This window comes from Paenibacillus piscarius, assembly GCF_022234545.1.
In the GTDB taxonomy this organism is placed as follows: domain Bacteria; phylum Bacillota; class Bacilli; order Paenibacillales; family Paenibacillaceae; genus Paenibacillus_AQ; species Paenibacillus_AQ piscarius.
On sequence record NZ_JAIEUI010000013.1, the window covers coordinates 1 to 57,671 of the forward strand.

The 57,671-nt window shown below is 55.1% G+C and carries 49 protein-coding genes, 6 tRNA genes and 1 rRNA gene (1 of these 56 running past the window's edge); 47 read left to right on the forward strand and 9 right to left on the reverse strand.

The window, feature by feature from the left end; genetic code table 11:
- The first annotated feature begins 153 nt into the window (after positions 1-153).
- From rrf to K1558_RS19645, 7 genes are all read left to right on the forward strand, one after another.
- Positions 154-270: ribosomal RNA gene (gene rrf / locus K1558_RS19615) — 5S ribosomal RNA — on the forward strand.
- A 404-nt stretch (positions 271-674) separates the two neighbouring features.
- Positions 675-749, forward strand: a tRNA-Glu gene (locus tag K1558_RS19620).
- Positions 750-838: 89 nt separating this feature from the next.
- Positions 839-914 (forward strand) — tRNA-Val (locus K1558_RS19625).
- A 40-nt stretch (positions 915-954) separates the two neighbouring features.
- Positions 955-1,028: transfer RNA gene (locus K1558_RS19630), tRNA-Met, on the forward strand.
- 15 nt (positions 1,029-1,043) lie between these two features.
- A tRNA-Asp gene (locus tag K1558_RS19635) sits at positions 1,044-1,121 on the forward strand.
- A 54-nt stretch (positions 1,122-1,175) separates the two neighbouring features.
- Positions 1,176-1,250 (forward strand) — tRNA-Gly (locus K1558_RS19640).
- Positions 1,251-1,256: 6 nt separating this feature from the next.
- A tRNA-Arg gene (locus K1558_RS19645) sits at positions 1,257-1,330 on the forward strand.
- Between the two features lie 444 nt (positions 1,331-1,774).
- Here the strand turns inward: K1558_RS19645 and K1558_RS19650 are convergent.
- The gene (locus K1558_RS19650; protein WP_238653356.1) at positions 1,775-2,539 is read right to left on the reverse strand and encodes a DeoR/GlpR family DNA-binding transcription regulator; all 765 of its coding nucleotides are present in this window, start codon (positions 2,537-2,539) and stop codon (positions 1,775-1,777) included.
- 187 nt (positions 2,540-2,726) lie between these two features.
- Between K1558_RS19650 and K1558_RS19655 the strand changes: the two genes are divergently transcribed.
- The 6 genes from K1558_RS19655 to K1558_RS19680 all read left to right on the forward strand — a co-directional run bounded on the left by K1558_RS19655 (position 2,727) and on the right by K1558_RS19680 (position 9,235).
- The gene (locus tag K1558_RS19655) at positions 2,727-4,493 is read left to right on the forward strand and encodes an L-fucose isomerase (RefSeq protein ID WP_238653357.1); all 1,767 of its coding nucleotides are present in this window, start codon (positions 2,727-2,729) and stop codon (positions 4,491-4,493) included.
- Positions 4,494-4,521: 28 nt separating this feature from the next.
- Positions 4,522-5,964, forward strand: coding sequence for a rhamnulokinase (locus K1558_RS19660; protein ID WP_238653358.1), 1,443 nt, complete (start codon positions 4,522-4,524; stop codon positions 5,962-5,964).
- 25 nt (positions 5,965-5,989) lie between these two features.
- A complete protein-coding gene (locus tag K1558_RS19665) occupies positions 5,990-6,640 on the forward strand; it encodes a class II aldolase/adducin family protein (protein ID WP_238653359.1) in 651 nt (216 codons plus the stop codon).
- A gap of 21 nt (positions 6,641-6,661) precedes the next feature.
- On the forward strand, positions 6,662-7,099 hold the full coding sequence (gene fucU, locus K1558_RS19670; protein WP_238653360.1) for an L-fucose mutarotase: 438 nt from the start codon (positions 6,662-6,664) through the stop codon (positions 7,097-7,099).
- 178 nt (positions 7,100-7,277) lie between these two features.
- Positions 7,278-8,288: an AraC family transcriptional regulator gene (locus K1558_RS19675; RefSeq protein ID WP_420800452.1), complete on the forward strand. Its 1,011-nt coding sequence runs from the start codon at positions 7,278-7,280 to the stop codon at positions 8,286-8,288.
- Positions 8,289-8,440: 152 nt separating this feature from the next.
- Positions 8,441-9,235 carry an SDR family NAD(P)-dependent oxidoreductase gene (locus K1558_RS19680; RefSeq protein WP_238653361.1) on the forward strand — a complete coding sequence of 265 codons (795 nt, stop codon included), beginning with the start codon at positions 8,441-8,443 and terminating at the stop codon, positions 9,233-9,235.
- Positions 9,236-9,501: 266 nt separating this feature from the next.
- Here the strand turns inward: K1558_RS19680 and K1558_RS19685 are convergent, their stop codons facing one another.
- On the reverse strand, positions 9,502-11,487 hold the full coding sequence (locus K1558_RS19685) for an alpha-amylase family protein (protein ID WP_238653362.1): 1,986 nt from the start codon (positions 11,485-11,487) through the stop codon (positions 9,502-9,504).
- 132 nt (positions 11,488-11,619) lie between these two features.
- Between K1558_RS19685 and K1558_RS19690 the strand changes: the two genes are divergently transcribed.
- Positions 11,620-12,495: an AraC family transcriptional regulator gene (locus tag K1558_RS19690; protein ID WP_238653363.1), complete on the forward strand. Its 876-nt coding sequence runs from the start codon at positions 11,620-11,622 to the stop codon at positions 12,493-12,495.
- Between the two features lie 33 nt (positions 12,496-12,528).
- Here K1558_RS19690 and K1558_RS19695 read toward each other — a convergent pair whose 3' ends face one another.
- Positions 12,529-13,395 carry a helix-turn-helix domain-containing protein gene (locus tag K1558_RS19695; protein ID WP_238653364.1) on the reverse strand — a complete coding sequence of 289 codons (867 nt, stop codon included), beginning with the start codon at positions 13,393-13,395 and terminating at the stop codon, positions 12,529-12,531.
- A 132-nt stretch (positions 13,396-13,527) separates the two neighbouring features.
- Between K1558_RS19695 and K1558_RS19700 the strand changes: the two genes are divergently transcribed.
- The 8 genes from K1558_RS19700 (at position 13,528) to K1558_RS19735 (ending at position 24,593) form a co-directional block, all read left to right on the forward strand.
- Entirely contained in the window at positions 13,528-14,304 is a 777-nt protein-coding gene (locus K1558_RS19700) for an SGNH/GDSL hydrolase family protein (RefSeq protein ID WP_238653365.1), read from the forward strand.
- A gap of 57 nt (positions 14,305-14,361) precedes the next feature.
- Positions 14,362-16,680 carry an AraC family transcriptional regulator gene (locus K1558_RS19705; protein WP_238653366.1) on the forward strand — a complete coding sequence of 773 codons (2,319 nt, stop codon included), beginning with the start codon at positions 14,362-14,364 and terminating at the stop codon, positions 16,678-16,680.
- A 227-nt stretch (positions 16,681-16,907) separates the two neighbouring features.
- Positions 16,908-17,894, forward strand: a complete 987-nt coding sequence (locus K1558_RS19710; RefSeq protein ID WP_238653367.1) for an ABC transporter permease — start codon at positions 16,908-16,910, stop codon at positions 17,892-17,894.
- Between the two features lie 12 nt (positions 17,895-17,906).
- Complete coding sequence (locus K1558_RS19715) at positions 17,907-18,791, forward strand: carbohydrate ABC transporter permease (protein ID WP_238653368.1); 885 nt, start codon at positions 17,907-17,909, stop codon at positions 18,789-18,791.
- A 36-nt stretch (positions 18,792-18,827) separates the two neighbouring features.
- Complete coding sequence (locus K1558_RS19720) at positions 18,828-20,375, forward strand: ABC transporter substrate-binding protein (RefSeq protein WP_238653369.1); 1,548 nt, start codon at positions 18,828-18,830, stop codon at positions 20,373-20,375.
- Between the two features lie 129 nt (positions 20,376-20,504).
- Complete coding sequence (locus K1558_RS19725; protein WP_238653370.1) at positions 20,505-21,209, forward strand: hypothetical protein; 705 nt, start codon at positions 20,505-20,507, stop codon at positions 21,207-21,209.
- Positions 21,139-24,276, forward strand: coding sequence for an Ig-like domain-containing protein (locus K1558_RS19730; protein WP_238653371.1), 3,138 nt, complete (start codon positions 21,139-21,141; stop codon positions 24,274-24,276). Before K1558_RS19725 ends, K1558_RS19730 begins: the two co-directional genes overlap by 71 nt.
- Before the next feature lie 38 nt (positions 24,277-24,314).
- On the forward strand, positions 24,315-24,593 hold the full coding sequence (locus K1558_RS19735) for a hypothetical protein (protein WP_238653372.1): 279 nt from the start codon (positions 24,315-24,317) through the stop codon (positions 24,591-24,593).
- Between the two features lie 2 nt (positions 24,594-24,595).
- On the opposite strand, the gene K1558_RS19740 is transcribed toward K1558_RS19735, so the two are convergent.
- Positions 24,596-25,456: an AraC family transcriptional regulator gene (locus K1558_RS19740; protein ID WP_238653373.1), complete on the reverse strand. Its 861-nt coding sequence runs from the start codon at positions 25,454-25,456 to the stop codon at positions 24,596-24,598.
- A gap of 94 nt (positions 25,457-25,550) precedes the next feature.
- Positions 25,551-26,684 (reverse strand): glycoside hydrolase family 88 protein, encoded by a 1,134-nt coding sequence (locus K1558_RS19745; protein WP_238653374.1) that lies wholly within the window; start codon positions 26,682-26,684, stop codon positions 25,551-25,553.
- 310 nt (positions 26,685-26,994) lie between these two features.
- Here K1558_RS19745 and K1558_RS19750 point away from each other — a divergent pair, with 310 nt between their 5' ends.
- Complete coding sequence (locus K1558_RS19750; protein WP_238653375.1) at positions 26,995-27,717, forward strand: class I SAM-dependent methyltransferase; 723 nt, start codon at positions 26,995-26,997, stop codon at positions 27,715-27,717.
- 12 nt (positions 27,718-27,729) lie between these two features.
- Here K1558_RS19750 and K1558_RS19755 read toward each other — a convergent pair whose 3' ends face one another.
- Together K1558_RS19755 and K1558_RS19760 are read right to left on the reverse strand one after the other, a co-directional pair.
- Positions 27,730-28,695 (reverse strand): MBL fold metallo-hydrolase, encoded by a 966-nt coding sequence (locus K1558_RS19755; protein ID WP_238653376.1) that lies wholly within the window; start codon positions 28,693-28,695, stop codon positions 27,730-27,732.
- 89 nt (positions 28,696-28,784) lie between these two features.
- Positions 28,785-29,360, reverse strand: a complete 576-nt coding sequence (locus K1558_RS19760) for a DUF6609 family protein (protein ID WP_238653377.1) — start codon at positions 29,358-29,360, stop codon at positions 28,785-28,787.
- Between the two features lie 238 nt (positions 29,361-29,598).
- On the opposite strand from K1558_RS19760, the gene K1558_RS19765 reads away from it, so the two are divergent.
- The 20 genes from K1558_RS19765 to K1558_RS19860 all read left to right on the forward strand — a co-directional run bounded on the left by K1558_RS19765 (position 29,599) and on the right by K1558_RS19860 (position 52,201).
- Complete coding sequence (locus K1558_RS19765; RefSeq protein ID WP_238653378.1) at positions 29,599-29,757, forward strand: thiazolylpeptide-type bacteriocin; 159 nt, start codon at positions 29,599-29,601, stop codon at positions 29,755-29,757.
- A gap of 58 nt (positions 29,758-29,815) precedes the next feature.
- Positions 29,816-29,974 carry a thiazolylpeptide-type bacteriocin gene (locus tag K1558_RS19770; RefSeq protein WP_238653379.1) on the forward strand — a complete coding sequence of 53 codons (159 nt, stop codon included), beginning with the start codon at positions 29,816-29,818 and terminating at the stop codon, positions 29,972-29,974.
- Between the two features lie 55 nt (positions 29,975-30,029).
- Positions 30,030-30,188, forward strand: coding sequence for a thiazolylpeptide-type bacteriocin (locus tag K1558_RS19775; protein WP_238653380.1), 159 nt, complete (start codon positions 30,030-30,032; stop codon positions 30,186-30,188).
- A gap of 74 nt (positions 30,189-30,262) precedes the next feature.
- Positions 30,263-32,680 carry a hypothetical protein gene (locus K1558_RS19780; protein ID WP_238653381.1) on the forward strand — a complete coding sequence of 806 codons (2,418 nt, stop codon included), beginning with the start codon at positions 30,263-30,265 and terminating at the stop codon, positions 32,678-32,680.
- Between the two features lie 3 nt (positions 32,681-32,683).
- Positions 32,684-33,742 (forward strand): hypothetical protein, encoded by a 1,059-nt coding sequence (locus K1558_RS19785; protein ID WP_238653382.1) that lies wholly within the window; start codon positions 32,684-32,686, stop codon positions 33,740-33,742.
- Positions 33,739-35,580: a YcaO-like family protein gene (locus K1558_RS19790; RefSeq protein WP_238653383.1), complete on the forward strand. Its 1,842-nt coding sequence runs from the start codon at positions 33,739-33,741 to the stop codon at positions 35,578-35,580. The genes K1558_RS19785 and K1558_RS19790 overlap by 4 nt, the downstream gene beginning before the upstream one ends.
- 39 nt (positions 35,581-35,619) lie before the next feature.
- Entirely contained in the window at positions 35,620-36,480 is an 861-nt protein-coding gene (locus tag K1558_RS19795) for an ABC transporter ATP-binding protein (RefSeq protein ID WP_238653384.1), read from the forward strand.
- Entirely contained in the window at positions 36,477-37,202 is a 726-nt protein-coding gene (locus K1558_RS19800; protein WP_238653385.1) for an ABC transporter permease, read from the forward strand. The genes K1558_RS19795 and K1558_RS19800 overlap by 4 nt, the downstream gene beginning before the upstream one ends.
- The gene (locus tag K1558_RS19805) at positions 37,186-38,352 is read left to right on the forward strand and encodes a M20 metallopeptidase family protein (protein WP_238653386.1); all 1,167 of its coding nucleotides are present in this window, start codon (positions 37,186-37,188) and stop codon (positions 38,350-38,352) included. The genes K1558_RS19800 and K1558_RS19805 overlap by 17 nt, the downstream gene beginning before the upstream one ends.
- Before the next feature lie 15 nt (positions 38,353-38,367).
- A complete protein-coding gene (locus tag K1558_RS19810; RefSeq protein WP_238653387.1) occupies positions 38,368-40,947 on the forward strand; it encodes a lantibiotic dehydratase in 2,580 nt (859 codons plus the stop codon).
- Positions 40,928-42,028 carry a hypothetical protein gene (locus K1558_RS19815; RefSeq protein WP_238653388.1) on the forward strand — a complete coding sequence of 367 codons (1,101 nt, stop codon included), beginning with the start codon at positions 40,928-40,930 and terminating at the stop codon, positions 42,026-42,028. The genes K1558_RS19810 and K1558_RS19815 overlap by 20 nt, the downstream gene beginning before the upstream one ends.
- Entirely contained in the window at positions 42,009-43,376 is a 1,368-nt protein-coding gene (locus K1558_RS19820; protein WP_238653389.1) for a hypothetical protein, read from the forward strand. Before K1558_RS19815 ends, K1558_RS19820 begins: the two co-directional genes overlap by 20 nt.
- A complete protein-coding gene (locus tag K1558_RS19825) occupies positions 43,318-45,258 on the forward strand; it encodes a YcaO-like family protein (RefSeq protein WP_238653390.1) in 1,941 nt (646 codons plus the stop codon). Before K1558_RS19820 ends, K1558_RS19825 begins: the two co-directional genes overlap by 59 nt.
- 12 nt (positions 45,259-45,270) lie before the next feature.
- Positions 45,271-46,185, forward strand: coding sequence for a thiopeptide-type bacteriocin biosynthesis protein (locus K1558_RS19830; protein ID WP_238653391.1), 915 nt, complete (start codon positions 45,271-45,273; stop codon positions 46,183-46,185).
- Entirely contained in the window at positions 46,169-46,996 is an 828-nt protein-coding gene (locus K1558_RS19835; protein WP_238653392.1) for a SagB family peptide dehydrogenase, read from the forward strand. The genes K1558_RS19830 and K1558_RS19835 overlap by 17 nt, the downstream gene beginning before the upstream one ends.
- 18 nt (positions 46,997-47,014) lie before the next feature.
- Positions 47,015-47,797: a hypothetical protein gene (locus K1558_RS19840; protein ID WP_238653393.1), complete on the forward strand. Its 783-nt coding sequence runs from the start codon at positions 47,015-47,017 to the stop codon at positions 47,795-47,797.
- A 109-nt stretch (positions 47,798-47,906) separates the two neighbouring features.
- Positions 47,907-48,824 carry a polyprenyl synthetase family protein gene (locus tag K1558_RS19845; RefSeq protein ID WP_238653394.1) on the forward strand — a complete coding sequence of 306 codons (918 nt, stop codon included), beginning with the start codon at positions 47,907-47,909 and terminating at the stop codon, positions 48,822-48,824.
- A gap of 145 nt (positions 48,825-48,969) precedes the next feature.
- Entirely contained in the window at positions 48,970-49,149 is a 180-nt protein-coding gene (gene comX, locus K1558_RS19850; RefSeq protein ID WP_238653395.1) for a competence pheromone ComX, read from the forward strand.
- 33 nt (positions 49,150-49,182) lie between these two features.
- The gene (locus tag K1558_RS19855; protein ID WP_238653396.1) at positions 49,183-51,564 is read left to right on the forward strand and encodes a sensor histidine kinase; all 2,382 of its coding nucleotides are present in this window, start codon (positions 49,183-49,185) and stop codon (positions 51,562-51,564) included.
- A complete protein-coding gene (locus K1558_RS19860; protein ID WP_238653397.1) occupies positions 51,542-52,201 on the forward strand; it encodes a response regulator in 660 nt (219 codons plus the stop codon). Before K1558_RS19855 ends, K1558_RS19860 begins: the two co-directional genes overlap by 23 nt.
- A gap of 5 nt (positions 52,202-52,206) precedes the next feature.
- Here K1558_RS19860 and K1558_RS19865 read toward each other — a convergent pair whose 3' ends face one another.
- Positions 52,207-52,665 (reverse strand): hypothetical protein, encoded by a 459-nt coding sequence (locus K1558_RS19865; protein ID WP_238653398.1) that lies wholly within the window; start codon positions 52,663-52,665, stop codon positions 52,207-52,209.
- A 108-nt stretch (positions 52,666-52,773) separates the two neighbouring features.
- Between K1558_RS19865 and K1558_RS19870 the strand changes: the two genes are divergently transcribed.
- The 3 genes from K1558_RS19870 to K1558_RS19880 all read left to right on the forward strand — a co-directional run bounded on the left by K1558_RS19870 (position 52,774) and on the right by K1558_RS19880 (position 55,367).
- Positions 52,774-53,709, forward strand: a complete 936-nt coding sequence (locus tag K1558_RS19870) for a LytTR family transcriptional regulator DNA-binding domain-containing protein (RefSeq protein ID WP_238653399.1) — start codon at positions 52,774-52,776, stop codon at positions 53,707-53,709.
- Between the two features lie 105 nt (positions 53,710-53,814).
- Positions 53,815-54,660, forward strand: a complete 846-nt coding sequence (locus tag K1558_RS19875) for an ABC transporter ATP-binding protein (protein ID WP_238653400.1) — start codon at positions 53,815-53,817, stop codon at positions 54,658-54,660.
- Positions 54,657-55,367 (forward strand): ABC transporter permease, encoded by a 711-nt coding sequence (locus K1558_RS19880; protein ID WP_238653401.1) that lies wholly within the window; start codon positions 54,657-54,659, stop codon positions 55,365-55,367. Before K1558_RS19875 ends, K1558_RS19880 begins: the two co-directional genes overlap by 4 nt.
- A 105-nt stretch (positions 55,368-55,472) precedes the next feature.
- On the opposite strand, the gene fabV is transcribed toward K1558_RS19880, so the two are convergent.
- A complete protein-coding gene (gene fabV / locus K1558_RS19885) occupies positions 55,473-56,663 on the reverse strand; it encodes an enoyl-ACP reductase FabV (protein WP_238653402.1) in 1,191 nt (396 codons plus the stop codon).
- A gap of 265 nt (positions 56,664-56,928) precedes the next feature.
- Between fabV and K1558_RS19890 the strand changes: the two genes are divergently transcribed.
- A protein-coding gene (locus K1558_RS19890; RefSeq protein ID WP_238653403.1) for a serpin family protein crosses the window boundary here: on the forward strand, positions 56,929-57,671 show its 5' portion. 427 nt of this gene lie beyond the right edge of the window; only the first 743 of its 1,170 coding nucleotides appear in the window; it begins with the start codon at positions 56,929-56,931; the stop codon falls past the right edge of the window.

Sequence of the window (57,671 nt, forward strand, 5' to 3'; positions counted from 1 at the left end):
AATACTAATCGGTCGAGGGCTTATCCAACATCTAATTCGCAGATTCGTTTCGGATTCAGTTTTCAGGCGATTGAGCCTGTACGCAACGAAATTCATTCACACAGTCGTGATGAACCGAATTTCTAGCGGCAGCGTCTGTTTCACAGACGCATGTTTGGTGGCGATAGCGGAGGGGTTCCACGCGTACCCATCCCGAACACGACCGTTAAGCCCTCCAGCGCCGATGGTACTTGGACCGAAGGGTCCTGGGAGAGTAGGACGCCGCCAAGCACATGAGACCACTGTTGATCACTCGACAGTGGTCTTTTTGCATGAATGGGCAATACGGATCGTGTGCTGGGGGATGGCGGGCGGCGGGCCAAATAAGCAGGGGGGCAGGTTCGACGGAAATAGTTGGATTTTCGCCACTTGCTGGTGAGGAACCCGCTGATGTTGGGACAGTAGTTGGAAAAACAGCACCTAATTCTTTCGATTTCAGCCAAAGTAGTGATATAGCGCGGGAGTAGATGCAGTTTTTCCAATTATTTCAGCCGTTCCCTCCAAAACACGCAAAATAAGATACGTTATTCCAACTGCTATGAAGTAAGGTTGTAATAATTATTGAGGTTTCTCTTGTAATGTCCTCATATATTTGATATAATATATTTTGTTGTCGCGAGATTAATTGTTTATATGGCCCGTTGGTCAAGGGGTTAAGACACCTCCCTTTCACGGAGGTAACATGGGTTCGAATCCCATACGGGTCACCATTTATGGGATGAGAACTCCCAGGGTTCGTTGGAATTATAGTTGTGTATTTCATCGATATGTGTTATGATCATTAAGTTGCTTCTTCCATGGAGGCTTAGCTCAGCTGGGAGAGCATCTGCCTTACAAGCAGAGGGTCGGGGGTTCGAACCCCTCAGCCTCCACCATGCAGACTTTGCAAGGCAATAAGAGAATATTTATTACTGACGCGGGGTGGAGCAGCCCGGTAGCTCGTCGGGCTCATAACCCGAAGGCCGCAGGTTCAAATCCTGCCCCCGCAATTAACCTTTTACTTTGGAACCGTGGTGTAGTTGGCCTAACATGCCTGCCTGTCACGCAGGAGATCGCGGGTTCGAATCCCGTCGGTTCCGCCATTCTTAGTTGCTTCGGGGATGAGAATCCCAAATAAGTTGTATTACATACCGTATGCGGACGTGGCTCAGCGGTAGAGCATCGCCTTGCCAAGGCGAGGGTCGCGGGTTCGATTCCCGTCGTCCGCTCCATAATTTGCGCCCTTAGCTCAGCTGGATAGAGCGTTTGACTACGAATCAAAAGGTCAGGAGTTCGAATCTCTTAGGGCGCGCTAATTAAACAGACTTGAAGTTACTCTTAGAGTAATTTCAAGTCTGTTTTTTGTTGCATAGGAAATCTGATCGAAAAACCGACTACATTGGGACTGGATGCGTCACGTGGAGCAAATGTAATCGAAAAACCGACTACAATGGGATCGGGGTGCGACACGTGGACCGAATGTAATCGAAAAACCGACTACATTGGGACAGGATGCGTCACATGGAGCAAATGTAATCGAAAAATCGACTACAATGGGATCAGGGTGCGCCACGTGGAGCAAATGTAATCGAAAAACCGACTACAATGGGATCGGGGTGCGACACGTGGACCGAATGTAATCGAAAAACCGACTACATTGGGACTGGATGCGTCACGTGGCTTCATGCAAGCGAACAGAACGCGATGAGCACCAGTCCCCTTCATTCAAAGGGGTGATGTTACTCTTCATCAGCCACTATGCACCATACAACACCGATACCTGATAGTGATTCAGAAACTCCATCCATTCCTCCGAAGGCTTGCGGTCGGTCACAATGTAATCGACCTTATCAAAGCTGAACAGCTTGATGAAGGCGATACGGTCAAATTTGGAGGAGTCGACGAGCAGGACCACTTTGCTGGCCTGTTTCTGCATCAGGATCTTAAGCTCGCTCTCCTCCTCATTGGAATCACTGAGTCCTCCGGTCATGGAAATGCCTTTACAGCTGAACAGAGCCACATCCACATTATACTTCTGAATCGTCTGAGAAGCCGTAGGGCCCACGAAGGAGCTGGTCTCAGGCCCCAGTGTGCCGCCGGTGGAAATCAGCTTATGGCCGGAATGCTGGAATTCGGAGAGTACGGCCAGGGAGTTGGTGATAATCGTCAGATTGTGCTTGGACTCTGTAATTCGGCGCAATGCCTCAAAAGCCGTTGTACTCGTATCCGTCATCAGGCTGTCCCCGTCATTCATCAGTTCCAGCACATTGCCGGCGATCACGCCTTTGGCCTCCAGGTTGACCTGGTGTCTGACCACATACGAGGGGTCTTCATTGGTGTGCGCATTGAGTATGGCACCGCCGTAGTTTTTTTTGGCCAGCCCCTCTTTATCAAGCTTATCCAGATCCCGCCGGATGGTCTCCTCCGATACCTGGAACTTCTGCGCCAGATCGGCCACATGTACTTTTTTATGCCTGTAGAGCTCATTAATAATCAGATCCCGCCGTTCGAATGCCTTCATGACTTAATCCCCTATCCTTATTTATCACGTTAATCCCACATCTCCTCTTGATAATATCACATTAATCCACAAAAACATATTATTTTATGTGGAATGTTGTTGACTTTAGACAATATCAAATCTATTATTAACATGAATTAAGCTTATTCGGCACTTTTGCATGATTATATTTTGAGGAGGAACAGCAGTGGCAGCAAATTATCCGAAGATTGGCATCCGTCCCACCATTGATGGAAGAAGACGCGGTGTCCGCGAATCACTGGAAGCCCAGACGATGGGGATGGCGCAGCGTGTAGCTCAATTTCTCGAAGAAAAGCTTTGTTATCCGGATGGTTCTCCGGTACAGTGTATCATCGCTGATTCTACAATCGGTGGTGTCAAGGAAGCGGCAGCCGCCGCGCAAAAGTTCAAAGGCGAAAATGTGGGTGTATCGATTACGGTGACTCCGTGCTGGTGTTACGGTTCTGAGACGATGGATATGGATGCCACGATTCCTCATGCGGTGTGGGGCTTCAACGGGACGGAGCGTCCGGGTGCGGTATATCTGGCAGCAGTTTTGTCTGCTTACGCGCAAAAGGGCATTCCGGCCTTCGGAATTTACGGAGAAGATGTTCAGGATTCAGGCAGTGAAGAGATTCCGGCGGATGTGCAGTCCAAGCTGCTGCAGTTTGCAAAGTCTGCGATGGCGGTGGCTCTGATGAAAGGCAAATCTTATCTGTCGATGGGCTCTGTCTCGATGGGGATTGCCGGCTCAATTGTGAACGAACAGTTCTTCCAGGATTATCTTGGCATGCGCAATGAGTATATTGATATGTCTGAGTACGTGCGCCGGTTCGAGGAAGAAATCTATGATCAAGAGGAATTTGCGAAAGCGCTCTCCTGGGTGAAGGAGAATTGCAGAATCGGAGCAGATAATAACCCGCAGCATCTGCAGATCAGCGACACCGAGAAGGAACAGCAATGGGAGACTTGTGTCAAAATGACGCTCATTGCGCGCGATCTCATGGTTGGCAATCCGAAGCTGGCGGAGCTGGGCTTCGAGGAGGAAGCGAACGGGCACAATGCGCTTGTCGGCGGCTTCCAGGGCCAGCGGCAGTGGACGGATCATTTTCCGAACGGGGATTTCATGGAGACCATTCTCAACTCATCCTTCGATTGGAACGGAAGACGCGCCCCGTATATCGTAGCAACGGAAAATGACAGCCTGAACGGAGTCACGATGCTGTTCAATTACCTGCTTACGAATACAGCGCAGATCTTCGCGGATGTACGGACGTACTGGAGCCCTGCTGCGGTGGAGCGTGTAACCGGCTATAAGCTGGAAGGGCAAGCAGCGAACGGGCTGCTGCATCTGATTAACTCAGGCTCTGCGGCGCTGGACGGCACAGGGGAGCAGCAAATTGACGGTAAGCCGGCGATCAAGCCGTTCTGGGAGATTACGGACGAGGAGGCCAAGGAGTGTGTGGCGCAAACACAGTTCCGCCCTGCTTCACAGGAATATTTCCGCGGGGGCGGCTTCTCGACTGATTACTTAACCAAAGGCGGAATGCCGGTAACGATGGCCCGGCTTAATCTGGTAAAGGGACTTGGCCCGGTGCTGCAGCTGGTGGAAGGATTTACGGTAGACCTGCCTGAAGCTGTGCACAAGACGCTGGATGAGCGGACCGATCCGACCTGGCCAACCACCTGGTTTGCGCCCAAGCTGACGAATGAGGGATCTTTCCAAAGTGTATATGATGTCATGAATAACTGGGGAGCCAACCACGGGGCCATCAGCTACGGGCATATTGGTGCCGATCTGATTACACTGGCCTCGATTCTGCGGATTCCGGTCAGTATGCATAATGTGGAGGAAGCACGTATTTTCAGACCGCGGGTGTGGTCGTTATTCGGCACAGCTGATCTGGAGAGTGCGGACTATAGAGCCTGCCAGAACTTCGGGCCGCTCTATTAAAACTCAAAGTTAGCAGGTGCGACAATCTATGGGGAGAGTCATAAAGCTATTGGCGATGGATCTGGGAGCCAGCTCCGGCAGAGTGATGCTGGGCAGCTACGACGGTGAGCGCATCGCAGTGGAGGAAATTCACCGCTTCCCGAACCAGCCGGTACAGCTGCAGGGACATTTGTATTGGGATGTGCTGCGGCTGTTTCATGAAATGAAGCAGGGGATACGCAAAGCGGTTAAGAGGCACGGCTCTATTGTGTCACTTAGCGTGGATACCTGGGGCGTGGATTACGGGTTCATTGACCGTGGCGGCCAGCTGCTGTATTCACCGCATCATTACCGGGACCAGAGAACGGAGGCCAGGGAAGCAGCCCTGGAAGCGCTGCTTCCCAAGGAAGAGCAGTTTCGGCTTACCGGCAATCAACCGGCCAGGATTAATACGGTGTACCAGCTGTATGCCGATCTTCAGGCCAGTCCATGGATCAGGGAGACGGCGGACAAAATGCTGATGATGCCTGACCTGTTCCACTATCTGTTCTCCGGGGCGGCGGCGGCAGAGCAGACGATCTGGAGTACAGGCGGTCTGCTCACCGAGGATTCGGCACAGCCTTCGGTGGAGGTGCTGAACCGGCTGGACCTTCCGGCTGAACTGATTCCGCAGCTTGTCCCGGCAGGAACTGTGGCGGGTACACTGCTGCCTGCTCTGCAAGAGGAGCTGGGTACCGGCCCGCTTAAGGTCATTGCAGGAGCTTCGCATGATACAGCTTCAGCGGTTGCTTCCATTCCCTATCTATCCGGGCAGGGGCAGGATGCCGCTTTTATCAGCTGCGGAACGTGGTCGCTGGTCGGGATGGAAAGTGAACGGCCGGTAATAACGGATCAGGCCCGTGAGTTCGGATTCACCAATGAAGCCTGCTTCGGCGGCACTAACCGTGTACTGAAGAATATCACCGGGCTGTGGCTTCTACAGGAAAGTCAAAGGGGCTGGGCGGAAGCAGGAGAGCCGGTCTCCCATCAGGAGGCGGTGGAGCTTGCCCGGAGTATCATGAGGACCGGGTATACAGCACCAACGATTGATCCGAACGATGAGTTGTTCAGTACACCCGGTGACATGCCGGGATGTATCGCAGTGTATTGTGGCCGCACCGGGCAACCGGCGCCGCAGAGCAAGGCAGAGTTGATTCTGACCATCCTCAGCAGCCTGGCCGCCTCTTACGCCAAGACGATCAGAGAGCTGGAGCAGCTGACCGGAAGAACCATCCGCACGGTTCATATGGTTGGCGGAGGCATTCAGAATGAGCTTCTGTGCCAGCTTACAGCAGATGCCTCAGGCAAGGAGGTTGCCGCAGGGCCTGTAGAGGCCAGTGCCATCGGCAATATTGCTGTCCAATTGGCGGCATTGGGTGAAGTAGAGGCTTCGGGGATCAGAGAGCTTGTTGCGCGTTCTTATGCTTTTACCCGTCATTATCCAGGCTCATAAAATATATTTAGGATAGGAGATTTCCATGAATAACTATGAACAGGAGCTGCGTGAGCAGATCTGCGACATCGGCCGGAATCTGTTTAACAAGGACTTCATTGCCGCTAATGACGGTAATATCTCGGCACGGCTGTCGGAGACAGAAATTCTGGCCTCACCGACTGGAGTCAGCAAAGGGTATCTGAAGCCGCATATGCTCGTAAGAGTGAACCTGCAAGGCGAAATCATTGAAGCTGCCGAAGGGTACCGGCCTTCGACCGAAGTTAAGATGCACCTTAGAATTTATAATGAGCTGCCGGAAATGAACGGTGTAGTGCATGCTCATCCGCCGTATGCGACCGCTTTTGCCATCAAGGGTGAGCCGCTGGACAAAATGATGATGCCCGAATCGGTCATCGCCATGGGAGATATTCCGCTCGCCGCGTACGGCACACCATCTACAGAAGAGGTTCCCGATTCGCTGATTCCTTTTCTGGGCAAAAAAACAGCCGTCCTGCTGGAAAGCCACGGTGCGCTGACCTGGGGCAAGGATGTCATGAGCGCCTATATGAACATGGAACGGCTGGAGTATACGGCGAAGCTGACTTTTATTACCCGGATGATTAACGGCGAGCGGGAGCTGCCCCAGAACCGGATTGATGAGCTTGTTGCGCTGAGATCGTTCTATGGAATGTAGTCCTGCGCCGGGAGGAATAACATGCTGAAGAAGATACCTAAGCTGCTGTCGCCCGAGCTGGTCTGCGTACTGATGGAGATGGGCCACGGGGATGAGCTGGTGCTGGCGGATGGCAATTTCCCAGGTCATGCCCTGCATACAAGAGTGATCCGGTACGATGGAGTAGGCATTCCTGCGCTGCTTGACGCGATTCTGGAGCTGTTCCCGCTCGATCATTATGCACCCCATCAGGCGGCATTCATGGCGGTAGTGGATGGCGATCCTACAGTGCCGGAGATCTGGTCAACGTATGAGGCTATTCTGGCGAAGCATGACGGGAAGGCTGCGGTTCAATTGGAGGAGCGCTTTGCTTTTTATAACCGTTCCAGGGAGAGTTATGCCATTGTCGTTACCGGGGAAGAAGCTCTGTACGGCAATGTGATCATCAAGAAGGGTGTCGTCAAACCGGGAGACCGCTGAAGGATTGGCGGGCGGGTACGGTTAGGGGAACCGGGTGTGGATAGCGTTGACAAGGAGAGGCTGCAGCAGAGATGCTGGCCTCCTTTTTTTGTGCGGATGATCATCTCTGGACTTATGAACAGGCTGAAGAGTATGCTTGTTGCAGAGAAGTAGGCACAGCCGTAAAGGAGATCTAGCGATGAACCAACAACAGTCTATGAAACCGATCAAGTTCCCCGCCGGATTCTGGACGGGATTAGAGCAATTGGGCATAGCCCCTCAGGATGTCGCCCGGCAGGCCGGTCTGCCGCTGACCATAATTACACAGGTAAAAGTTAGCGCTGCAGAATACTTCGCACTTTGGCAGGCCTACTCGGATCTCATAGGGGATATTGCCCGTGGAATCATTGGGCTTGTGACCGCCTTTGAAACGTCACAGTATCCGCCGGATGCCCTGGCCACTTACCATGCCCGCGATTACCGTGATGCCCTTAACCGGATGGCCAGATACAAACAAATGTGTCCCCCTGAGAGATTGCTTATTACGGAAAAAGGGGAAGAATGCACTATCGAGCTGCAGTGGCAGGAGACGGAGGAGCCGGGTCCTGCTGTACTTACCGGCATTACACTGGCCTATCTGCTGGAGCTGGGGCGGAGAGGGACGGGCCAGACTTTGACTGCATTAGGAGCGGAGTTTACACAGCCAATGGGGGATGAGGAGGCGCTGGAGCGGTATTTCGGCTGCCCGGTCCGGACCGGTGCTGCGAAGAACAGGCTCATTCTGCGGCGCAGAGACCTGGATCTGCCTTTTGTAACGTATAACGCAGAGCTGCTGGAATTGTTGACCCCTGTGTTAGAGCGGACACTTGATGAACAGGCTGGCCGCCGCTCTTTTACCGGGACCGTGAAATGGATCATTAAACAAAGCCTGATGGGCGGGCGTTATGATATTCAGACTGTAGCCAGAGAGCTGAAACTGAGTGAGCGGACGTTGCAGCGGCGGCTGACGGATGAGGGTACAAGCTTCAAACAGCTGCTGGCCCAGGCCAGGCATGAGCAGGCAAAGGCTTATCTGGCTGACCCTCTGCTGGACATTCACGAAGTGGCTTGCCTGGTCGGATATGAGGATCAGAATTCATTCTACCGGGCCTTCCGGAGCTGGGAGGGGGATACGCCTGCACATTGGCGTGCGGAGCACGCAGGCTTTTAGACGACGAATGAATCCCTATAATGTGGCGTGTTCTGCAAGAAGATTGGCACGGTAAGCTAGTTACCCGGGAGACCTGGAGAGGTATTATAGTTCCAGCAGGAACGCAAGCACACTCTTGTGGTTCTATAATACATCAATAGGAGACATGCATAATGGATATGGGATTGCAGGGCAAAACCGCGCTGGTGACAGGCTCAACCAAAGGGATAGGCAAGGCTATTGCGGCCGAGCTGGCCAAAGAAGGCGTGAATGTACTGATTAACGGAAGAGATCATGAAGAGGTGGAGCAGACTGTTAAGGAAATCCGCAGCCAGTTCCCCGCTGTATTCCTGCAGAATGCCGCTGCCGATCTAACGGATGTGAAGCAGAGAGAGGCCTTATTCGGGCAATATCCTGTGGTGGATATTCTGATTAATAACATGGGGATCTATGAAATTATGAGCTATGAGGACGCAAGCGATGACATCTGGGAGAGGTACTTCCGCACCAATGTGCTGGCCGCCAACGGATTATGCAGATTCTATCTGCCCAAAATGCTGGAAAATAACGATGGCCGGATTGTTTTTATTGCCAGTGAGGAGGCGGTCATGCCTTCCGGTCAAATGCCGCAGTATGCGGTAACCAAGTCGGCGCTGCTCTCCCTTTCGAGAAGTCTGTCGGGCTTAACCGCAGGGACTGAAGTAACCGTCAATACAATCATGCCGGGGCCGACTTTGTCTGAAAACGTGCAGCAGATCATCGAGGGAATCTACGCCGCAGATCATCTGACATTTGCCGAAAAGGAACTGAAATTTATGGCTGCGAATCTGCCTAGGTCCGAGCTCCAGCGGTTTATCAGACCGGCCGAAATCGGCCGGCTGGCGGCATTTATCTGCAGCCCGTATGCCTCAGCCTTCAGAGGCTCTCCTATCCGCATGGACGGGGGAATGGTGCCGACGATGTATTGATCTGGCTGTCGGTTAGGCGGGTGATTGCACTTCGTGCAACAGATTGATTAATAACGGGCGCCTAATAGCTTTCTAATGTATTTAGTACATTAGAATTATGATTATTCGGCCTAAATTAGCGAATTCTTAAAATTCTGTTGTACAAAGTACAACAGATCGATTATATTAGCCGAAGTTTTAGAGATCTGCTGTACAAAGTACAACAGATTGCCTTATTACATAAAGAGCCGCCCCGGACTAGTAAACACTCCGGGGCGGCTGCTTTGTTACACCAGCTCGATCACCGCCATCTGGTGGTTCTCCAGATAAGGTACAGTGTAAGTAACCTCGCCCTCCGCTCCCGCCGTAAAGGGCAGCTCCGTCATAGCCGGAGCGAGATAGACCCGCCGGATGGCTCCATCGGAGGGCAGCCGCAGGCTGACGGAGATGTCATGCAGCGGCACGATGTCCTCGATGACTTCTATGCGGCCCTTCAGCGCGGGGGTGGCATAGAGCAGATGGTTCACATAACGCCGCTCTTCCTGCTGGTATTGCAGAGTTGTGATTCCCCGCGCCGGCAGATTGGTACGCAATACAGGCTGCGGCAGCAGCCGGGACAACGCATGGAGTACCATCTCCTTCAGGATGAGATGGCCGCCGTCCGCATACTCACTGAACACATTCCAGGCAATATAGATCCCGTTCTCGCTCAGGGTCATACCCGGGCCATTGTCCTCCCTGGTTCCCGGCGTGTGCTGATGCGAACAGAATGTGAAGACATCACGGTTGAAATACGGGTTCTCCAGGCGGCCGAGGGACTGTCCGCCGTCCAGTTCCACCAGCTGGCCCTCGCCGTACATCACAAAGGAAGCGGGCAGCAGAGCGCCGGGTGTGAACTGCGGAAGGAAATAAGCCGGCTTATACGGATTCGCTCCCTGCCAGCGGAGGCCGAGATTCAGGGCAAAGGCGTCTCCTGCCGGCGTAAGGCCCGAACGTCCTGTAGCCAGGACCTTCCCGCCTCCTGCCGTAAAGGCGGTAATAGCCTCAGCCAGCGCCGGCCATACCGGAACCTCATCGGGCAGAATAAGCACCTTGTACGCGTTGAAATCGGTCATGGTATCAACCATATCGTACAGGTAGTGTCCTTCTGTCAGGATACGTACGGCACCGGGGTCGGCCAGATTGCGCTCTCCCTTCAGCGATTGGCCGCCGGGGCACGCCTCCCGCGCCGCCTCCAATGACAGGACGGCAATATCCGCTACAGACTGCACGCCATCACACCACGGCTCCTTCACCTCCACCTCGGAATAGGCAGCGCCGATCAGCGCATAGGTTGCTTCATCCATCAGGCCGGAAGGATGAAGCTGGTCGCCGATTGAGCATTTGGCCCCGTGGGCCAGGCTGAGGGCAGCTTCATAGCGCAGCGCATTCGGGTGCTTGTAGCCGCCGAATTCACCCCAGGAGGTATGGAATTTGCCGGTCATGCCGAGAAAGTCCACACCCAGCGTCTGGGCATACCGGGCAGACAACGGAAAGTGATCGTAGCCCCAGCCGCCGGTCGGCAGCGATTCCAGCTCAAGATGGGTGTTCACCAGCACCAGATCCCGCCGCCCCCGCTGCTGATGGCCGTTATTGTGATAGACCGGAAGGCCGGGCTTTACGCTGTCTATTGTTTCCCTGACGCGGCGCGCATAGTTCAGATAAGTCTCTTCCCCCAGGCTGATGACGGCGGCTTCATCACGCGGGTCCTGGCCGGCTGCCCGCAGCTTGGCCACACAGTACTGGCAGCGGCATTTCCGCACACCGACGATATCGAGGAAGATGCCGTCCGCATCATACCGGGAGACCACTTCGTGAATTTGCGCCAGGAGAATATCCAGATAGGGCGTGCCCATGCAGAACTCATGGTAACCCGGGGTCATGAAATCCTTCACCCAGCGGGTGCGGTCCTCCGCATCCCGGATCAGCCACTCGGGATGGCGGCGGGCTAGCTTCTCATCCAGGCCGGCAGACAGATATACCGGTGTCTTGATACCGATCTCATGGGCAGCTTCAATCATGGCCTCCAGCAGGTCGAAGGAAAGCTGCGGATGGATCTCGTTGGCTTCACCGGGATGATAAGCCCAGCCATGATGGCATTTGGAGAACACGGTGATTGAATCTACATGACCGGTGCGCAGCATGGACTGAAACTGGGATTTGGAGAATTCTGTACCTATGCCGGGAATGGCCTCAGAAGTATGAAAGTCGAGATGAACCTGACGAAAACGCATGGATTATACAGCCCCTTATGTCGTAGAATAAAAAGCTTATTCCTTGACAATGTAACCCTTTCCAGCCGGGCGGGCCAGTGATAATATAGACTTGAAATAGCACAAAACCGACTTGAACAGGGAGGGGATGAAATGCTGTGTCTGGAATTCACCATCCCGCCGCTGCCGCAGTTCGTCACTGCGGGCTTTGCCGTCTGGTCTCCGGGAGACCGGCATTTCGCCCGTACATTTGGTGTATACGATCTGCTGGTCGTGAAGCGGGGAACGCTCTATATGGCCGAACAAGACAGGGAGTATGCTATCGGTCCGGGAAAGATGCTGGTGCTGGAAGCGGGACTGCCGCATGAGGGGTACCGCAGCTGTGAGGAGGATACGGAGATTTATTGGGTGCATTTCATTCATGAAGGCAAGCCGGCGTATATCCGGCAGGAGGACATTCCCTGGTCTTCGCTGCTGTCCAGAGGGACGGTAGAGGATGAAGAGCCTTCGGCCCAGCAGCGGCTGTACCTGCCGAAATTCGCCTCTGTTGATCTGGAGGTGCTGGAGCCGATTCTGCATGAAATGAACGAAATCCACAGCCGGCTGAACGCCGGGAATGCACTCCGGCTTCATGTTCAGCTGGCGGCCTTCATGGCCGCGCTGCAGGAGGAATGCGCCAGGACAGCGCTGCCCGAGCCGGGAGTCCGGCTGGCCAGGGCGGCGGCAGCCTATCTTGATGAGCACTGGAGAGAGCCGTTTCAGCTGGCGGAGCTTCAGGAGGTGCTGCATTTCCAGGCGGATTATATTACGAGGTGCATGAAGCAGCATATCGGCACCACGCCTCTGCAGTATGTGCTGCACCTGCGTCTGGAGGAAGCCAGGAAGCTGCTGGGCGGTACGGTGCTGGGCATTCCTGATATTGCCGAACGGACCGGAATCCGTGATCCCAATTATATGACGCGTCTGTTCAAGGCAAGATTCGGCATGACCCCGGGAGCGTACCGGAGGCGGCTGCGCCATAGGGAATAGGCAGCTGCCCAGCCGTTACAGGGCTTCCGCAGCTTAATCATGCAGAATCCGCTCGCGGTATTTGCTCGGCGTGCAGTTGAATACTTTGCGGAACTGGCGGGAGTAATAATTCTGGTCGTGAAACCCGCTGTCCAGAGCTACCTGGGAGATGGAGAGGTCCGGGCTCCGCAGCAGCGTACAGGAATAATCCAGCCGCTTGCGGATGACATAATCCATCGGCGTAGTCTGGTAGTTGCGGGTGAAGACCCTCAGGAACTGGCGGGTCGACATATAGGCCATATCCGCCATCGATTGCAGGGTGACCGGCTGCAGGAAATGCTCCTCGATGTAGGTGACCGTCTCGCCGATCCGCAGCGCCTTGTTGTCTTCAAGCCCGCTGCTGTTCTGATAATACCGGGAGAGCAGGCCGACCAGGGCGGTAAAATAAGTGCGGATCATCAGCCGGTATCCCTCAGGCTGCCGGTCATGCTCTCCGAGAATGATATCAAGCAGGCGCGTAGCCTCCCGGAGCTGGCCGGTATCCAAGGTGAGCATCCCCTTGAAATACATCTCCTTCCGGTAGAAGGGCTCGATGTAAAACAAGGCCTGAAAGCCGGGCAGCAGCCTAAGCTCAGACTGCTGCAGCAGCTGCTCGGGCTGGAACATCACGTTTACATATTCGATGCCGTCCACATTTTTGTATCCGTGGGACACATCCTGATGAATCAGAAACACCTGTCCGGCGGAAACCGGATATTCCCTCCCTTCGATGATATGAACGGCGTTCCCCGACAGAATAACGACCAGCTCCGAGAAGTCATGGCGGTGGACATAGTAATCATGGGTCAGCGGGCATTTCTGGATTCTGAAGGTAAATCCGGGCTCCAGCCCGATGTCCCGCGCGAATAGTTTGGTTGTCATGGCAATATTATGCTAAAAGTGGTCGGGATCGTCAAGGCGGGCACCTCCGGGCTGCGTTACCCTTAGAGTGCGGAGGCACTGCCTGGCTTAAGCCGGGCGGGCTAACCTGCATGATAGTCAGGAGGGGGAAGCATGCTGCAATTATTAACGGATATGATGATGACCAGGAAAATAAGACACTCTGCGGATATCCGCATTCTGTTTCTCGGAGACAGCATTACGGCTGACGGCCTGTACATCCGGCTGGCGGAGGAATGGCTGAGCAGGCACCGCCCGGATGCGCCGCTGAAGCTGCTCGCACGCGGTGTTCCCAGTGAGACCGCCTCCGGGCTCAGCGAAGCGGACCATCCCTTTCCCCGGCCCTGTATTCACGATAGACTGGCCACAGAACTGGCGGAAGCCGCTCCAGATATAGTTATCGCCTGCTACGGTATGAATGACGGCATCTATCATCCCTTTAGTGAGGCCCGGTTTGCGGCTTATCAGAGCGGAATGCGGCGGCTCTCCATACGGATCTCTGAAGCCGGGGCCAAAGTGATTCTGCTGACACCGCCGCCCTTCGACGCCGTATCGATGAAGGGGCCGCTGCAGCCGGAGGCTGCTGCTGATTTCAGCTATTCGGCCCCTTACGAAGCCTACGACAAGGTATTGGAGCGCTATGCAGACTGGCTGCTGTCCGGAGGCTGTCCTGCGGATGGCGTGATTGACATGCGTACGCCGCTGCTTGGACACATCCGGCAAGCAAGGTCAGCTGACAGCTCGTACAGCTATGGAGACGGCATTCATCCGGACGCCTCCGGCCACCGGGCGATGGCACGGGTGCTCCTGCAGGAGCTGTTCCAGGCAGGACCGGATGTACTGGCAGATACAGAGGACCCCGGAGACCCTGCCTGCCCAAAGGCGGATTGACAAGCAAAATCGCCCGGGATTATGATAAGTTCACCCTAAGAGCGGGAGAGAGAACCCATGAATATACTTCAGACGATCCGTTCGCGCAAATATCTGCAGCGGATTCTGCTCAGCTTCATGCTTGTTGTTGCTACTCTGGCTGCTGCTTCGCTGCTGCTGAATGCCAGCGCCCGCGGCAAGGTGCTCAGTCTGCAGAACGAAGCCGACGTTAAGCTGCTGACCCAAATCAACTACAATATAGAGAACATGAACGGCATCGTGAAGGATTTGGCCGTATCTCTGTACAATGACGAAGAGCTGATTGCCCTGAAATCAGGTGCCGATTACCGGCAGAGCATTCTGAAGATCGAACGGCTGAACCAGACGGTAGCCTCGTCCCCGTACCTGCACGCGGCCATTTTTTACAACGGAGCCCAGCACCGGTTCTTCTCATCGCTCAATCATGACATTAACAACAGCCTCCTATACAGTGCCCTGGAGGATTATATGGCCTCCCGGCCGGATGTGCCGCGGCTGCAGCTCATTCCTCTGGATCTGGACGGAAAGAACGAGAGCATTGACGTATTTGCTTTTTTCATTTATGACGGCGACTCCCTTGGTTCCATCAATGATAATGTGCTGATTCTGACGGTAAAGCCGGGGTGGATGCTGGATAACATGAAAGCGCTTAACCAGGTGGCCGAGCGGGAGAAGGATGTACTCTTTGTCACCGACAGTGAGGGTGAAGTGCTGATGTCTACCGACGGAATGCTCCCGGAAGGGCTCAACATCAGGGCGGATTTGCTGCTGCGGATTGCTGCCTCCGGACAGGCGCTGGATTCGTTTAATTACACGCATGGCGACAGGAAGTATAAGGTCACCTACCTGAGCAAGACGCTGAACAACTGGCAGATTATCAGCATGCAGGATTACAATGACGTGCTGGGCAGTGTCCGGCAGATGCGCTGGACAGAGGTGGCGGTCACGCTGTCTGTAGTCGTGCTCGCTGTTATGCTGTCCGTACTTTTCGCGCTGCGGCTCTATAAGCCGGTCGGGCAGCTGTTGACGCTGGTTCCGCAGGAGGGCCGCAGCCTGCCGCAGGGGAAGGATGAGCTGTCACTGATTGCGGCTAATGTAACGGAGATGATCGGCAAGCTGAAGGGGCTGGAGCAGGAACGGGCCTCACAGTCGAATATCGCCAAGGTCTACCAGCTGCGGAGCCTGATCGGGGCCAGCCAGAGCGTGGACGAACAGACGCTGTTGCAGCTCAGGCAGCAGTACGGGATTGACATCGCTTATCCGTCGCCGCTCAGGCTCGCCCTGGTGCAGATCGATGATCTGCAGGGGCTTGCCGCAGGACAGGGCGCGCAGATGGAAGCCCTGCTGTACTTCGCCATCGCCAACATCGGCCAGGAGCTGCTGCGTGCGGTAGGCTCCTGCGAAGCTGCGGATATGAAAAGCGGGCATCTGGTCTTCCTGGTTGGCAGCGGAACTGCCGGAACCGAGGCGCTTGCCAAGCTGGAGGAGCGCTTCAGGGAGCTTCAGCAGACGATTTTTGCTTATTATCACATTACCTTCACGGTTACGCTGAGCGAAGTGTTTGAGGACTACCGCAGCATTACACAGCATTACAATCTGGCCGTGCGCCATTCCAATTACCGGATGATCTTCGGCAAGGGAGCGGTGCTTGAGCCGGAGCAGCTCCGGGAGAACGAACAGAATGACATGCTGCAGATTCCGCTGGAGCTGGAACGGCAGCTGACGGAAGGGCTGAAGGGCGGGGATCTGGCCGAGACGGAGCTGGCAATCACCAGATGGAGGACACTGATCGGCGGCTTCAGCTACGAGAATATGTTCTCGGCTGTGCTGCATCTGGCGGTGACCCTGAGCAACACGCTGGGTGAGATGAATAATCACAATATCAATCCCGTGTCCGTCAACCTGCAGGCAATCAACAGGCGGATTCTGGAGAAGGAGACGCTGGATGAGATTGAGGCCGTACTGCTGGAGGTGGTGCGCGAGGTGGCGGAGCAGCGCCGCAACGGGCGCGAGGACAAGAACCGGCTGCTGGCAGAAACGGTCAAAGAAATCATCGACAAGCATTACGCCGATCCCGATCTCAATGTGCAGCGGATCGCTGACATGCTGAAGATGAGCTCCGTCTATCTGGGGCAGATGTTCAAGGCACAGGAAGGGGTGACCGTAGTCGACCAGATCAATACGGCACGCCTGGCCTATGCCAGAGAATACCTGGAGCAGAAGGATCTGACGGTAACGGAAATCATGGAACGTGTAGGCTTCGGCAATGAGAGTTATTTTTACCGCTTGTTCAAACGACGTTATGGAACAACACCGAAGGAGTACCGGCTCAAATCGGCAATTGACCGCAGCAAATAACGCGAAACCCTCATACTTGTGCCAGGCCCGCTAATGAATGTATTTCATTGGCGGGCTTTTTTTGAAGCATTGCCCTGCCAAACAGAAATCCGGGAACTATACAGCCCCGTTGTACAGCAATCCTGCGATTGTACAGTACCGCTGCAGCCTGCTTCCGCGCTATTCTAAGGCCATGCAAAGCCTGAACACAGGCAGCCGTTAACGAAGGAAAGGAAGGGGCTTTGGTTATGATCAAGAACGCTTCACTTACGGGGCAAGGGGCACAAGCGGGTGCGCCGCCGGACAAACGCAGAAAGACCTGGATCAGAAATGAGCTGCATCATTTCAAGAACAACCGGGAGCTGTTCCTGCTCTCGCTGCCTGGGATATTGTACAAACTGATTTTTGCCTATATTCCCATGATCGGCCTGATTATCGCCTTCAAAAATTACCGATATGATCTGGGCATCTTCGGCAGCAAATGGGTGGGGCTGGATAACTTCCGCTACCTGTTCACCACCGACACGGCCTGGCGGATTACCCGCAACACGGTTCTATATAACACCGCTTACATTCTGGTAGGCACCTCGGCGGCTCTGCTGCTGGCGATTCTGCTGAACGAAATCAAGGCCAAGTGGAGCAAGTTCTACCAAACCGCACTGTTCCTGCCGCATTTTCTCTCCTGGGTGCTGGTAGGGTATGTGGCGTACGCGTTTCTGAACCATTCGGACGGCTTCATCAACCGCACGCTGGAATCGTTCGGCCTGGAGCCGGTGAGCTGGTACCAGAATGCCGGACCGTGGCCAATCATCCTCATTCTGGTGCAATTATGGAAGGTGGTCGGCTTCAACACACTGATTTATTTTGCCGGCATCATCGGAATCAACAGTGAATATTACGAAGCCGCCCGGATCGACGGGGCAACCAAGGTGCAGATGGCCTTCAAAATCACGATTCCGCTCATGGCTCCGATCATTATCATCATGCTGATTCTCTCGATCGGCAACATGTTCCGCGGCGACTTCGGCCTGCATTATTTTATCCCGAACAACTCCGGTTTTCTCTACGGCTCTACCGATATCATTGATACTTATGTGTACCGTGCACTGCGTGAAGTCGGCAATGTGAGCATGTCTGCGGCTACAGGCTTCTACCAGTCGGTGGTTGGTCTGGTGCTGGTGCTGACGGCGAACGGAATTGTGCGCAAGGTAGATCCGGATAACTCTCTATGGTAAGGAGGTGCCAGAATGGCCCGAAAATTCGAATTCTCCAAATTGTTCATTAACCTGCTGTTCATCGTGCTGTCGCTGGTGGTCATCCTGCCGTTCCTGCTGGTCGTTGCTGTATCGCTGACGGATGAGAAGTCGCTGACCGCGAACGGGTACCAATTTATCCCTGAATCGTTCAGTCTGGATGCCTACCGCTATCTGCTGGATGCCCCGGATGTCCTGTTCCGCGCTTACGGGGTGACCTTCACGGTGACCATCACCGGTACGGTGGTTGGACTGCTGCTGACCGCAATGACCGCGTACGTGATTTCCCGGCAGGATTACCGTTATAACCGCGCGACCACCTTTTATGTGTTTTTTACGATGCTGTTCAGCGGGGGACTTGTTCCCTCCTACATTCTCATCACACAGTACCTGCATCTGAAGGACAGTCTGTGGGCGCTCATTCTGCCGATTCTGCTGTCACCGTTCAATATCATGGTCATGAAGGGGTTCATGTCGAAGATCCCGCTCGAAATTATTGAATCCGCCAAAATTGACGGGGCGCGGGAGTTCCGCATCTTCTTCCGGATTATCCTCCCGTTGTCCACACCGGCGCTGGCTACACTGGGCCTGCTGATCTCCTTCACATACTGGAACGAATGGTTCAACGCGATGCTCTATATCGATGATCCGAACAAGGTGCCGCTGCAGCTGCTGCTCGTGCGGACGCTCAACAGCATTGAGTTTCTCACCACGAATGCGGAATTTACCGGCCAGCTTGGCATCGATTTGTCCAGCTTCCCTAACAGTTCGGCACGGATGGCGATTGCTGTGCTGGCGGGCGGTCCGATGCTGGTGATCTTCCCGTTTTTTCAGCGGTTTTTCGTCAAAGGGCTTACGGTTGGCTCCCTAAAGGGTTAACATACAATCATGTACAAAGTACAGGAGGTCACACACATGAGAAAAAGGCTGTCTGGAGTTCTGGCATCTGTATTGCTCACAGCATCGGTGCTGTCCGGCTGCGGTGGCAACGGCAATGGTAACGGGGGGAATGCAAGCGGCGGTGAGAGCACGGGGACACCGTCTGCCCAAAGTGCGGCACCGGAATCGGGAAATGCCGGGGAGCTGAAGCCGGTAGAGCTGACGTGGTATTATCCGATCTCACAGCTGCAGGCCGATCAGCAGAAGGTGCAGGATGAAGTCAACAAGATCGTCAAGGAGAAGATCAACGCTACAGTCAAGCTGATGCCGGTGGCCATCGGGGATTATGTGCAGAAGATGAACACGGTGCTGGCGGCAGGCGAGAAATTCGACATTCTCTGGACCGGATACATGCTGAAGCCGGAGGAGCTGGTGCGTAAAGGCGCCATTCAGCCGATGGATGCGCTGCTGGATCAATATGCGCCGGAGCTGAAGGCCGATGTGCCGCAGGTCATGTGGGACGGACTGTCCGTAGACGGGGAAATTTACGGCATTCCGAACCAGCAGATTAACGGCTCCCGTTACGGATTCATCATCCAGAAGCGTTTTGCCGACAAGTACAAACTGGATACCGCCTCCATCAAAAAGATTGCCGACATCGAGCCGTTCCTGGCCCAGATTAAGCAAAATGAGCCGGATATCATTCCCTTCGGCACCTTCGGCAATTCCTTTATTAATCCGCAGTCGCATGATGACCAGTACTGGGTAGTGCCGGGCCTCGACGACCACTTCTATATCAAAACAGATGATCCAAGCTATACGCTGCACCGCTACCCGGAGGAAGAACTCGACAATTTCCGTCTGGCCAGCAAGTGGTATAAGGCAGGATACATCTACAAGGATGCGGCTACCGAAAAAATGAACGATTACCTGGCCAAAGGCCGGATCGCTGTGGATTTCAACGTCACGCTGAAGCCGGGGGTTGAAGCGGAGGTTATGGCGAAGAACGGCGGCAATGAGGTGATCACGGTTCCGCTCAGCGACTGGTTCTCGAACGGCTACTCAGCGACCACCAACCAGTCGATCAGCCGCACGGCTCCCAACCCGGAACGTGCCATGATGCTGCTGAATCTGATCAATACCGATAAAGAGCTGTACAATCTGATCTGTAACGGTATTGAAGGGGTTCACTATGAGAAGACAACGGGAGATTACATCAAGGCCCTGCCGGATTCCCGGTATCTGCCGAATATGGACTGGGTTTTTGGCAGCGTATTCAACTCATACCTGAAGGAAGGCCAGCCTGAGAACGTCTGGGAAGAGACCAAAAAGATCAATTCCGATTCCGAGGTCAACCCGGTCGGCGCCTTCAAATTCAATTCCGAGCCGGTCAATACCGAGATCGCCAACCTGAACGCCGTGTGGGGTGAATATAAGCGCGGGCTTGTGACCGGAACACTCGATTTTGATGAAACCTGGCCTGTCCTGTACGGCAAGCTGAAGGAAGCGGGCGAAGAGAAGTATGTGGCTGAGGTCACCAAGCAATTCGAAGCATTTCTTAAGGAAAAGGGCTTGAAGAAGTAAACGGACAGAGTAGATAACGATAATACCGGAGGATACAGGAGGAACCTGCTGCTCAGGGACGGCTTTGCCATAGCTTAGGTGTTGGCCGGGCCGTCCCTATTTTAATCCGAAAGGAGAAGAGGAGCTTTGGTGAAAAAAAGATTGCTTGCCGCGCTGATGGCTGGTCTGCTGGTCTTGACGATTCCCGTTCCGTCTTTTAGAGCTACTGTATCTGCGGAGGAGGTATCCCCCGGAATTTCCTTTTATGTATCTGTTAATGGAAGCGATTCCAATGCTGGGACGCTGAATGCCCCGTTCAAGAGTCTTGAGAAGGCGCGCGATACGATCCGTACGCTGAAGGCGGAGGAAGGATTGCCGGAGGGCGGAGTTACCGTGTATCTGCGCGAAGGCCGGTATGAACGGACCAGCAGCTTCGAGCTGCGGGAGCAGGATTCCGGCGAGGCGGATAAGCCGATTACGTATACAGCATATCCTGGAGAGTCCGTCATTCTCTCTGGCTCGGAGAAGCTTGAGAAGTCAGCGTTTGTTCCGGTGACGGATAGCTCCGTGCTCAGCCGGATCATCAGTCCAGAGGCCAGAACGAAGGTGCTGGAGGCGGATCTCGCCGGTCTCGGCATTACCGATTACGGTGAGCTCAGCCGCCACGGCTATTATCTGGCTAATGACCTGAGCAAGGTCCCGCCGATGGAGCTGTATGTGGCCGGAGAGGGCATGACACTGGCCCGCTGGCCGAATGAAGGCACGGTCCAGATGGATGAGATTCTTGATCCCGACCCGCAAGGACCCGAACGGGGAGGTGCATACACGCGGAGGTACCTTCACCTATACGTATGACCGTCCGCAATACTGGACGCAGGCCGACGACATCTGGCTGGACGGGATCTTCGGCTACAGCTGGGAGTGGTCGTATAATAAGATTGCTTCCATTGATACCGCAGCCAAAAGCATCACCCTCCGCTACGGCGAAATGAGCGGTATCTTCAAGAACTGGTACCCGGATTTCCACTTCGCGCAGAACCTGCTGGAGGAGATCGACATGCCCGGCGAATATTATATTGACCGCCAGGCCGGGAAGCTGTACTTTCTGCCCAATGCCGGTTTTGCCGCCTCAGCGGACCCGGATATTGAAGTCACGATGCTGAAGACACCGATGATCAACGCGCTGAACGCCTCGTACATTGACTTCTCGGAGCTGGTGCTGGAGAACGGCCGTGATTCGGCAGCGGTGTTCATGGGCGGCAAGCAGCTGCGTATCCTGAACAGCGAGATCCGCAATTTCACCAACAGCGGAGTGCTGGTCAATACACAGAGCCGATTTTACTACAATAATTTTGAAGGGGCACCGGGGACAGACCATGCGATTCTCAGCACCCATATCCACCATATCGGGGGGACTGCGGTCACGCTGGCCGGAGGCAACAAAACCACGCTTGCTCCGGGAAACAACAGGGTGGAGAATTCGCATATTCACGATTTTGCCTACTATCACAAAGCCTATAATCCCGGGGTATTGCTGTCGGGCGTGGGCAACCGCATGTCGCACAATGAGCTGCATGACGCGCCGCATCCCGGCGTGCTGATCTTCGGCAATGACCATACTGTGGAATATAACGAGATTTATGATGTCTGCACAACCTTCTCCGATCTCGGAGCGATCTACATGAACGCAGGGGAGCAGCCCCATGAGCGGGGCACGGTGATCCGGCGCAACTATTTCCATAACATCGGCGAGAGTAAAGCAGGGGTAGAGGGCGTGTATCCCGACAACTTCACGATGGGGCTGACGATTGACGAGAATATTTTCTACAAGATGGGCAATTCGGCGATTAAAAATAACGGCGGTGCCCATATCCTGACCCGCAACAATATCTTCATTGACAGCAAAATTCCGTACGACTATGCGGATATGTTCCTGGGCGATGAGCCGGACGATCAGGTGCCGCTGAATTACATGCCGAAGTGGCAGGCGCTGTTCGCGGCAAATAATAACTTCACCGGAACACCTTATCTGGCCAAGTATCCCGAGCTGGCGGATTTCTTCATGGAGAACCGTTATTATCCTGACACCAACACGTTCCAGGGAAATGTCATTTATAATCCGTCGGTTCCGCGCAGTGTAACAACCAATGTGTATGGCGCGTACGACAAATTCGGGCTGGTGCAGTATGCGAACAACTGGGTTACTGCGGGTGATCCTGGCTTCATCGATCTGGCGGGCGGCGATTTGTCACTGCGGCCGGATGCGGACGTATACGATATGATTCCCGGCTTCCCGGAGATTCCTTTTGCTGAGATCGGCGTCACCGGTAAGGCAGGCACGACAGCCGGTGCGGACAGTTATCCCGTGCAGGAGGTAAGTGTCTATGACAGCGAAATTACTGTAGACCGCTGGAAAACGCTGAAGCTGCGCACGGCGGTGCTCCCCTGGAATGCGGATAATCCCGCGTTGACCTTCACTTCGGCGGATCCGGCTATCGCGTCCGTGGATCAGGCCGGTATTGTGACCGGCCGGGCGGTGGGGACCACGGTGATCACGGTGTCTTCAGCAGAGAATTCGCTGCTGAGTGCCACGGTTACCGTTCATGTGGAGGCCGGCGATGGCGTGATGGACTTCACGGATTTTGAATCCGGTGCGAACGGCTGGCTGCAGGATGCCAACCGCAGCATCGAGAAGATTGGAACGAACCGCTGGTACAAGATTCTGAACGGAGCCTCGTCGCTTAGCCCCAAATCCTTCTCCGACTATGAGCTGAGCTTCAAGCTGAAGACCCCGGCGGTGATGGGCGATAATGCGACTCTGTATATCTTCGACCGTCAGGCCGGAAGCGGCTCTACCCGGATCGGCTATAAGACCCGCGCGGACGGAAGCTCCGCCTGGCTGCTGTACAATTCTGCCTGGACGGTGCTGAAGGAAGTGAAGCTGCCGGGGCATGACCTGCAGCCGGATACGGAGTATACGGTCCGTATGCTGGTAAAGGGCGGCGACATCAGCGTCTATCTGGACGGAGCGTTCCGCCTGAAGGGCACTGACCCGGGTCATAATGCGGAAGGGAAGGTCGGCTTCTATGTCGCGGGTGTCAGCCAGATGCACTTCGATGACATTCAGTTCAAGGAGCTGACTACTACGCTGGCCGGGATTATCCCGGCGGAGGGAGCGGTGCGGCTGGCCGCCGGGGAGCAGCGGCAGCTGCAGGTCTCCTTCGATCCTGCGGATACGCCGGATACAGAGGTGACCTGGCAGTCCGCCAACCCGGCGGTGGCAACAGTTGATCAGACCGGAGTGGTCAGCGCTGTGTATGAAGGGGATACGGTAATCACCGCTGTGTCGGTGGTGAATCCGCAGATCAAAGCCGAGATTGCCGTAACGGTCTCCAATATCATGCATGAGACGAACTTCGAGAACGGCGGCAACGGCTGGCCGGTCGACCCGAACCGCAGCATTGCTGCTGACCCGGACGGCAACCGCAGATATAAGCTGCTGAACGGTGCCACTGGATTGCTTGACCGCAGCTTCACGTCCTATCAGCTGGATTTCAAGCTGAAGACACCGGCCGCTATGCCGGATAACGGCATCCTGTACATCTTCGACCGCCAGGACAGCTCCGGCTCCACCCGGATCGGGTACCGGACCCGGGCAGATGGATCTTCGGCCTGGATCTTGTATGACACGGCCTGGCAGAAGCTGACCGAGACGGTGCTGCCGGGACATGACCTGCAGCCGGATACGGAGTACGCGGTCAGAGTTACGGTCAAGGACGGCGATATCGCCGTATCCGTGGACGGCGCACCCAGACTGTCCGGCAGCGATCCCGGCCACCGGCCATCCGGCAAGGTGGGGTTCTACACCAGCGGCTTCGCCTACATGCTGTTCGATGACATTACGTTCTCGGTGCTGCCATAGAGCAGGCTGGCGCTCTTCCTTTCTGGGAGGGCGCTCTTTTGTGTTGTTTAGAACTGAACCCAATAAGCGACGCGAGGGCATCTGGACCGGATGTGGTCGAAAAACCGACCACATTCGGCGTGGCAGAGGCGCGTGAGCGGGATGTGGTCGAAAAACCGACCACATTCGGCGTGGCGGAGGCGCGTGAGCGGGATGTGGTCGAAAAACCGACCACATTCGGCGTGGCGGAGGCGCGTGGGCGGGATGTGGTCGAAAAACCGACCACATTCGGCGTGGCGGAGGCGCGTGAGCGGGATGTGGTCGAGTTTAATTTCTAACCTCAACGTATACTCTTCCTGTACTTCTCCGGTGAGATCCCTTTAAGCTTCTTGAACATCTGGCTGAAATAGGAGGGGGAGAGGCCGCCGACCTCCATGGCGATCTCCCCGACAGACTTGTCTGTATTGGCAAGCAGAATACAGGCTTCACGGACACGACGCTGCACAATATACTCGGAGAGGGTAATGCCGGCATACTGCTTAAAGAGATGAGAGATGTGGTAAGGGGACAAATGCATGTGAGCGGCGAGTGCTTCAAGACTGAAGGGCTCCCTGTAATGCGCCTCCAGCCATTCGGTAATCCGCCCGACATGTGAGCCCCCGCGTGACTGGTTCTGAGAGGCTTCGGCCAGTACACCGGACATGCGCTGCTGAAGCAGCCGGATCAGCTGAAGCAGCAGAAACCCGGTATGTTCTTCTGTGTCCCCGGCCGAGCTGTTCATATATTGATGTAATTCCTCCAGCAGCTCAGGGATGCGGCTGTCCTGCATGTCATACATAACCGGCTTCGGCAGGCTGCCCTTCCATATGCTGCGGAAGAACTTGTCCATATACGGAAAAGCGGAAAGATAGTGCTCCATAAAACCGGGGTCGAAGGTAAGGTTGGTCCGGAGATAGGAACGGCCTTCTTCCTGTGGAACGTGCACACGGTGCAGTTGATAGGGCTGGAACCAGACCAGCGTATGATCACGGATCGGGTAGGTCTCATTCTCGGCCATAATTTCGCCGTGACCGCTGTAGATATACAGCATTTCAATTCCCCTGTGCGCGTGAAACCAGTGAGCTTCCACATCTTCAGACTTATAATTATACATAAACAATCCGGGCTCCAGTCCCTGAGGCGGAGAATCATTCCTGTTCATGACAGACTCCTCTGTGAAGCTATTGTTGCTTCCAGTATAGCATACGAACAGGCAGGCCCCTTCCAGGAGCCTGCCTGCCGTTCAAATATAATGCTTAACGCCCGTACCAGTACCCCGGCACTCCCCGCTCCAGACGGAGCAGCGCCTCCAGGAAGAAATAATCGCCCCAGATCACGAAATCATCAGGCGCGGAATTCCCTCTGACTGAATAAGAACCGTGGCGGAGGAAGCCTTCCTCCGTGAGGTCGCCTGCGGTAAAGTAGTTCTTCACCAGTGAATCCATAGACTGCTGCACCGCTTCATCCAACAAGGCGCGATCCGGGTGACTTTCCGGCAAATGCTCCAGCAATTCAAGAACACCGCACACAAAGATGGCTGAAGCCGAGCTGTCGCGCGGAGATCCCTCCTCCTGCGGAGCGTCGAAATCCCAGTAGGCCACATGATCAGCCGGGAGATGCTCCAGGAAATGAAGGGCCAGTCTTCTTGAGGTTTCAAGGAAACGTTCCTCCCGTGTATAACGGTAAGCTAATGCAAAGCCGTAAACTCCCCAGGCCTGACCCCGTGTCCAGGTTGATCCGTCCTGATAGCCTTGTGCGGTTCCTCCGCGGATGGCGTTTCCGTTCTCCTGGTCAAAATAAAACGTATGATAGGAGGAATCATCCCCTCTGACCAGGAACCGGCGGCTCTTCTCCGCATGGATCGTGGCACAGTCGGCATAGCGGCGGTCCCCGGTCTGCTCTGCGGCAAAGTAGAGCAGCGGCAGGTTCATCAGGCAGTCAATAATGATGCGTCCGCCGTTATCCGGGTCTCCTTCCGGCCCCCAGGCCTGAAAGATCCGGGAAGCCGGACGCCAGCGCTTCATCAGAACCTCTGCTGCTTGCAGTGCCAGCTGGCGGGAGGCTTCATCCTGTTCGGCGATCCAGCGGGCCTTGGCGGACAGCGAATAGAGGAAGCCAATGTCGTGATGCTCCAGCGCCTGCTGTGCCTCCATACGTCTCCGGAAGGAATCTACGGTTTGGACCGCAGCGGCATGAATGTCCGGGTCCTTGCTGTATTCGTAGCTCAGCCACAGAATTCCCGACCAGAAGCCTTCCGTCCAGTCCTTCTGGTCTGTTAAATGGTATTTGCCGTCTCCAAAGCTCACAATCGGAAAAGCCTCTCCAAAACGCTTAATGTTCAGGCGGGTGGTGATGAGCGTCTGTTCAATGACCGGCTTCCAGTCCATCATAATAACCTCCATATTATCGCTGAATTGTTCCCTAAGATTATTATAAATCAGGAGATCTATTGGTTTGTTGTGCTCATCTATAGCTATATTGCGGTTTTCGGTTAACCTCTAAGTAATTATTTTTTTTAATGGTTCTGTGCCTTGAATGTGATAAGGAATATCTATTACCATTTTATGTATCAAAGCTTTGCTGAACTATTAAAGGAGATGAATCCTTATAATCACTCAACTATTCCCCCTTCTTCACAAACCTGCACTCTGGCAGCGCAGCAATGAACCGTTCTGGGATGACGACCATATCTCGAAAAATATGCTGCAGGCTCATCTGCACCCGGACTGGGAAGCGGCCAGCCGCAGGCACGAGGATATTGATCGTTCTGTAGAATGGTTAAGCCGCCTGATCCCGCCCGGGAGCAGCATCCTTGACCTTGGCTGTGGCCCGGGGCTGTATACGGAGCGTCTTGCGACACTGGGATATGACGTAACCGGTCTGGACATCTCCAGGCGCTCTATCGCCTATGCACAGGAGCATGATAGGCAGAGCCAATACCTGTATAAGAATTATCTGGAGCTGGATTATACCGAAGCCTTCGATATGATTACCTTGATCTATTGCGATTATGGCGCACTTACACAGAGTGAGCGGCATGCTCTGCTGGGCAAGGTGCACCGTGCATTAAAGCCCGGAGGTTTGTTTATTATGGATGTATTTACGCATCAGACGATCCGGAGTAAGCAGGATAGTACTTCGTGGTCGGCGCAGCCGGACGGCGGCTTTTGGCACACGGAACCGCATATCTGTCTGGAAGCAGCTTATTATTACGAGGACCATACGGTAGAGGCCCGGCAGACTGTCGCAGTAACTGCAAATGAGCTTCACCAGTACTTGATCTGGAACACGGTCTATACCCGGGAGACCCTTGCCGCTGAAGTGTTGCCATGGGGCTTCCAGGTAGACAGTGTTTATGATGATAGCTGCGGCAGTCCGTATACCGGTGAGGCAGACACGCTGTGTTTTGTACTAAGGAAGTGATTCTCCGCCGTATTACCCCTCTGATGCCGTGATCAGGTCATACACCTTACTCAAATTTGTCTTGAAATAGGTAGTAAAGTACCAAGCCCGGTATTCTTCCGGTATGGTGAGCTCTTCAATGCTGCGCTGGTTCTGAACCGCTTCAGTTACCATTGTAATGATTCTGCTGATGTAACCCTTCACGTCCTGAAGCTGTCGCAGGGAGCAGACTTCACCATGCCCCGGTATAATCGTCTCCACATCCAGCGATTCAATCTGCTCCAGAATGCTCAGCCACTCGTGAGGGTTGGCATTGGCCAGCACCGGGTGGTGGTTCGAGAGCACAAGGTCTCCGATAACGACCACTTTATCCTCCGGGAGGTACACTATGGCATCGCTTAGCGTGTGTCCTCCGCCGTATGTAATGAGCTGCGCGCTGCGGTTGCTGCCGTGAATAGTCATCTGCTGATCAAAAGTCACGCTCGGCACCGTATGCACCAGCTGCGGCAGCATGTTCACGAATTCACGGTCCGTTGCATTCTCCCACGCCAATTCCCGCTGCAGCTTAGGATCCGTCTCCTGCCCGCATTGCAATTCAGCTTCCCCGATCGACTCCAGCATCTTCTCCCGGTTGTTCTGGTATTGGGCTACCCGGTCTCGGGCAAAGGTATTCATCATCTCATAGGTGCCCGATGTTGCAATCAGCTTAGCTCCAGGGACAAACACCTGGTTGCCGGAGGTATGATCGCTATGCCAATGCGTGTTCATTACATAGGTCACAGGATTTCCTGTGAGGTGTTCAGCGGCAGCCTTCAAATCCTGCGCCGCCTCCAGTGTCGCGAATGTATCCACTACCAGCGTTGTGCCTCCCAGGTCAATGATTGCCGCATTAGCCAGTGAACCTGTGCCTGGAACAGCAACTGCTGCAACTACGCTATCGGCCACACCATGCAGCCGGAAATGCCTGGAGCCTGTAAAAGATTCAATTCTGTTTCGCATAGTAATCTCTCCCTTCCAACATGGGAATATACTATACGCTATAAGAGTCCGACAGACAATATTTTTCTGAATTTCCTCCTGACTTCCGGTTAATTGGCGATATTCGAAGAGCTTGCGTACGGTTCAGCAGCAGCCGGGCGGCCGGATAAGAGGAGCACAGTGCCCCACAGTACTTTGACGGCAAGATCCGCATAGACCAGGGCGTGAAAAGACAGCTCCGGCCATACCATCCCCGCCACAGCATTAGCGCTTAGCAGGACGGCCAGCAGGAACATGGAACGTCCATGCACCCAGGCCATGGGAATGAAATGAAGACCTATCGCCAAAAAAGCCCCCAGCCAGACCATCCGGTAATTGCCGTCTCCGAAGTGAGGACCGCCAACCAGCACCATAATTACAAACATAAGAATGATAGAGTAGAGAGTCATTTTACGCTGAAAAGCCGTCTGCGGCCCGTAGGACAGCCTGCGGTTGAGCGCTTTGCCGGTCAAGATTCCAAAGAACCCGGCCATATACCCGAGTGAAAATACCGGCATGGAGATCAGCTCGGCTCCCCCCGCAAGCAGCCCCGCAAACAGAATGGCGGCCACCCAGATCAGCCACAATCCGCACACTCTTTTATTCAGATAGCTTCTCCCCCGTACTTGTCTTCCGTCTGCCGTCATTGTCTTCTTCCCCTTATCGATAGATTTGTTGAGCTTTATCAGTATAGACAGATGAATCCGCTTGTTAACCCGCAAAAAACCTGCAGCTGTACCGCAATTTATTTGTGGGAATTACTGGAATGGTAGTCGGTGAAGGCTTGAATAAGCTGTGATACTCTTACTTCAGAAAGCAAATAACCACTGAAACGGAGCGCCTGACAAGCAGCATTCCGGATGGACTGAAGGAGGTGAGTAGACTATGAAACCATTCGATAAAGAGCTTGAAGATCTGGACCTGGAGCTGATTGAACTGGATCAGGTGGAGGCCATTCCATCGACAGCGGCAACCAGCGGCAGCGGCAGTTCATCCACTTGCGGCTCATCGTCGTGTTCGTCATGTTCCTCTTCCTGCGCGTAAGACAGACAGATTCACCAGAATACTTAAATACTAAATTTATGAAAAGGATGATGAAAAAATGAACGATCTGAACAAAGAACTGGAAGATCTCGACCTGGAACTGATTGAACTTGAACAAGTGGAAGCTATTCCGTCAACGGCGGCCACCAGCGGCAGCGGCAGCTCTTCTACCTGCGGTTCGTCCTCATGTTCGTCGTGCTCGTCCTCCTGTGCTTAAGATTAACAGCAGTGTAATGATAATAAAATACTAATTATGAAAAGGATGATAAATTATGAAGGATTTGAATAAGGAATTGGAAGCTCTGGACCTGGAACTGATTGAACTGGATCAAGTTGAGGCTATTCCGACAACGGCAGCATCCAGCGGCAGCGGCAGCTCTTCCACCTGCGGCTCATCATCGTGTTCGTCGTGTTCGTCCTCTTGTGCTTAATTGTTAGTTCAACTATGGATGGGGCGGCGTGAGCCGCGCCCATCCAAAAAACAATTCCAGAAGGGGGAGCCGTGTTGAGTCGAACCTTCCTGTTTGAAAGACGGAATCATGTTCCTTCCAGTGGCCTGCTGGCAATCAAACATGGTTTCTACCAGGAGATTCTAGCCTATTGTGAAGACCGTAATGAATGGATTGAGCGTAAGGAATGGCTGCAGCGGCGGCTGTCCGAGCGCATAGAACAAGAACCGGAGGTACGAATTGCCTATATCCGGCTGCAGCAGGGAGTCCGCAAAGGGCGGATTCAGCCCGGAAAGATTCCGAAGGCAGACCAAGTGACACCGGAGCTCATGGCTGAGGCGCTCTCTCTGGAGCAGACGGCCAATGTACTGAAGCGGCGGCATGATGCATTAGCCATCCGGTTCAAGGATGAATGCAGGACACAGGAACAGGAGCTGTATAAGCTGTTCCGGCAGCAGCCGAGTGTGCAGAATGCACTGCTGCTGACTAACTATGAAATGTATTGTTCATTGAACAAATCGTATAGCTCGAAAAAAAGCGGAAAGGTATGGAAAATGATGATGCGTTCTTTTGCCAAAACAGCGCCGCTCTCTTCCTTCACTTCAATCTGCCGGGGGCAAGGAACGCCGGCAGAGAGCCGGATCAGCTTCGCCCAATGGATTCTGCTTCACTGGTATGAATTATGGCTGCTGCTTCCCGAGGTGATACGGGCCAGCCGCTATAAGGTGCAGTACAGGGAGCAAGGGGGCGCTCTCCTGGTGGAGGGCAGCCAAGGGCCGCAAACGGCGGAGCCGGGTCTGTATATCACCAAGAAGCGAAGGTACCGCCTGGATGCAGCGGCTGCGGCTAAGATCAAACCTGGCAGCGAGGTCAGCCTCGATGAGCTGGCGCTGATCTGGAACGAGAGTGCAGATGACATGGCTGCCAAGGCCGTTCAGCTGCTGCACTGCGGCTATCTCAAGAATACAGCAGACAGGGAGAACGGGCCGCTGACGCTGGAGCTGTTCATCGAGACCGTATCTGCCTATCGCACTGGAAGCAGCAGACTCAAGGCTCTGGCTCAGCATCTGGAGGCCATCCGCCTGCTGTCCGGTCAGCTTGAACAGACGAACGAGGTCCTGCGGAGGGAGCAATTACTGGAAATCACCCGCAAGCATGTGAACCGCTGCTGTGAATTGCTCGGATGGGAGGGCAGCTATCCGGCCAACCCGTTTGATGAGGACAGCTACGCGGAAGCACCGGCCGGGAGTGCTATGGAGATGGAGCCGTTCGGTGATCTGCTTGCGGAGTGGGCTGAGGTTCTGCCCATATTTGATAACCGCCTGAAGTTCCGGCTCTATATGGAGCATTATCTGCATGATACGCTTCCTGCGCCTTATGCCTCTCTTCAGCCCGGCCTGACCAGGTATGCCGCAGAGTATGAGCAGCATGTAGCGCTGAACCGGACCTGCCGGGGCAGTGTATTCGAGAATGCTCCTGCGGTAGCACAGCTGGAGGAGCTGAGAGATCAATACCGGAGCAAGCTGGCCGCAGCCGCATCGGGAGAGGATGTTGTGCTGGAGCGTGCGGATCTGGCCTCACTGAAGGCGGGGCTGCAGGCGCTCAATATCCGTCAGCCTGCCATAGCAGGGTTCTGGCTTCAGCAGAGCGGCTCTGGAGACGTTGTCGTCAATGATTGCAAGAACAGCTATCTGGCCTATTCCATATATCATCTGCCGGAGAGCCGTGACGCTATAACTGAACGGTTACAAGCAGTGCTCCATTGCGGAGACGAGGCACAGCTAATTACTTACTCGCCTTCCTGCGGGTTCAATCCCAATATGAATGGTTGTGCGGAGGGTAATAGCATGGCTGCCGGTCTGCAGGACACTGCACTGATCTGGAATGCCGGACGCGCCAGCTTCGAGCTGCAATCCGGGGAGCGGCGGCTGGTTCCTCTATATACAGGTACACTTGCCCCGGCTTGTCTGCCTGAGGAATACCGGAATCTTGCCTTGCTGACCCAATCGGGGTTTCTCACCGGAACCGGGCTGGACTATGATGAGCTCACCGTTGAGGAATGCCGGCATATCGGCAGAATCAGCTACGGGAAGCTGATCCTGCACAGAAGGCGAATCCTGCTTCATGAGAAGCTGTTTGCCGGGGTGACCCCGGATTTCTCGGGATACCTGCGGCTTCATGAGCTGCTGGCGGTCTATCATGTTCCGCTGCATTCATTCATCCGGCTGTTCCCCGTCCGCGACAACAGGCTGCACATCGAATACGGCGAGTCCGGGCTGCACAAGCCGATCTTCGTCGATGCGGAGGAGCCGCAGTATTGTATGGAATGGCTGAAGCACAGGGAACGCTGCCGCAGGCAGTACGGAGAATTGGCCGTTGTGTTCGAAGAGGCGCTTCCCGACCCGTATGGGAATGAATATACCACTGAGGTTGTGTACGAGATGCATGAAGAGCCGCTCGGAATGGAGGAATAAGACATGGGCGAGCAACCGTTACGTATTCTGGAAACGAAAGATGGCACTGAAGTCATTGGCCGCAAAAGGCGAATCAGGCTTAAGTCCGCAGATTATGAGCAGCTTGTCCGGCTGTTCACACAGCCGCAGCGCTCTCCTGCAGCAGTGCAGTGGCTGACAGATCTCCGCCACAAGCTGACCGGAGAAGAGCAGACGGAGACAGAGGCAGATGTGTATGAGCTGGGAGACCGGGTGATTCTGTCCGCCGGAGTCTGCACCCGCTGCCTCGGCTTGCAGTATCCGGCAGCAAGCCGGGTCAGATACGGGTTGCCTGCCTGTCTGAAGTCCCGGAGGTTTACCGGGAATAAGCTGGTCAGACTGGATGTCCTGGGGCTTCAGTCTATCCAGTCCCTGCCTGAAGTGGCTCATGCGGAATGCTGCCCACTTCAATGCAGTCCGGTGGAGCATCTGCGGGATACGTCCATTGACGAAGGAGTTCTGTCACAGGAGCTCGTTAGCGCAGTGGTCAAGAACATTGATTTCCGGTTCGACCGTTATTGGAGGCTGGACGCTGATGCCGGCGGCAGGGCGGTGAGCTTCGCCGGGTCCAGCAAACGCCGGGTACTGGAGGATCTGTATGCCTATCTGCTGGAGTACTGTTACAGCTATCGTCAGCTGTCGCCGGGATTAACCGACCAGGCAGCCTACCTGCATTATCTGAACCGCCATGGAGCCGGGGATGCCGAGGAACTGGAGCGGGGAGAGGTGGTTCCAGGCAGCTTGGCCTACTGGCCGGGGATGGAGCAGCCGTTGCCTTCACAGGCCAGATATAAGAAGTTACAGGCTCTGATGATCGTGTATCTCATTGAATCCGAATATGAAGGGAAGCTGTACAGCGCCATCGGCGAGGATCTGGAAGATGGGCTGTTCCGGGTGTGGAACCAGATCCGCCGGGCAGATAGCGGTTCTGCCGGGGCTTCTCCGTCCTCTCCTGCTGTAGCTGAATACAGCCCGCTGTACCGCTATGAGGATGGACTGTCCCGCAAATTCGGCTTCTCACTCATAGGAGGTGAACGGCAATGAAGACGGCAGCAATGACATTGGCCCAGGCAGTATCCCGCCTGGAGGAGCAGGCAGTTCTTGAGCTCGGCGGGGAACGGCTGCTGTGCTTCATAGCTTACGGCCACCAGATGAACAGGGGCCGGGGCTGGCCACGTGGGGAGAGATTTGCACTCCTGCAGGTGGATGTTCATGAGGTGCTTGCCGGGCCTGTCTTCCATCCCGGCGCAATAGGCTGTCCGTCCTGCTTCGGGCAACGGAGGAACGAGAACCTTAGAGCGAATGAGCGGCTGCCTGGAGATGAGGGCCGGAGTGAAATTATCGGCGGCTACAGCATTGATGAAGAGCTGGTGCAGGAATGTCTCTCACTCCTGCTCCGGCAGCCCGCGTCGCCCGGAGTGCTCGATTATTACCGGCTTGCTCCCGGCGGGAATGTCCGCAGGTATTCCTTCTGGCCCGCGCAGCGCTGCAAGTCCTGTGCTGAAGCCGAACCGGAGGACGATTCCGCTGTCATCCTCCAGGCGTTCGCACGGCAAGCGATGTTCCGGTATGGCGGTTCATACCGGGCTCAGCCTGCTGCGGTATGCGATACCGTATTTGCGCCAGGCAATGCCGATGCCAATTTTATGATCTACAGGGATAGAAATACCCGTTCCTTCTTCTCGCTGACCAGCTTCTTCCGAATCGGCCGGGAGGAGAAATATGAGCTTGGCATCGGCAGCTCCGCCGATTATAGGAGCAGCGAGCTAAAGTCGAGGTGTGAGGCGCTGGAACGCTACGCGGGAATGCATCCGCGCGGCAGGGAACGGCTGAGTGTAGTCTCCAGCACCCGGAGCCTGCAGGAACGGCAGACTGTTATCGATCCGCTGCTGTTCACCGAAGCTGTGAAGGGAACAGGGCAGCAGATTGCCGTCTACGATGAGGATCTGGTCTTGAACTGGATTCCTGCCTTCGCCTGGAAGCGGCACAGCACAGCCTATATCCCGGAATGTCTGGCCTATTACAAGCCGGATGACGGGTATTCAGCCGGTCCGCGGATTTACAAGGGAAATTCCAACGGAAATGCACTGGGCACCACCTTGCTGGACGGTATCTATTATGCCTGCCTGGAGCTGATTGAACGGGATGCTTTCCTGAACCACTGGTACTTGCGGCGTTCACCGCCCGAGCTCCTGCCGGATTCGGCAGAGCATGCACAGATACGTTATATGACCGAACGGCTTCGGGCGCTGGGATACACTGTCCAATTGTTCGACATCACGATGGAAACAGAGATTCCTGTTATTTGGGCCCTCTGTCTGGGACAGACGGAGAACCAGTTCGCTGCTTACAGCACAGCGGGGGCCCACCCCGACCCGGAGAAGGCCATCCTTGCGGCGCTGGAAGAGATGCTGCTGGCGCTGGAATATTACGGCACACATACAGCAGAGATCCGCGAGAAAGCCCGGCGCATCCGCCATGAAGGGGTGCAGCGGGTCGAGGATCATCCCATTCTCTATTTCCTTCAGGAAGAACGGCATCACTTCAGCTTCCTGAACGGAGGCGGACAATACAGCATCCGCGAGCGGTTCGCCCGGTTCTACGGAGAGTTCCAGCATACGGTAATTGATCTGGCGGAAGAAACCTCAAGGCTGCTGGAACGGATGACAGAGCATTACGGTGAGGCGTTCATCGTCCGCCAGACCCCGGAGGGCTACAGGGCGCTTGAACTGGAGGCAGTCAAAGTGCTTGTGCCCGGGATGCAGCCGATGTGGTTCGGTGAGCCCGGCCGGTTGCTCTGCAGGCAGCGTATCCGGCAGGCGGCGCAATACTTGGGGATGGATCCGGCGGAGGTCAACCAGGCGCCCCATCCATTTCCCTGAACACGATAAAACAACAGAAAGAAGGAGAACAGCTTGCCAATGCTGCTGAAATTAGAGGGTGTAGAGAAACGGTTCAAGGATAAGCAGGTGCTGGCCGGAGTGAGCTTTGATGTGGCGGAAGGCGAGAGCATCGCCCTGATCGGTCCGAACGGGGCGGGAAAGACGACAATGATCCGCTGCATTCTGGAGCTTACCGGCATTGATGACGGGGTGATCGAGCGGCATTTCGATAACCGCAGGGATGTCGGGATGATGCTGCAGAAGGATCTTTTCCCCGACGGGCTGCGGGTCAGGGAGCTGATTGAGCTGCATAAGAGCTACAGCAAATCCAAGGTGGATACGAATGTGCTGCTGGAGGCCGGGGATCTGGTGCAAGAGACGCGCAGCATGGTCCACAGCCTCTCCGGCGGACAGAAGCGCAGATTATCCTTCGCCCTCTCGCTCGCGGCCAATCCGAAGTTACTGTTCCTGGACGAACCGACAGTCGGCATGGATGTCACCGCCTGCAGAATGTTCTGGAGCAAGATCAAGGAGCTGCAAGGGCAAGGCAAATCGGTCTTCGTCACCTCCCACCATCTGGATGAGCTGAACGACTTTTGCCGCCGGTTTATTTTCCTCAAAGAGGGGAAGGTCGCTGCCATTGTAAGCAAGGAGGATCTGAATGCCCAGAAAATCCTCGTTGCTCATCCCGCCCAGGCAGGGGAAGCGGAGGAGCTGCAGCGCCGATACGGCGGTCTGGTGGAGGATGGACGGCTGTATGTGTTTCATCCGGCAGAGCAATCCCGGCTGGCAGATGTCCTGAAGGAGCGGCGCATTCCTTATGAGGAACGGCTCAAGGAAGTTAAAGACTGTTACCGTGAAATCTATGACCACTATGAAGAAGGAGCGATACACGCATGATTACGATTATCCGCTACGAGATTCTCAAGGTGCTGCGTAACAAGAGATTTGTATTCTTCACACTGGTGATGCCGCTGGCGTTCTTCCTGGTGCTGAATGCCTTCGTGAAGCCCGATCATGGCCAAGGGGAGTTCATTACGTATCTGGCGGTATTCTGTACCCTGTTCGGAACAGCCGGCAGCGGACTGAATACTCTCAGCACCCGGGTGGCCAAAGAAAAGTCCTATATCGGCAGCATCTACACCGTCACGCCTTACTCGCAGGGCAAGTTCATCTTCGTTACCGCGCTGGTCCAGCTGATTCTGAATGTGTTGATCGCGGCTGTCATTATTACGTTTGGCACGGCCGTCTTCCACCTGAGAATGGACACGGTACTGCTGAAGATGGAGCTGCTGGCGCTGTACTCCAGTCTATATTATATTTTCCTCGGCCTGATTCTCGGGTTCCTGCTGGACATTGTATCGCTGCAATCGATCTCCTTCCCGCTGTACCTGGGCTTCATGTCCATGAATATTACGAATGATCTGGGCTTCTCAGTACCGGGCTTCATGACCCATATTCAGCGCTTCTTCCCGGGCTATTATCTGAGCAAGGCGGTTAAGACCCTCTATACCGGAGGCGATGCTCTTCAGAGTATTCTGATGATGACGCTGAACATCGGGCTGCTGCTGATCGTCACCCTGGTGGTCTACCGCTACAAAAAGAATGCAATCGTCGCTTAAGCCAGGAGCCGGTGAGCTGGAGGCGCTGCGGACGACCCGCAGAGACCTGCACTGCATCCCCGAGCTGGCCGGTCAGGAGGAGAAGACAAGGGCATATATTGAGAGCTATATCGACTGCCATACCACCCGCATTGCCATCGAGCATTCCTCGGAAAAAGGAATCATCGCTTCTTATCAGGGCGGCGGCGGATTACCGGTCATCGGATTCCGGGCTGAGCTGGATGCCCTGCCGGTGGAGGATGCCAAAGCAGATGCTCCCTACCGGAGCAGGCATCCAGGCTTAAGCCATGCGTGCGGACATGATGCCCATATGTCTATTCTGCTGCAGCTTATCCGGTGGGTGGACCGGATCGCACCGGCCGTGAACTGCTGCTTTATCTTTCAGGCGGCCGAGGAGGTTATGGCCGGTGCGCGGGAGCTGATCCCCCTGCTCCGGGAGCAGAAGCTGGAATACCTGTATTCGCTTCACGTCACACCGGATCTGTATGCCGGATATTTCTCCCTGCGGCCCGGTCTTGCCCTGGCAGGCTGCCTGAACGCAGAGCTGCTGCTGGAGCTGGCCTCCGGCCATGCTTCCGATCAGCCGGATGCTCTGCAGGTGCTTACTGAGGTGCGGCAGTTCCAGGAGGACTATCGCACAGACAGCCGGTTCTGCAAGATTACGCATGTGGAAACAAATGGATATTACAATGTGATCCCGGACCGGCTGAAGCTGTACCTTACGGTCCGCTCAGCGGATGCGGCAGCTCTCCGGGAGGGATATCAGCAGCTCCTGGATGCCGTATCGGCATCCTCTCAGGTGCTGGGCCTGCTGGACAGCCGGATCATTTCCGAGTATCCCTGCTGTGTGAATGATCCGGCGCTGACCAGGCTCACGGCCAGGCTGCTGGGCAAGAGGTTTGGCCGTGAGCAGGTGCTGGAGGCGCCGTTCCTCTTCTCCAGTGACGACTTTGCCTTCTATGCCAAGGAGCTGCCGGATGTGCAGACCTGCTATTATTTCATCGGCGCTTATATGCGGGAGAATAATCACGTGCATACCCGAGCTTTTGACATGGATGAGAATGCATTGCTGTTTGGACTGAGCAGTTATCAGGCCATTATTCAAATGTTCGTGCAGGCCGGCCGGTCCCGGAAGGTCCCCGGACAATAGACAGGAGTGGGAAGGATGAGGGTAGCCCCCCTTTATATGTACAGACAAACCAATTTCCCGCTTAGATATGTAGCCCAGTATATGGGGAATCTTAGCGGGCAGTATACAGCGGTACAGCACAGCGCGGGAGAACCGGCACTGCGGCTGGCTGCAATTACGGAAGAGATGCAGCGGCAGATCGGCAGCCTGGAGCGGGATGATGAACGGATGGAGGCGATCCGCTTCAAGCGTGATTTCTTCAATGAGCGGGCCAGTGCCGGGAAGCGGTACAGCCAAGTGGAAGCTCTGTTCACAGAGAAGCTGCGCGGCGAGATCCGGCATGTCCTCGCCTTGCGGCAGCAGTACCGGGACAAGATGGAGGCGGTGCAGAACGAATTCGAGGCGCTTGCCGCAGCGGACCGCCGCTGGCTGCAGCGAATCTATCAGGAGGACCGGGAGCTGCGGGATGCCCTGACATTTGTGAACAGCGCGATTACAGCCAAGCTGGATAAATATTTGCGTACACCGGCTGAGGAGCATGACCGGAACCTGCGCAAGCTGGACTATACGCTGGTTAAATTTCTGACCCGGGCCAGCATGAAGACCAGCCCCTTCGCGAATCTGACCTACTCCGGGATCGGGAACTTCAGCGGTGAACGGAAGGCAGGGGCCAAGCGGCTGTATCCCCGGCTGAATGATTCGCTGATTCTACAGGTCTACGACAAGCTGTTCCTTGAGCCGGAGTGGATCTCGCGGCTGGAATACCGCCTGAATGCCACTTGCGTGGAGCTGGACGGGAAATATTATATTACCGTGCTGCAGAACACCAGAGGGGAGCGCCAGTTGTATAAATCCAGACAAGGGCTGGTCACGCTGCGGGCCAGCGAAGCGCTGCGCAAGCTGTTCGGGAATCTGCGCGAGGCGGAAGCCCTCTCCTATCCGGCCATGCGGGAGCGGTTAACCGGTCTTGGTGTCTCTGATGAACAGGCAGACAACACGCTGCGCCAGCTGATCAGTAACGGAGTGCTGGAGCGGACGGACTATCTGAATGAGCAGGCCGGCAATCTGACTGAAGAGCTGCTGCTGAAGCTGGAGCGCTACGGGGTCGATCATGCGTGTATTCCGCTGCTGCACGAGCTGAACGCCCTGACCGGACAATTCAGCGACACGCTGGATGTGGAGGCTACGGACCGTCTGTATGCTTGTGCCGAAGCGCTGGCCGCATTGTTCGGTCTGGAGCCGATGCCCCGCCGCAGCCTGCTGTATATTGACGGCATCAATGAGACGGTGCAGACCCAGGATTACCCAGCCCGTGAAGGCCGGCTGTCCCAGCTGTCCCGTTACCAGTGGCTGATGATGTGCTTCGATACAGTCATTAAGATGCAGTTCGCCGCAGGGGAGTTCTTCAAGAACCATTACGGTGCAAGTTACATGCCCGCGAACTCGCAGGAGGCGTCAAGAGTACTCCGGGATATGGCCCAGGTGTTCTTCTCCGACCCGGAATTATTGAAGGAAACCTCCGGCCTGTTCAATTGGGATAAAGCTTTCAGCCATAAGAAGACGCAGCGACTGCACAATATCGCCAGCCGCTTGACGGAATTCCTGAACGAAGCCGCCGCGCAGGGCGAGATCCTCATTTCTGATGCACAGACCGCGGCCTGGCAGCGTGAGATTCAGGACGTGCTTGGGGAACGCCTGCTGTCGCACTCCTTTTTTGTCCAGGAGAGCGGTGACCGTATGGTGCTGAACCATATGTATAAGGGCTTCTCGATTTATTTCGCCCGGTTCCTGAAGTATCTGGAGGATTCCGGCAGCGAATATACCGCTTATCTGCGGGAATGCTTCGACGGGAATCAGGTGGCAGATATCCGCAATACCTTCGGCTTCAACGCCAATATCCGCAAGAGAACGGTACAGAAAGAAATTGCTTTGCCGATCCAATCCATGACCGAGAGCGGACAGTCCCTCTCATGGCTGGATTTGGGATTCCGGTACAACTCCTCCACAGAGAGTCCCGAGTTCTTCGATCCGGCGACAGGTAACACCGTACGTCCGCAATTTCTGGGTACGCTGGTGCTGATAGCTGCCCCGGCTATTCTGACGACCTTCGATATCCTGTCCTCGCACGGGACCAGCTATTTCGACCTTGGGGAGCTGGTTCTGCGTGAACGGCTGAAGCCGGCGGGGGAAACGGCCGGGACGGTGGTCCATGTGCCGCGCATTTGGCTGGGCAACCGCGAGCTGATGGTATCCCGGGAGAAATGGCTGCTCAGCACTTCAGCCTTATCGGAAGCGCTCCGTGAGAAGGACCGCTTCACAGCCTGGAAGCGAACCATTGATTATTGTGACGCCAACGGCATCCCTACCCGGTTCTTCGCCAGACCGTTCACTGCAAGCACAGAGCCGTCCTCAGAGTCTGCAGAGCGCAAGCCCCAGTTCATCAATCTGTCCTCGCCGCTGCTCTTCCAGGTCTTCCTGCAGCTTGCGGCGAAGGCTGACCATCTCTTGATTGAAGAGGAATATCCGGTGGCAGACCCGGAGCAGGACAGCGTGCTGGAGTATACCTACGAAATTACATGCGGAGGGGAAGAGGAATATGCGGCTGCGAACTATTAATTGTTACTTATACGACAGCAAAGCGGTAGCCTTGCTGGTCCGGTCCATCCTGTCGTTCGTTCAGACCTCTAATCTGGAGAATCTTATTCTGCAGAAAAGCTGGGTCCACGGGTTCCATCTTAAAGTGACGCTTGACGCCGCTAATGCCAATCTGCAGCTGGAAGAGCTGATCCGCCGCCATGCGGCGCGATACTCCAGCGTGCGGTCTGAAGAGGAATATGTGAAATACGAGCGTATGGTGAACAAGCTGGCCTTGATGGAGGAGTATTCCGGGACGTTCCTGCCGCTTCGCCGTGACGGTGAGGTGACGGTGGAGGAGGACAGTATGCTGACCCACGGGAATCCGCTGTGCAGCGCCAAGGTGAATTACAGCATTGAGCTGCTGAAGAGCCGGCTGATTGCGGATATATATGAGTCCTGGCTGGAGCTGCCTGAAGACAAGCAGAATGTGGAAGCGGCCAAAATGTTTTTCATAACGGGCAGCAACAGTCCGGGCGGACTTCAGATCGGGTATCTGTCGCTGCGCTCCAATTTCGAATATTTCAAAACCCAGCTGGCAGGGTTCAGGAAAGAGGAACAGATCGAATCCAGAATTCACGAGGTGCTGCATGGACGGACGGACACAGAGAAGGAGTTCATCGCAAGCGGAGTGCAGAGCTTCACGGAAGGCCGGTTTGAGCGGGAGTTTATTTTCGGACGGCTGCGGATTTTCATCGGTTCCTTATGGACGATTCTGGAGCAGGCGTACGAACGGGGAGAGCTGGTGCATGACAAGCTGTATTACGGAGATGATTTCTTTGAACGCCATGACCAGGCTAGTACGTTCCATCAGACCTTTTTCTCCAATCCTGAATTCCTGAAGCATTATCACGATAAAGGGTTCGTTGTCTACCGGTTCGTAGCGGCTGTGCTGTATTCCTTAATGCCGATGCTGGAGATCTCGCCTCTGCGCAAGCAGCGCATTACGGGCGTGGCTTCCGAGAGTGTGGAGGCAGGGTACGGGATGGACTGGAAGGATGCTTACAGTTATCTGGAGATGAAGATGGCAGGAGAGAGTGAACATGACACACTGGTGCATTAGGCGGGAGGAACAGCTGTATCTATATGGCAGGCATGGACTGCATCAGCTAAAAGCAAGCCCGCAAACCGCCCGCAGGCTCAGGGAGATTGTGTTCGGTGAGCGCTCCATCAACTGGATGCCCGTTGATGAGGAGCTGGCAGCGCGGCTGTTCCCCGGGGAGCAGCGTCCGGTGCCTGCCGGCGGGAATTCAGACGGCTCGCTTACTTCCTGCAGGGAATGGCAGCTGCGGGTAATTACTCCGGACCAGGCGCTGCTGCTGCGCAATCTGTCCCCGGAGGACGAACCGGAGATTACAGCCGCCCTGGAGGACGGTAATCCACAGCGGCAGAGTGCAGCAGCACAGCCCCTTCTGCTCAGCTATGCTCAGAATATAGCTGCGGCCTGCGAAGGTCTTCAGGAAGAGGAGGCGCAGGCAGCCAAACGCGTCATTCAGCTTGATCTCAGCCGCGCCAAGAGAGTGGTTGAGCCCAAACGGCTGCTGGCTGATATTGTGCGGTCTGCGGCGAGGCAAGAGGGAGGCTGTCCTGCGGAACCGCCGGAGGCGGTGAACTGGACCGCTTGCCTGAATGCGCTGGAGCGTCTGGAGCATCAGCTTGTGCACCGTTTTGTATTTCACTCCAATGACCTTATGCAGGTTCCCTATAAGATAGCCACCGCTGCTGACGGAAGCTTCCATAGCGGCGAGGGGAATGCGGAGCAGATCGTCCGCGCTTCGTGCCGCAATCTGGAGCGGCTGCTGGAGCGGATTCATCCCGGACCGCCCGGAGGCTGGATCGTTGCCGCAGGGCGGCAGCACCGCCTGGAACGGCAGGCCGGGCAGCTCTTCCGGGACTGGGAGGCAGCGGAATCCCCGGCGGTGCCGGAATGCCGGAGGCTTGCCTTCGCAGAGCTTGCCGGGGACACGCGGATACAGGCTATGATCCGCCGGTTCGTCCCCCAAGCGGAGCAGCTTGAGCTGTTCGTGGAGCAGATTCCGGGAATCCGCGCTTACCGTGCCGCTGCCGGGAGAGCAGGCAGCGCCTGGACCGGCTGCTGCTGCGCCCCTTCTCAGCAGGAGGCTGTTCAGCAGGCGTTAATCCGGTTCTACGCTCAGGTGCAGCAGAACGGTATCCGCACTTCGGTTGCGTATGCCGCAGGCGGGCAGATGGACGCTGCACCGCCGCAACTGCCGGAGCAGGGGCTGACGGAAGCTTTTCAGGACAGCTATGACATTGTGGAGCTGTTGATCCCGGTGCTGGAGAATACGGGAATTACCATCCTGCATGTGCAGCGGAAGGAGGAGAGGGAGCATGAAGGAAGCAGTATTATACCGGACGGACAGCCTGTTTCAGCAGGAGGTTGTTCTTGAACTGGAGAAGCGGGAAATTCCTTACCGTATGACGGAGGAGCGCTCAATCGCAGACGGCTCGGTGCTTTTTGTCATCCAGGATTATTTGCTGGAGGAGGAGCTGATCCCGTTCTACCGGGAGGCTCCCGGTCCGGGCGGAGTTTTCTTCCTCCACCGGCTGCTGGACACGCTGATTGCAGGACCGCTGGTCCATCCGGCTGAAGCCGGGGGCTGCCTGGCTTGCCTGCGGCAGAAGGTTCAGGATACCGGAAGGGAAAGTCTGCTGTCGCTGCTGTACAATGAGCAGCCGGAGTCCGGTTCTCATCCGCAGGCAGCCGGATTCGCTGCCGATTGTATCGGGAATTCCCTCCAGGCAGCGGACAGTCTTCTCCGGTACACAGGCTATGCCGAGCATATCCGCTGGGATGCCCTGCGTGCTGAGGGGTACCTGCTGTGCAGGCGTGAAGGCTGTCCCGTATGCTCGGTAGCGGCTCCAGCCGGGACAGCTCCGCGCCATCCGCAGACCACAGACACGGTGAAGCCCGGCAGACGCATCTACCGGCTGCGCTCAGAGCTGGATACAGAGGCGATCGTGCGCAAGTGGTACGATCCCGATGGCGGAAGGATCACCCACCGCTACCGTGAGCTGCGCTCCTCCTATATCGAAGCGGGCGGAATGGAGCTGCGGATCGGTCCGGCTTATGTAGAGACCGGATTCGGCAGGGCTTACAGGCGGCCGGATGCCATGAAGCTGGCGGTGCTTGAAGCGCTGGAGCGGTACTGCGGAATGTGTGACCATAAGGCGCCTGCGGCGGAGAGATATTCCTTTAAGCAGCTGTCAGAGCAGGCGGTGGACCCCGCAGTATTCGGTCTGCACGATGCTATGGCCATGGCGCATCCGGCCTATAGACTGCAGCAGTACAAGGAGAATCTGCCTGTATACTGGACGCCGGTGTTCTCCATGAAGAAGCGCAGGGAAGTGCTCGTGCCGGAGCAGCTGGTGTATTTCGCCGACGGACACTTCCGAAGCGGAACGAACAGATTCGTCTATGACAGCTCCAACGGCCTGGCACTGGGCAGCACATGGGAGGAGGCGGCCTTGCATGGTCTGTTCGAGGTGATTGAACGCGATAATTTCCTCTGCGCCTGGTATAACCGGCTGCCCCTGCGGGAGATCGATATTTCCGGCAGTCCGCTGGAGGAGCTGAAGCAGCTTATCTATTTCATGGAACTCGAAGGCATTCAGATCCGCTTCTTCGATATTTCGATGGAGCTTAAGGTGCCCAGTGTATGGGCGCTGGCTTATGATACGCGCGAGGGGGCTGTCATGAAGGCCTATAATGCCGCCGCCGCCCATATCATTCCCGCTAAGGCGGTAGAATCCGCAGCGATGGAGGTCATTACTTCACTGCCTATCTATGCGGCGGAGCTGAAGGCAGGCGGCAGTCCATACACACGGGCGCAGCAGCTTGAGAATAATCCCGGGGCGGTCACCGAATTCGAGGATCATGTCCTGTATTATGCCAGCGAGAGCAACTGCCGCCATGGGCTGGATTTTGTACTGCGGGGGGATGGGCGCAAGAAGGCTTCTCTGGAGGAACTCTACCCGGATGCTTATGATCCCGGAGGCCGGTTTACCCATGATGATCTGGCCGGTGATCTGGAGGAGCTGGCCGCCGCCGTCATTGATCATTACGGAGAGCTGTATATAGCCGATGTGACCCCGGACGAAATAGCGGACTTCGGGTACCGCGCGGCCAAGGTGCTGGTTCCCGGCATGCTGCCCATGACGTTCGGGGAGCAGCACAGACGTGTGATTATGGAAAGACTGATCCGGGAAAGAGAGCGGCGGGGGCTGGGCAAGGATTTCACCGTGAATCCCGATCCGCATCCTTTTCCATAAGGGGGGGCATTGATGCAGACTTGGAAAAGCTACAGGGTGTATTACCAGTTCCAGCCGGGGTATGACGAACTGATTCTGCTGCTGGCAAAGCAGCTGGAGAGTCTCGCGGCCCGGGGAAGAATCTCGAAGTGGTTCTTCCTGAGGTATTGGGAAGACGGCCCGCATATCCGGGTGCGGTATCTGATGGATGGAGAGCTTGGGGAAGAAGAGTTGTTTGATCAGGTGAGAGCATATATCCGGCGTCATCCCTCGATCCGCAGGCTGAGCAAGGAGGAATATTTCCGGAACCACAAGTTCGACGGGGAGCCGCTTGAGCTGAAGAGTCAGGACTGGTACGAGGAAGGCGAGATTATCAGCAAGCCATATGAACCGGAATTTGAGCGCTATGGCGGTAAGGCGCTAATGCCGCTGACGGAATCCCTGTTCATGGAGTCCAGCAGGCTGGTCGCCGGCATCCTGGAGCTGACGGCCGGCAGTGCCTTCACCCGGCGCCTGCTTGCGGGAATGCGGGTGCTGGAAGTGCTTGCAGAGAGTGTGTTTACACGAATTCCCCGTCTGGGGGAGGTCCGTTCCTTCTACCGCAAAAGTGCGGAGAGCTGGCAGCGGCTGTATCAGCTGGGCGATATGGAGCTTACAACCAAGCTGGTCCGCTGGTGTACAGCGCACCCGGACTGGCGGGAACCGGTGGATCGTCTGCTGCTCAGCAACGGGAATTACGGGCACCTGAGGAACACTCTGCTGGACGGCTATGCCGCAGTTGCAGCAGCGGAGCAGGATGAACAGCGGGTGAGATCCATCCTGTATTCGCACCTGCATATGCTGAACAACCGGTGCGGAATCAGTCCTGAATATGAATATGCGCTGTACCGCACGCTCTGGAGTCTCACAATCAATCAGGAGGTGGGTTCAAATGTTACCGTCCCATAATCAAATATCCGAGTTCTATGATTATGATCTGCTGTTCGAGGAAATAGCGGGGGAGGAGCCGCGCTCCGTGGCCTGGCGATTCAACCAGCGGCCGCTCGACAACTACGAATTCCCCGGCAATGAAATCCCGCTGGAGGATTACCTGGACAAGGTCAGCCTGGAGCGCGGCCCGTCGCTGCCGGAGAAGTATGAGGTGCGGCTCGACCAGCTGCTGCTGAAGCGCAGATCCACACTGCTGGGCCAGATGGGGGCGTCCTGGTCGCTGGATGAGCTGGCCGCGATGCTGTGCTGGTCCGCCGGACCGCGCGATGAGGACCGGCATATGGGCAGCCATCATGCAGGCAAGCAGATCTCCATGCGGACCTATCCTTCGGGCGGGGCCATGTATTCGATTAAGCTATATATGTATATCCGCGGAGTGGAAGGACTTGAGGACGGCGTGTATTATTATGCGCCGCTGCACAAAGAGCTGTACCGCTTCCGCAGCGCATTGCCGCCGGAAGAGCTGGAGCGTCTGTTCCCTATGACCCTGTATAAGACGGATGCGAGAAGTCTGGCGCTGGAGGGCGCATCTGTTCTGCTGTTCTTCATGGCGGATTTACGGTACAGCTTCAAGAAATACGGCCGCCTGGCCTATAAGCTTGCCTTGCTTGAAGCCGGCCATATCGCCCAGAATGTCCAGCTGGTCAGCACCGCAATGGACAAGAACACCCTGCCGATCTGCGGCTATTTTGCGGACAAGGTAGAGGAACTTCTGCTGTTAAGAGAGCACAAATACCAGCACTGTGTATATGGCATCGTGCTGGGCTAGACGAAGGAGGAGAAGAACATGTTGAATGCTTTTTTTGAGCTGCAGGCGGAAGGAGAATCTCTTCAGGTCATGAATTGCTACCGCCGGACCCGTCCGCTGTACACGATCCCCCACCGTGATCCGGTGCGGCTGAAGCAGGTGCTTGAAGACTGCCGGCTCTCTGCCGATTCCAGAGGCGCAGGCCGGCTCTATGAGAATGGCATCCTGGTGGACCCTGTTCATCTGGCCGTGCTGGAGCGCTTCAAGGAGATGTTCGCCGATGTAGAGGCTGATGTTGACCCGTATGCCTTATCCCTCGTGCTGACCAGAGAGTATCTGCGGTCTGAGATCCGTATCATCCGTTATGCCTCAGCCGAGGTTTCCTTTGCTTATCCCGCGGTACCCCTAATTAAGGAAGAGAATGCCCCGCAGCATCATCTTGTAATGTACAGTGATCCCTCGCAGCTGCGGAGACTGCGTGAGGAGGTTGACTTGAAACGCAGGGACACTATATTTCTCTGCCGGGTGGCGGAGGGTGAGATTACGGAGATCGGTCCGGTATATGCGCTGCATCCGTCCTTTTGCTTCGACTGCCTTATCGGCAGGCTTGAGACCTACCATATCCGCTGGACAGGCCCGCTGACAAGCGAACGCTCAGCTGTGCTGGAGGAGGAGTTTCTGCGGGCGCTGGTTGATTATTACAGCTCCTACATCACGCTTCTCTCCAATGTGCATGAACGTAAAATTATTTTGGACGGCCATACCTTGCAGTACACCAGTCTGATTTCTCCGCGTTCCGCACATTGCCAATGTCAGAAATAGAGAATGAGAGGATTTCTTTTACAGGAAAACAATGGAATTCGCGCGCTGTATCTATTAAAATGAACCATGAGAAGCGTAGGATGATAGATGCTGATGCGGGGGACGGCTTATGGAGTATTTTATGGGAAATGTGATGTCTGAATTTCAGGCGCAGATCGACCGGTATTTTCGGGTGAAGACGCTGCACGAAGCGGCCCAGGCGGCCATTCATATGAAGTGCTCAGAATCATTGCTGTTCGGCAAAATGACCTTACTGCACTACCGGATGTTCGGCGGGGAGGATGCGGGGATTTATAAAGCGGCTGCCGCCGTAGAGATGATGATTCTTGCGCTTGATATTATCGATGATATTCAGGATGAGGATCACGCGGATATGCCGTGGTGCCGGATGCCCAAGGAGCTTGCCCTTAATCTGGCCCTCGGCTTTCTTAGCCTCTCCCAGGAGGCTCTGCTCCGCAGCGGTTGGCCTGCCGAACAGGCCCGGAGCATTGCGGCATTATTCAACGATCAGCTTCTGGCAGCCATTAACGGACAAACGCTTGATCTGCTGAATGAAATTGAGACGGAAGAGGATTACCTCATCATGGTGCGGCAGAAATCGGCGGCGCTCCTGGTGTGTGCCTGCATGACCGGAGTGATTCTCGCTACTGGTGATACAGATCAGCGCGTAGCCGAATATGCCGAGGAGATCGGGATTGCTGCCCAGATCAAGAATGACTACCGGGATCTGCTGAACTGGGATGGCAAAAATGACTTCATCCGCCGCAAGCGGACCCTGCCTCTGCTGTTCCTGCTGGCGGAGATCGGGGAGAACGACCGGTGGATTGCAGAATACTTCGCGGGCAGACTGGAGCCGGAGGATGTGCTGCACCGGTTCACCGAATTCGGCGAGGCTGTGCAGCGCACGGGCACCCGGCTGTACACCTCGGTGCGGATGCGTTCGCATTATTACCGGTTCCTGGATGTTATCAATCAGATGGAGCTGGACTCCAAATGGCGGGACCTCATTATTGAGGCCGCAATGTAGCGGATGGAGCCCCGCAATACCGGTTGCGGAGTACCGTAACAGATTGGCGGGAATTACGGGGCATAATGTCGTTTTGCTCATGGTGATAACCTGATATATTGGTTGCAGGAAGAAGAAGTGAGCCAATAACGAGGGGGAGCTAATCATGTTACAGGAAATTATTCGCAAGTTGGTACAAGAGCCGGGGGCCCTGATGCAGCTGCAGAGCGGACAGCTCCGGTTTGCCGGAATGTCAGCCGTGGAAGAGCGGGCGCTGCTGGATGTTATGAACAGCCGCGATAAAGACAATGACCAGACTCTTCTGAAAGAGATGTACTGGTGTTAATGGTCTACATTACATTCCTGGAGGCTTGTCTCATTGCTTAAATTATCTGGTCATCATTCCAAAATTATCGCGGGCTTGTTCCTGTTTATCCTACTGACCGGCTATTTGACCTATGTAATTCTGTCCCGCCCTGTGATCGGCATTGATGTGAAAACATCGCCGCAAGGCACGGTAACAGTAACCAGCGTCGCACCGGGAAGCTGGAGCGAGCATAAGATTCACCCTGGGGATAGAGTGCTTCAGGCCGATGGGGCAGATCCGCTGCTTCTGGAGACGGTCCGCAAATATAACAGTATCGAGAATGTAGATTCGCTTGTCATACAGCATACGGGGGCGGACGGGAACCCGGTGACTTCCAGCTTGGAGGTTGAACCGGGCTTGTCTGCGCATGAGCTGATCTTCCGCCTGGTGATCCCCGGCATTTCATTGCTGCTGCTCTTCGGGTTCTCGTTATACATCTACCGCAAAAAGCGGAATGACCGGGCTGCGCTGCAGCTCATTCTGTTTTTCCTCAGTATCGGGTTGAGCTACTTCAGTTCAACGCCTTCAGGGATGGCGGATAAGGTGGGGAGAGTGTGCCTGGGGACCAGCTTCGCGGTTGTTCCCGTTTTTTTCGTGCACTTTATGCAGGTCTATCTTCAGAAGTTCAAGGAGCCGTTCCTGTCCAGAACTGTCCTGAAAGTGATGTATGCCTGTGCAGCTCTGGTGAGTGTGCTGATGGTTCTGGATGTGGCGCTGACCCGGCCGGTCCATCCGCTGGAGACCCAGACCCTGCTGATCTTTTTTGTTGCCGCCAATTTCCTGATTGTCTATAAGCTGATCTCCGGCTTCCGTAAGCACCGGACAGGTGAGCTGCATACCTTGTTCAAGTTCGCCTTGACGGCGCATACCGTAGCCTTTTCACCGTTCCTGCTGTTTGACGCTCTGCCGGGGCTGTTTGGCGTGACGTTTATTTCCGCTGAAGTAACCGCGATTTTTGTCTATGCGATTCCTGTTGTCTACTTCTATCTTTTTGTGACCCAAAGACTGTTTGATATTGATTTCCTGCTGAACCGGCTATTCTATTACACGGCGCTTTCACTGCTTCCCGCTCTGCTGATCCTTGGGGTCATGGGGCTGCTGATTCACCGGAATTCGTATGGATGGATTGTCTGGGTGCAGATTTTTCTGGCCATCTACCTGATGATTACGCTGTTCCTGTTCTTCAAGGAACTGATGGATTACCGGCTGCGCCCTTATTTCATGAAGGATCTGCAGGATTTCCAGGGGAGCATTGACCGTTTCTCCAAACGGATCTCGAAGGTGATGAAGCGCTCGGATCTGGAGCAGATTCTGGAGCGGGAGACCCAGCTGGTGCTGCCGGTCCGCACAGTTTCTTTTCTGGAGATTACGCGCGGGGATGAACAGGGCCATGTCAGAGTGACCAGTGACGGGAGAGCCGATCCCCGGATTGTGCAGGACCTGGAGCAGGCGGCAAACGGTCTTGCTGTTGGTGAAATCACCCGGATGCACCGGGGGATCTGCCTGGTGATTGGTAATTATGGCCCTGCCCGGCATATTCTCTGGATCGATGACAAAACCAATTATACGAGCTTCAACTATGCCGAGAAAAACTGGCTCAAAACCATAGCGCATTACAGCAGTATTATCTATGAGAATCTCTATCTCGTAGCAGGACTGATCGAGAATCTGGAAGGAGAAATCAAGAACCGCAATGCGCTGGCTCCGCCGTGGGTGCTGCGTCTGATCTTCACCCTGTCGGAGAACGAACGCCGCCGGCTGGCCTCCGATCTGCATGATGCCGCGCTTCAGGATCAGTTGATCTGGTACCGCAAGCTGGAGTCACTGATGCTGGACTATCCGATGGAGCGGGGCCTTCTCGTTCAGCTAGACCAGATCAAGGAGGGGCTGCTTGATGTAATTCATCAGATCCGGCAGACCTGCAATGAGCTTCGGCCTCCCCTATTGATGGAGATGGGTATTGTGGAAGCCTTGAAGCAGTTAATTCAGCAGGAGCAGATACGCTCGGATTACACGGTGGAGCTTCATGCAGAGCCTGACACAATAGACATGAATGATGTCCAGATCCTGGGAGTGTACCGCATTGTCCAGGAGCTGCTCAGAAATGCAGACAAACATGCCAAGGCTTCACATATCATACTGTCTCTAGAATCCCATGGCGGGAGATTGTACTTCTATTATAAGGATAACGGGAGAGGGCTGAACCTTAAGGAGCTCAAGGATTCTTTCGGGCATATGGGCATTTCCGGCATTCAGGAGCGTGTACGGAGCCTGGACGGCGAGATCAAATTTGCATCTGCACCGGATCAGGGATTTGAAGTACGGCTTGTTCTTCCGCTGGCAGCGGGCATTGAAGAAGGAGGTTATGGTGATGGTTCGTATATTACTGGTTGATGATCATCCATCGGTCTGTGAAGGGACCAAAAATATGATCGAGCAGGACCCCGAAATGGATGTAACGGTGTCGTACAGTTCACCGGAGGCGCTGGAAATGGCCAAATCAGGCGAATACGACCTGATGCTGTTTGATCTGAATATCCCTGTGCTGAGCGGACTTGAGCTGACCAAGAGACTGATCGCGATCAACCCGGAATTTCGGATTCTGATCTATACGGGCTACGAGATCAGCTCGAACTTCAACATCCTGGTGGAAGCCGGGGTCTCAGGCATAGTCAGCAAAACAGCGAGCAGAGAACAATTGCTTACCGCCATCCGCTGTGCGCTCCGGGGAGAATCCGTCATTCCAGTCAGCCTGCTCAGGCAGCTGCGCCGCAGTGACCTGCGGGTGGCTGCCTCCCGTGACGAGCAGCAGATGGAAGACATCTCGATTAACGAGCGGGAGCAGGAGATTCTGCAGGAGGTGGCGGAGGGGCGCAGCAATAAGGACATTGCCAGCAAGCTGCTGATGAGCCAGCGTACCGTAGAATATAATCTGACACGGGTATTCGAGAAGCTTGGCGTCCATTCCCGTTCCGAGGCTACAGTGAAGGCCAAGCAGCTCGGGCTGATCGGTGACAGGGATTTCTTATAGACCTATCACCACATCTGCCTATAAATCTTCCAGCTATTCGCCAGATGACCCGCCGTGAACAGACAGGCCGGTACAACGAATAGCCAGGACTGGACCCATACGGCAAGCAGCAGGAAATAGAGGGCTGGAAAGACGGCCATCGGCACCGGAATGCCCAGCCAAGGCTTGAATAACACGGCGAATACACGGCCGTTCCGGTAATAGCGGCCCCAGCAGCCATAATAAATCAGCAGGCAGAGTGCCATCCCTATGGCGGCCAGCCCTGGCGGCTGAGCAGCAATCAAGCGGCCGAAGACAATCGGCAGCGTGAAGCAGGCTGCCTGGCCTGCCCGCTCCAGCAGGGTGAAGACCAGCGGAGGAGAAGTCAGGGATTTGGGGGTATCACGGGGCTGGAAGAATATAAAGATGAGATTCGGCAGTAATACGAGTATCGGGATGATGAATCCGAGCAGATGCAGTCCCATGGCAGAAAGCCGCCTTCCTGTGCGTTGAAATTGGCCGTACCTGACAAATACCTGTCTTAACTTTATAATTGCATTATATATCTTAGAGAGCAGGAGCGGGAGGAAGTCATGCAATTTCAACCTGTATATGAGGACGGGGAATTAGTACTGCCGGGTATTGAATTGGATCAGAGCGCCGGTCCCATGATTGGCATTATTACGGACTTGAGGCGCAAGCAGCTGTTAATGGAGCAATTCTCCCGGGCCGCCGGCCATTATTTGTCGTGGGCCGGACAGAATGAATATATGCGATTGAATGTAGAGGAGCTGATCGCTTTCCTCATTAGAATGTCCGGGCGGGGAGAGCGCGCGGCTTCATTAATCGAATATTTTGCGCTGAAAGAGGAACGCAAGACCCGAGTGATGCATCTCAGCTCCTCCAAAAGGGTGTATGTGACCCTGCTGCGGGCTTTTTTTGCGCATCAGTCTGCTCTTGTTCTGGAGGAGCCTTATTTCTATCTGGAGGAACAGGAGCGCCGTCAACTGAAGCGAATTCTGGATGACCTGTCTGTGCAGAAGCATATTCTCATCCTGACCTCGAATCTGGAGGATGCGCTGATCTCCTGTGATACCATCTACCGGCTGAACGGGTCCGGGCTGCAGCAGCTGGATATCCGGGACTCGGAAGAGGACAGGCAGGAGGCGCAGAAGCCGGATGAGGCCAACATCACCCTGCAGAAGGTCTCGACTAAACGGCAGGACAAGGTGATTTTATTCGATCCGCCTGAAATTGATTATATCGAGAGTGTGGAGGGCTCCATCCTGGTGCATGTCAGCGGGGAGCATTATGACTGTGCCCTGACGCTGACCCAGCTCGAAGCCCGGCTGCTGAATTTCGGGTTCTTCCGGTGCCACCGTTCCTACATCGTGAATCTGCAGAAGGTGCGGGAGATTATCACCTGGACGAAGAACAGCTACAGCCTGCGGCTGAACACCGGACAGGATGCCGTTGTGCCGTTATCGCGCTCCAAATTGCAGGAGCTCAAGGCGCTGCTGAAGCTGTAAAAGGTACCGTTCAGGCTGAAATGGGTACATTTCGCCGTCTTTTGGTGGCTGAATGCCTCTAATCTGGATAATGTTAAGCCATCAACAACGTAAGGAAGTGGTGTGATGGAGGTTATTCAGGTTGAGCAGGTCCGCAAGACCTTCGGGGCAAGAGATGCGCTGACAGAGGTGTCATTCAGTATTCCAAAAGGGGAGATTTTCGGGTTCCTCGGTCCGAGCGGTGCAGGCAAAACCACCCTGATTAAGATTCTGACTGCGCAATTGAAGCCGAACGGCGGAGCAGCCAGAGTATTCAATCAGCCGGCGGAGGCGATGCAGCAGTCGGCCCAGAAGCTGCGCTTCGGCATTCTGACGGATAACAGCGGCCTGTATGAGCGGTTATCTATAGAAGAGAATCTGGAGCTGTACCGGAAGCTGTATGATCTTCCCCGTTCTGCGGTGGATCAGGTGCTGCAATTCGTCAATTTAAGCGGTGAGCGCAAAAAGAAAGTGAGCACGTTGTCCAAAGGGATGCGTCAGCGGGTCATGCTGGCCTGTGCTATTATCCATGAGCCGGAGCTATTGTTCCTGGACGAGCCGACCTCGGCACTTGACCCGGTGAATACCGCGCATATCTATAAAGGGTTACGCTATCTAAATGAGAAGGGCACCACCATCTTCCTCACTACGCATGATATGGCGGAGGCGGAGCTGCTCTGCAACCGGGTAGCAATTCTCTACCAGGGACGCATTCAGGCGATCGGCTCGCCCAAGGCGCTGAAGCGGCAGCACAGGGAGAATGTGATCAGCGTGGAACTGACCAGCGGGGAAGCCTATGAGCTGCCATTGGACGGGGAGACGGGTGTGCGGATCGCGGACTGGATGAAGCGGGGACTCATTGAGCGGTTAGAGACGAAGGAGCCTAGCCTGGGCGATATTTTCATCAAAATGACGGGAAGTGAGCTGCTATGAATATCTCCTATAAGCGGGCCGGCGCGATCTTTGTGAAGGATTACAAGGAGTTCTCGCGCAACTACGCGTTGTCGGTTATGCTGCTGTTTCCGATTATGTTCGCTTTGCTGTTCAAGCGGATGGGGGCTGATCTGCCGGGAGCCGCCGGATTTCTGTTCAACAGCTCGTTTGTTCTACTGACCTGCTTCGCCCAGGCTTGCCTGATTGCGGAAGAGAAGGAGCGTAACACGCTGCGGTCCCTTATGATGACTCCGGCTACTACAATGGATGTGCTGATGGGCAAAAGCAGTCTGGTCTTCGTCATGTCTGCGGTGGTTCTCGCCATTTCTACCTTTTTATTTGGCTATGAGCCGGCGAATGTAGGGGCGTTCGTCGCTGTAATCGTTCTATCCATTGTTCTCTACACAGCGGCCGGGACCATATGTGGTCTCTATTCCAAAACCTTGCTTGATGCGTCCTTATCCATCATCCCGGTAGCCTTCATCTTCATGGGCGCACCTTGGGGTGCGGTACTGGCGAAGGATTATCCGGTGTTTGGGGTGCTGGACTACATGCCAAGCAGCCAAATGGTGCACTTGCTGAATCTCAGCCCTGCCGGTAATTCGGCAGCAGAGGTATGGCAGCCTCTCCTGATCATTGCGGCCTGGACAGCCGTGTTAACCATTTTGTCTGTGGTGCTGTACCAGAAGCGGCTCCGGGACGAATAGAAGATTCGTGGCGCAGGCCGTGCCGAAGGCTGGGCAGAACGCCAAGAAAGCCGCTCCGGGGAGGAGCGGCTTCTTAGTGCTTGCTTTTAAGCAATGGGCAAGTCGTTACACCATATTAGGAATGTCTACAGCAGGATCGGTCTCGGCTTCATAGTCCACGCCTGGGGTACGGAAGCCGAACAGCTGGAAGAAGTCATCCTGATAACCGGCAAGATCCGTCAGCTCAGGCACATTATCGGTCACCAGCTCGTCCCAGCGTCGCATGACTTCAATCTGCACATCCTCGCGCATTTCCCAGTCATCGATATGGATCAGGTGGCTGCCGTCGGTATTTGCATCTCCGCCGTTATACAGATGCTCATTGAACAGACGGTACATCTGCTGGATGCAGTTCTCATGCAGCTCCTTCTCTTTCATCACACGGTACAGGGTGGAGATATACAACGGTACGACCGGAATTGCTGCACTGGATTGGGTGACCAGCGCCTTGTTGACCGATACGAAGGCCCGTCCGCCTGTAGCTGCCAGCTTCTCATTCAAGGCGATTGCAGTGCGCTCCAGATCATTCTTCGCCTGGCCGATGGTTCCGTCCCGGTAGATCGGGTGGGTGATTTTGGGGCCGATATAGGAATAGGCCACTGTCGTTGCTCCGTCAGCAAGCACTCCGGCTGCCTGGAGCTGATCGATCCACATCCCCCAGTCTTCCCCGCCCATGACAGCGATGGTCTGACGAACCTCGTCCTCTGTAGCCGGTTCAATAGTTACCGTAGAGACCTCTCCGGTGTGGAAGTTCATCGTTTTGTTCGTGTAAGCTTCGCCCACCGGCTTGATAACCGACGAGAAGGTCTCTCCGGTGACAGGATGGGTGCGGCGCGGGGAGGCCACGCTGTAGACAAGCAGGTCTATGGTGCCGAATTCGGCACGGATCAGATCTATGGTCTTGGTCTTGATTTCATCAGAGAAGGCATCGCCCACGATGCTGAAGGATTTCAGGCCCTGCTTGGCTGCTGCCTGCTCGAAGGCAGCAGAATTATACCAGCCTGCCGAAGCGGTGCGGGTTCCTTCAGCCGGCTTGTCGAAGAATACACCGATCGTGTTAGCGCCGGCGCCGAAGGCCGCAGCAATCCGGGAAGCAAGACCATAGCCTGTGGAAGCGCCGATTACCAGCACATTGGCCGGACCTGTCAGCTTCTTCTGGGCGCGGACATAGTCAATCTGTTCCTGTATTTGTCCGGCGCATCCCTCCGGGTGGGCTGTAGTACAGATGAAGCCGCGTGTTTTTGGCTGAATAATCATCAAGGTTATCCCCTTTGTTTTAGTTTTTAACTTTTTCATTAATATAGAGTATAACAAATGATGGCATAGAAAGATAAGCCTCCAATCGGATGAACGGCAAATTTGTATTCCTTCCTCTATGAATTTGCAACTTTTCCCAATCCGCAGCGTCAGTGGGTAGAGAAGTTACGGATGAAGTCAGGGAGGAGATCATATGGGCAGAAGAGTATCGTTACTTATACTAGCTGTGCTGCTCCTGGGCGGCTGCAGTGGAGGAGGTTCGGGCATGGACTACTTAGAGAGACAAGCAGCCGCAGCAGAGCTTGATCCGGGACTGGCGGAGAGCAGCAACCGGCTGGGAGTGAAGCTGTTCGGCCAGCTATGGAAGGAGGGCGGCGGCAATCTGACCATCTCTCCTTACAGTGTCGCTGCCGCTTTGGCCCTTGCTTATAACGGCGGCGCTGGTGAGACGGCTGAGGAACTGGGCGGCCTGCTTGGATACGCGCCAGACGAGCGGCCCAAGCTCAATACCGCCCACCTGGCACTGCTGAAGCTGCTTCAGGATGGAGGACCGGGCGTTGAACTGAAGATAGCGAATTCAGTCTGGGGTATGAAGGGGCTGCCGCTGCGCAAGGACTATCTGAAGACCGGCAAGGAATTCTATGATGCACAGATTAAGACCACGGACCTGGCCGCAGCGAAGTCTGTGAAGCAGATCAACGGGTGGGTCACCGATCACACTGGAGACAAAATTACGGAAATGCTTGCTGAGCCGCCCGGACCGCAGGCGGTTGCCGTTCTGGTGAACGCTTTATATTTCAAGGGTACCTGGCGCAATGTATTCCCGGATCACGCCACGATGCCGGGGGACTTCCACCTTCCTGGCGGTAAGACGGTACAGGCGATGATGATGGAGCGCGGGGGATTCTTCCCGTATGCGGAGGGGGAGCAGTGGCAGGCGGTGAAGCTTGCCTATGGAGAGGGGCAGATGGAGATGGTGGTGATCCTTCCGGGCGAGCAATCCTCTTT

What these genes read in the sequence shown, in the direction of transcription:
- K1558_RS19650 (WP_238653356.1), bottom strand. Translation starts at nt 2,539, where the DNA reads ATGAAGGCATTCGAACGGCGGGATCTGATTATTAATGAGCTCTACAGG.
- K1558_RS19660 (WP_238653358.1), top strand. Translation starts at nt 4,522, where the DNA reads ATGGGGAGAGTCATAAAGCTATTGGCGATGGATCTGGGAGCCAGCTCC.
- K1558_RS19665 (WP_238653359.1), top strand. Translation starts at nt 5,990, where the DNA reads ATGAATAACTATGAACAGGAGCTGCGTGAGCAGATCTGCGACATCGGC.
- fucU (WP_238653360.1), top strand. Translation starts at nt 6,662, where the DNA reads ATGCTGAAGAAGATACCTAAGCTGCTGTCGCCCGAGCTGGTCTGCGTA.
- K1558_RS19675 (WP_420800452.1), top strand. Translation starts at nt 7,278, where the DNA reads ATGAACCAACAACAGTCTATGAAACCGATCAAGTTCCCCGCCGGATTC.
- K1558_RS19680 (WP_238653361.1), top strand. Translation starts at nt 8,441, where the DNA reads ATGGATATGGGATTGCAGGGCAAAACCGCGCTGGTGACAGGCTCAACC.
- K1558_RS19685 (WP_238653362.1), bottom strand. Translation starts at nt 11,487, where the DNA reads ATGCGTTTTCGTCAGGTTCATCTCGACTTTCATACTTCTGAGGCCATT.
- K1558_RS19690 (WP_238653363.1), top strand. Translation starts at nt 11,620, where the DNA reads ATGCTGTGTCTGGAATTCACCATCCCGCCGCTGCCGCAGTTCGTCACT.
- K1558_RS19695 (WP_238653364.1), bottom strand. Translation starts at nt 13,395, where the DNA reads ATGACAACCAAACTATTCGCGCGGGACATCGGGCTGGAGCCCGGATTT.
- K1558_RS19700 (WP_238653365.1), top strand. Translation starts at nt 13,528, where the DNA reads ATGCTGCAATTATTAACGGATATGATGATGACCAGGAAAATAAGACAC.
- K1558_RS19705 (WP_238653366.1), top strand. Translation starts at nt 14,362, where the DNA reads ATGAATATACTTCAGACGATCCGTTCGCGCAAATATCTGCAGCGGATT.
- K1558_RS19710 (WP_238653367.1), top strand. Translation starts at nt 16,908, where the DNA reads ATGATCAAGAACGCTTCACTTACGGGGCAAGGGGCACAAGCGGGTGCG.
- K1558_RS19715 (WP_238653368.1), top strand. Translation starts at nt 17,907, where the DNA reads ATGGCCCGAAAATTCGAATTCTCCAAATTGTTCATTAACCTGCTGTTC.
- K1558_RS19720 (WP_238653369.1), top strand. Translation starts at nt 18,828, where the DNA reads ATGAGAAAAAGGCTGTCTGGAGTTCTGGCATCTGTATTGCTCACAGCA.
- K1558_RS19740 (WP_238653373.1), bottom strand. Translation starts at nt 25,456, where the DNA reads ATGAACAGGAATGATTCTCCGCCTCAGGGACTGGAGCCCGGATTGTTT.
- K1558_RS19745 (WP_238653374.1), bottom strand. Translation starts at nt 26,684, where the DNA reads ATGATGGACTGGAAGCCGGTCATTGAACAGACGCTCATCACCACCCGC.
- K1558_RS19750 (WP_238653375.1), top strand. Translation starts at nt 26,995, where the DNA reads ATGCTGCAGGCTCATCTGCACCCGGACTGGGAAGCGGCCAGCCGCAGG.
- K1558_RS19755 (WP_238653376.1), bottom strand. Translation starts at nt 28,695, where the DNA reads ATGCGAAACAGAATTGAATCTTTTACAGGCTCCAGGCATTTCCGGCTG.
- K1558_RS19760 (WP_238653377.1), bottom strand. Translation starts at nt 29,360, where the DNA reads ATGACGGCAGACGGAAGACAAGTACGGGGGAGAAGCTATCTGAATAAA.
- K1558_RS19765 (WP_238653378.1), top strand. Translation starts at nt 29,599, where the DNA reads ATGAAACCATTCGATAAAGAGCTTGAAGATCTGGACCTGGAGCTGATT.
- K1558_RS19770 (WP_238653379.1), top strand. Translation starts at nt 29,816, where the DNA reads ATGAACGATCTGAACAAAGAACTGGAAGATCTCGACCTGGAACTGATT.
- K1558_RS19775 (WP_238653380.1), top strand. Translation starts at nt 30,030, where the DNA reads ATGAAGGATTTGAATAAGGAATTGGAAGCTCTGGACCTGGAACTGATT.
- K1558_RS19785 (WP_238653382.1), top strand. Translation starts at nt 32,684, where the DNA reads ATGGGCGAGCAACCGTTACGTATTCTGGAAACGAAAGATGGCACTGAA.
- K1558_RS19790 (WP_238653383.1), top strand. Translation starts at nt 33,739, where the DNA reads ATGAAGACGGCAGCAATGACATTGGCCCAGGCAGTATCCCGCCTGGAG.
- K1558_RS19795 (WP_238653384.1), top strand. Translation starts at nt 35,620, where the DNA reads ATGCTGCTGAAATTAGAGGGTGTAGAGAAACGGTTCAAGGATAAGCAG.
- K1558_RS19800 (WP_238653385.1), top strand. Translation starts at nt 36,477, where the DNA reads ATGATTACGATTATCCGCTACGAGATTCTCAAGGTGCTGCGTAACAAG.
- K1558_RS19805 (WP_238653386.1), top strand. Translation starts at nt 37,186, where the DNA reads ATGCAATCGTCGCTTAAGCCAGGAGCCGGTGAGCTGGAGGCGCTGCGG.
- K1558_RS19810 (WP_238653387.1), top strand. Translation starts at nt 38,368, where the DNA reads ATGAGGGTAGCCCCCCTTTATATGTACAGACAAACCAATTTCCCGCTT.
- K1558_RS19815 (WP_238653388.1), top strand. Translation starts at nt 40,928, where the DNA reads ATGCGGCTGCGAACTATTAATTGTTACTTATACGACAGCAAAGCGGTA.
- K1558_RS19820 (WP_238653389.1), top strand. Translation starts at nt 42,009, where the DNA reads ATGACACACTGGTGCATTAGGCGGGAGGAACAGCTGTATCTATATGGC.
- K1558_RS19825 (WP_238653390.1), top strand. Translation starts at nt 43,318, where the DNA reads ATGAAGGAAGCAGTATTATACCGGACGGACAGCCTGTTTCAGCAGGAG.
- K1558_RS19830 (WP_238653391.1), top strand. Translation starts at nt 45,271, where the DNA reads ATGCAGACTTGGAAAAGCTACAGGGTGTATTACCAGTTCCAGCCGGGG.
- K1558_RS19835 (WP_238653392.1), top strand. Translation starts at nt 46,169, where the DNA reads ATGTTACCGTCCCATAATCAAATATCCGAGTTCTATGATTATGATCTG.
- K1558_RS19840 (WP_238653393.1), top strand. Translation starts at nt 47,015, where the DNA reads ATGTTGAATGCTTTTTTTGAGCTGCAGGCGGAAGGAGAATCTCTTCAG.
- K1558_RS19845 (WP_238653394.1), top strand. Translation starts at nt 47,907, where the DNA reads ATGGAGTATTTTATGGGAAATGTGATGTCTGAATTTCAGGCGCAGATC.
- comX (WP_238653395.1), top strand. Translation starts at nt 48,970, where the DNA reads ATGTTACAGGAAATTATTCGCAAGTTGGTACAAGAGCCGGGGGCCCTG.
- K1558_RS19860 (WP_238653397.1), top strand. Translation starts at nt 51,542, where the DNA reads ATGGTTCGTATATTACTGGTTGATGATCATCCATCGGTCTGTGAAGGG.
- K1558_RS19865 (WP_238653398.1), bottom strand. Translation starts at nt 52,665, where the DNA reads ATGGGACTGCATCTGCTCGGATTCATCATCCCGATACTCGTATTACTG.
- K1558_RS19870 (WP_238653399.1), top strand. Translation starts at nt 52,774, where the DNA reads ATGCAATTTCAACCTGTATATGAGGACGGGGAATTAGTACTGCCGGGT.
- K1558_RS19875 (WP_238653400.1), top strand. Translation starts at nt 53,815, where the DNA reads ATGGAGGTTATTCAGGTTGAGCAGGTCCGCAAGACCTTCGGGGCAAGA.
- K1558_RS19880 (WP_238653401.1), top strand. Translation starts at nt 54,657, where the DNA reads ATGAATATCTCCTATAAGCGGGCCGGCGCGATCTTTGTGAAGGATTAC.
- fabV (WP_238653402.1), bottom strand. Translation starts at nt 56,663, where the DNA reads ATGATTATTCAGCCAAAAACACGCGGCTTCATCTGTACTACAGCCCAC.